At 41.8% G+C, this 57671-nt stretch carries 45 protein-coding genes (1 of these 45 running past the window's edge); 23 read left to right on the forward strand and 22 right to left on the reverse strand.

Going from position 1 to position 57671, the window contains the following annotated elements:
- Window positions 1-104 precede the first annotated feature (104 nt).
- The gene (gene cimA, locus IQ230_RS10280; RefSeq protein ID WP_193931910.1) at window positions 105-1739 is read right to left on the reverse strand and encodes a citramalate synthase; all 1635 of its coding nucleotides are present in this window, start codon (window positions 1737-1739) and stop codon (window positions 105-107) included.
- A 179-nt stretch (window positions 1740-1918) separates the two neighbouring features.
- Here cimA and IQ230_RS10285 point away from each other — a divergent pair, with 179 nt between their 5' ends.
- From IQ230_RS10285 to psb34, 3 genes are all read left to right on the forward strand, one after another.
- Window positions 1919-2260 (forward strand): 2Fe-2S iron-sulfur cluster-binding protein, encoded by a 342-nt coding sequence (locus IQ230_RS10285; RefSeq protein WP_193931911.1) that lies wholly within the window; start codon window positions 1919-1921, stop codon window positions 2258-2260.
- Between the two features lie 210 nt (window positions 2261-2470).
- Complete coding sequence (gene thiO, locus IQ230_RS27650; RefSeq protein WP_193931912.1) at window positions 2471-4441, forward strand: glycine oxidase ThiO; 1971 nt, start codon at window positions 2471-2473, stop codon at window positions 4439-4441.
- Between the two features lie 259 nt (window positions 4442-4700).
- Window positions 4701-4880 (forward strand): photosystem II assembly protein Psb34, encoded by a 180-nt coding sequence (gene psb34 / locus IQ230_RS10295; protein WP_193931913.1) that lies wholly within the window; start codon window positions 4701-4703, stop codon window positions 4878-4880.
- Between the two features lie 118 nt (window positions 4881-4998).
- Here psb34 and IQ230_RS10300 read toward each other — a convergent pair whose 3' ends face one another.
- From IQ230_RS10300 to IQ230_RS10310, 3 genes are all read right to left on the reverse strand, one after another.
- Complete coding sequence (locus tag IQ230_RS10300; RefSeq protein ID WP_193931914.1) at window positions 4999-5853, reverse strand: NAD(P)-dependent oxidoreductase; 855 nt, start codon at window positions 5851-5853, stop codon at window positions 4999-5001.
- Window positions 5854-5964: 111 nt separating this feature from the next.
- Complete coding sequence (locus tag IQ230_RS10305) at window positions 5965-6378, reverse strand: peptide chain release factor 1 (RefSeq protein ID WP_193931915.1); 414 nt, start codon at window positions 6376-6378, stop codon at window positions 5965-5967.
- A 46-nt stretch (window positions 6379-6424) separates the two neighbouring features.
- Entirely contained in the window at window positions 6425-7285 is an 861-nt protein-coding gene (locus tag IQ230_RS10310) for an alpha/beta fold hydrolase (RefSeq protein WP_193931916.1), read from the reverse strand.
- A 182-nt stretch (window positions 7286-7467) separates the two neighbouring features.
- On the opposite strand from IQ230_RS10310, the gene IQ230_RS10315 reads away from it, so the two are divergent.
- From IQ230_RS10315 to IQ230_RS10325, 3 genes are read left to right on the forward strand one after another with little or no spacing between them, the layout of a single operon-like run.
- Window positions 7468-8283, forward strand: coding sequence for a DUF1206 domain-containing protein (locus IQ230_RS10315; protein WP_193931917.1), 816 nt, complete (start codon window positions 7468-7470; stop codon window positions 8281-8283).
- Between the two features lie 6 nt (window positions 8284-8289).
- Entirely contained in the window at window positions 8290-9396 is a 1107-nt protein-coding gene (locus IQ230_RS10320; protein WP_193931918.1) for a glycoside hydrolase family 10 protein, read from the forward strand.
- Window positions 9397-9402: 6 nt separating this feature from the next.
- Window positions 9403-9846 carry a DUF2358 domain-containing protein gene (locus tag IQ230_RS10325; RefSeq protein WP_193931919.1) on the forward strand — a complete coding sequence of 148 codons (444 nt, stop codon included), beginning with the start codon at window positions 9403-9405 and terminating at the stop codon, window positions 9844-9846.
- 7 nt (window positions 9847-9853) lie between these two features.
- Here the strand turns inward: IQ230_RS10325 and IQ230_RS10330 are convergent, their stop codons facing one another.
- The 7 genes from IQ230_RS10330 to IQ230_RS10360 form a co-directional block, all read right to left on the reverse strand.
- Window positions 9854-9994: a hypothetical protein gene (locus IQ230_RS10330; protein WP_193931920.1), complete on the reverse strand. Its 141-nt coding sequence runs from the start codon at window positions 9992-9994 to the stop codon at window positions 9854-9856.
- A gap of 177 nt (window positions 9995-10171) precedes the next feature.
- Window positions 10172-11032 (reverse strand): hypothetical protein, encoded by an 861-nt coding sequence (locus IQ230_RS10335; protein ID WP_193931921.1) that lies wholly within the window; start codon window positions 11030-11032, stop codon window positions 10172-10174.
- Window positions 11033-11110: 78 nt separating this feature from the next.
- Window positions 11111-14086, reverse strand: coding sequence for an excinuclease ABC subunit UvrA (gene uvrA / locus IQ230_RS10340; protein WP_228054742.1), 2976 nt, complete (start codon window positions 14084-14086; stop codon window positions 11111-11113).
- 175 nt (window positions 14087-14261) lie between these two features.
- Complete coding sequence (locus IQ230_RS10345) at window positions 14262-16847, reverse strand: GAF domain-containing protein (protein ID WP_193931922.1); 2586 nt, start codon at window positions 16845-16847, stop codon at window positions 14262-14264.
- A gap of 6 nt (window positions 16848-16853) precedes the next feature.
- Window positions 16854-17297, reverse strand: coding sequence for a response regulator (locus IQ230_RS10350; RefSeq protein WP_193931923.1), 444 nt, complete (start codon window positions 17295-17297; stop codon window positions 16854-16856).
- A 10-nt stretch (window positions 17298-17307) separates the two neighbouring features.
- Window positions 17308-19740 carry an MHYT domain-containing protein gene (locus IQ230_RS10355; RefSeq protein ID WP_193931924.1) on the reverse strand — a complete coding sequence of 811 codons (2433 nt, stop codon included), beginning with the start codon at window positions 19738-19740 and terminating at the stop codon, window positions 17308-17310.
- A gap of 206 nt (window positions 19741-19946) precedes the next feature.
- On the reverse strand, window positions 19947-23090 hold the full coding sequence (locus IQ230_RS10360; protein ID WP_193931925.1) for an MFS transporter: 3144 nt from the start codon (window positions 23088-23090) through the stop codon (window positions 19947-19949).
- A 408-nt stretch (window positions 23091-23498) separates the two neighbouring features.
- Between IQ230_RS10360 and IQ230_RS10365 the strand changes: the two genes are divergently transcribed.
- Window positions 23499-23696: a chlorophyll a/b-binding protein gene (locus IQ230_RS10365; RefSeq protein WP_193931926.1), complete on the forward strand. Its 198-nt coding sequence runs from the start codon at window positions 23499-23501 to the stop codon at window positions 23694-23696.
- A gap of 460 nt (window positions 23697-24156) precedes the next feature.
- Here the strand turns inward: IQ230_RS10365 and IQ230_RS10375 are convergent, their stop codons facing one another.
- From IQ230_RS10375 to fabI, 5 genes are all read right to left on the reverse strand, one after another.
- Window positions 24157-24336, reverse strand: coding sequence for a hypothetical protein (locus IQ230_RS10375; protein ID WP_193931928.1), 180 nt, complete (start codon window positions 24334-24336; stop codon window positions 24157-24159).
- Window positions 24337-25377: 1041 nt separating this feature from the next.
- The gene (locus IQ230_RS10380) at window positions 25378-26868 is read right to left on the reverse strand and encodes a carotenoid oxygenase family protein (RefSeq protein ID WP_193931929.1); all 1491 of its coding nucleotides are present in this window, start codon (window positions 26866-26868) and stop codon (window positions 25378-25380) included.
- Between the two features lie 49 nt (window positions 26869-26917).
- A complete protein-coding gene (locus IQ230_RS10385; RefSeq protein ID WP_193931930.1) occupies window positions 26918-28357 on the reverse strand; it encodes a folate/biopterin family MFS transporter in 1440 nt (479 codons plus the stop codon).
- Between the two features lie 93 nt (window positions 28358-28450).
- A complete protein-coding gene (gene hisB, locus IQ230_RS10390) occupies window positions 28451-29101 on the reverse strand; it encodes an imidazoleglycerol-phosphate dehydratase HisB (protein ID WP_193931931.1) in 651 nt (216 codons plus the stop codon).
- 89 nt (window positions 29102-29190) lie between these two features.
- Entirely contained in the window at window positions 29191-29967 is a 777-nt protein-coding gene (gene fabI, locus IQ230_RS10395; RefSeq protein WP_193931932.1) for an enoyl-ACP reductase FabI, read from the reverse strand.
- A 432-nt stretch (window positions 29968-30399) separates the two neighbouring features.
- Between fabI and ntcA the strand changes: the two genes are divergently transcribed.
- From ntcA to IQ230_RS10410, 3 genes are all read left to right on the forward strand, one after another.
- Window positions 30400-31071, forward strand: a complete 672-nt coding sequence (ntcA, locus tag IQ230_RS10400; protein WP_015188606.1) for a global nitrogen regulator NtcA — start codon at window positions 30400-30402, stop codon at window positions 31069-31071.
- A gap of 168 nt (window positions 31072-31239) precedes the next feature.
- Window positions 31240-32709 carry a DUF3084 domain-containing protein gene (locus IQ230_RS10405; protein ID WP_193931933.1) on the forward strand — a complete coding sequence of 490 codons (1470 nt, stop codon included), beginning with the start codon at window positions 31240-31242 and terminating at the stop codon, window positions 32707-32709.
- Window positions 32710-32938: 229 nt separating this feature from the next.
- Window positions 32939-33349: a pre-16S rRNA-processing nuclease YqgF gene (locus tag IQ230_RS10410; RefSeq protein ID WP_193931934.1), complete on the forward strand. Its 411-nt coding sequence runs from the start codon at window positions 32939-32941 to the stop codon at window positions 33347-33349.
- Window positions 33350-33480: 131 nt separating this feature from the next.
- Here the strand turns inward: IQ230_RS10410 and IQ230_RS10415 are convergent, their stop codons facing one another.
- Window positions 33481-33744, reverse strand: coding sequence for a DUF3146 family protein (locus tag IQ230_RS10415; RefSeq protein ID WP_099700226.1), 264 nt, complete (start codon window positions 33742-33744; stop codon window positions 33481-33483).
- A gap of 438 nt (window positions 33745-34182) precedes the next feature.
- Here IQ230_RS10415 and IQ230_RS10420 point away from each other — a divergent pair, with 438 nt between their 5' ends.
- Window positions 34183-35643: a GTP-binding protein gene (locus tag IQ230_RS10420; protein ID WP_193931967.1), complete on the forward strand. Its 1461-nt coding sequence runs from the start codon at window positions 34183-34185 to the stop codon at window positions 35641-35643.
- A 139-nt stretch (window positions 35644-35782) separates the two neighbouring features.
- Here the strand turns inward: IQ230_RS10420 and IQ230_RS10425 are convergent, their stop codons facing one another.
- Entirely contained in the window at window positions 35783-37567 is a 1785-nt protein-coding gene (locus IQ230_RS10425) for a mechanosensitive ion channel (RefSeq protein ID WP_193931935.1), read from the reverse strand.
- Window positions 37568-38004: 437 nt separating this feature from the next.
- On the opposite strand from IQ230_RS10425, the gene IQ230_RS10430 reads away from it, so the two are divergent.
- Entirely contained in the window at window positions 38005-38457 is a 453-nt protein-coding gene (locus tag IQ230_RS10430) for an SRPBCC family protein (RefSeq protein WP_193931968.1), read from the forward strand.
- Window positions 38458-38542: 85 nt separating this feature from the next.
- On the opposite strand, the gene IQ230_RS10435 is transcribed toward IQ230_RS10430, so the two are convergent.
- Entirely contained in the window at window positions 38543-39367 is an 825-nt protein-coding gene (locus tag IQ230_RS10435) for a SirB1 family protein (protein WP_193931936.1), read from the reverse strand.
- A 242-nt stretch (window positions 39368-39609) separates the two neighbouring features.
- Here IQ230_RS10435 and IQ230_RS10440 point away from each other — a divergent pair, with 242 nt between their 5' ends.
- The 10 genes from IQ230_RS10440 (at window position 39610) to IQ230_RS10485 (ending at window position 52433) form a co-directional block, all read left to right on the forward strand.
- Window positions 39610-41079 carry a sensor histidine kinase gene (locus IQ230_RS10440; protein ID WP_193931937.1) on the forward strand — a complete coding sequence of 490 codons (1470 nt, stop codon included), beginning with the start codon at window positions 39610-39612 and terminating at the stop codon, window positions 41077-41079.
- A 25-nt stretch (window positions 41080-41104) separates the two neighbouring features.
- Window positions 41105-41773: a response regulator transcription factor gene (locus IQ230_RS10445; protein WP_193931938.1), complete on the forward strand. Its 669-nt coding sequence runs from the start codon at window positions 41105-41107 to the stop codon at window positions 41771-41773.
- Window positions 41774-42001: 228 nt separating this feature from the next.
- On the forward strand, window positions 42002-43252 hold the full coding sequence (locus IQ230_RS10450) for a glycosyltransferase family protein (protein ID WP_193931939.1): 1251 nt from the start codon (window positions 42002-42004) through the stop codon (window positions 43250-43252).
- The gene (locus tag IQ230_RS10455; RefSeq protein WP_193931940.1) at window positions 43213-44496 is read left to right on the forward strand and encodes a glycosyltransferase family 4 protein; all 1284 of its coding nucleotides are present in this window, start codon (window positions 43213-43215) and stop codon (window positions 44494-44496) included. The genes IQ230_RS10450 and IQ230_RS10455 overlap by 40 nt, the downstream gene beginning before the upstream one ends.
- Entirely contained in the window at window positions 44493-45674 is a 1182-nt protein-coding gene (locus IQ230_RS10460; protein WP_193931941.1) for a glycosyltransferase family protein, read from the forward strand. The genes IQ230_RS10455 and IQ230_RS10460 overlap by 4 nt, the downstream gene beginning before the upstream one ends.
- A 32-nt stretch (window positions 45675-45706) precedes the next feature.
- Window positions 45707-46909 carry a glycosyltransferase gene (locus tag IQ230_RS10465; RefSeq protein ID WP_193931942.1) on the forward strand — a complete coding sequence of 401 codons (1203 nt, stop codon included), beginning with the start codon at window positions 45707-45709 and terminating at the stop codon, window positions 46907-46909.
- Between the two features lie 150 nt (window positions 46910-47059).
- Window positions 47060-48064, forward strand: a complete 1005-nt coding sequence (locus IQ230_RS10470) for a glycosyltransferase family 2 protein (protein ID WP_193931943.1) — start codon at window positions 47060-47062, stop codon at window positions 48062-48064.
- Window positions 48065-48112: 48 nt separating this feature from the next.
- Entirely contained in the window at window positions 48113-49966 is a 1854-nt protein-coding gene (locus IQ230_RS10475) for an ABC transporter ATP-binding protein (protein ID WP_193931944.1), read from the forward strand.
- A gap of 272 nt (window positions 49967-50238) precedes the next feature.
- Window positions 50239-51420, forward strand: coding sequence for a histidine phosphatase family protein (locus tag IQ230_RS10480; RefSeq protein ID WP_193931945.1), 1182 nt, complete (start codon window positions 50239-50241; stop codon window positions 51418-51420).
- A 17-nt stretch (window positions 51421-51437) separates the two neighbouring features.
- Window positions 51438-52433, forward strand: a complete 996-nt coding sequence (locus IQ230_RS10485) for an NAD-dependent epimerase (RefSeq protein WP_193931946.1) — start codon at window positions 51438-51440, stop codon at window positions 52431-52433.
- A gap of 28 nt (window positions 52434-52461) precedes the next feature.
- Here the strand turns inward: IQ230_RS10485 and IQ230_RS10490 are convergent, their stop codons facing one another.
- The 3 genes from IQ230_RS10490 to mnmG all read right to left on the reverse strand — a co-directional run bounded on the left by IQ230_RS10490 (window position 52462) and on the right by mnmG (window position 57247).
- Window positions 52462-54012 carry an FAD-dependent oxidoreductase gene (locus tag IQ230_RS10490; RefSeq protein WP_193931947.1) on the reverse strand — a complete coding sequence of 517 codons (1551 nt, stop codon included), beginning with the start codon at window positions 54010-54012 and terminating at the stop codon, window positions 52462-52464.
- 160 nt (window positions 54013-54172) lie between these two features.
- Window positions 54173-55315 carry a beta-ketoacyl-ACP synthase gene (locus IQ230_RS10495; RefSeq protein WP_193931948.1) on the reverse strand — a complete coding sequence of 381 codons (1143 nt, stop codon included), beginning with the start codon at window positions 55313-55315 and terminating at the stop codon, window positions 54173-54175.
- Window positions 55316-55324: 9 nt separating this feature from the next.
- On the reverse strand, window positions 55325-57247 hold the full coding sequence (gene mnmG / locus IQ230_RS10500) for a tRNA uridine-5-carboxymethylaminomethyl(34) synthesis enzyme MnmG (RefSeq protein ID WP_193931949.1): 1923 nt from the start codon (window positions 57245-57247) through the stop codon (window positions 55325-55327).
- Window positions 57248-57562: 315 nt separating this feature from the next.
- On the opposite strand from mnmG, the gene IQ230_RS10505 reads away from it, so the two are divergent.
- Window positions 57563-57671: the 5' portion of a hypothetical protein gene (locus tag IQ230_RS10505; protein WP_193931950.1), read on the forward strand. 224 nt of this gene lie beyond the right edge of the window; 109 of the gene's 333 nt are visible here — the first part of the coding sequence; the start codon lies at window positions 57563-57565; the stop codon falls past the right edge of the window.

Here is a 57671-nt window from a genome sequence, read left to right on the forward strand (position 1 = left end):
CTGATTGAGGTGTCACCTTGTGTGTATGCCTTAACTATTTTTTCTCGCAAGTCGAGCGAGTACGGTTTCATTAGACTTCATTTGTGTACTCCTCTTACTGTACCTCATAAACTTGCAATAGGCTGTAATACTGCCTCCGTAGATAAATGTAATAGCAAACCATATTCTAACCCTTCTACTACCGCTTGATAAGAGGCTGCCAAAATATTCGTAGAAACACCGACAGTTGTCCAACGTTGATGATTATTCCGTGATTCTACTAATACACGAGTTTTGGCAGAAGTGCCGCTATGTTCGTCGAGAATTCGTACTTTGTAGTCAGATAGTTCAAATTCTGCAATTTGTGGATAAAAGTTGACTAATGCCTTACGTAATGCTTCATCTAGCGCAGCTACTGGACCGTTACCTTCTGCCGCTTCTAGAATATCTTGACCGTTGACTGTAACTTTTACTGTTGCTAAAGCACTATTATTTTGCTGTTCAATTCTTGATACTAGATCGCAGTGAACTTGAAAGCCTTTGATTGTAAAAAACTGCTGGCGTTTTCCTAAAGCTTCGCGCATTAATAAGTCAAAGCTAGCTTCAGCAGCTTCAAACTGATAACCTTCACTTTCTAATTTTTTCAGGTGTTGTAAAATTTGACGAGCAGCGGGGTTTTGTTTATCTAGTTCGATGCCAAAAGTTCGTGCTTTGGCAATGACATTACTCAGTCCTGCTTGATCGGAAATGACAATGCGGCGACTATTCCCTACCTGTTCAGGTTGAACGTGTTCGTAAGTTAATGGATTGCGTTCAACCGCAGAAACGTGAATACCTCCCTTGTGCGCAAACGCTGAACGTCCAACAAAAGGTGCGTGGTCGTCTGGTGCAAGATTAACAACTTCACTAATGAGACGGCTTGTTTGGGCAAGTTGGGCAAGTTGTTCGGTTTCAATACACGAGTAGCCTAATTTTAGTTGTAGGTTGGGAATAAGCGAACAAAGGTTAGCATTACCACAACGTTCGCCATAACCATTCATCGTGCCTTGTACCATTCTCGCGCCTTCGAGGACACCCGCGATCGCATTCGCCACCGCAGTATCAGAATCATTGTGTGTATGGATACCGATTTGAGGTGAATTTTGATCGCCGACTACCGCAACAACCTCTTTGACCACTGAGCCAACTTCGTGTGGTAAAGTACCTCCATTCGTATCGCACAAAACAAGCCATTCAGCACCTGCTGCGATCGCCGCATGAAGTGTTTCTAAAGCATATTCTCGGTTGTACTTAAAACCATCAAACCAGTGTTCAGCATCGTAAATGACCCGACGTCCTTGGCTACGGAGGTACTCAATCGTATCTTGAATCATTGCCAGGTTTTCTTCTAAGCTGGTTTTTAAGCCTTCAGTAACGTGTAAATCCCAAGATTTACCAAAAATAGTTACCCAGCGCGTTCCTGCTGAGAGAATTGCTTGGAGGAGTGGATCTTCTGCTGCAGAGATATGCGGGCGACGAGTAGAACAAAAAGCCACAATTTCTGCTTGCTGGAGTGGTTCTTCTTGCAATTGCCAAAAAAATTGTACATCCTTGGGATTCGCCCCAGGCCACCCACCTTCGATAAATGGTATCCCTAACTGATCTAACCTACGAGCAATTCGCAGTTTATCTTCAATTGACACCGATAGTCCCTCTCGCTGAGTACCATCGCGCAATGTCGTGTCATAAATCCAAAGTCGATTTGAGGAATTTGCATTCATAGGTAGAAACGGGACAAAAGGTGGAACTTGAAAAAGAGTATTTTAGGAAAATGCCATTAGAGAAGATCAGTCAATCGGTGAAAATAAACGTAACTTAAAGATCGGTAATTGAACATTAGAAAAATATAGCTATTAACACGGTTCCCATTACCAAACATAAAATTTCTATCTACTCACCTATGATAAAAGTGCTAGCTCAAGGAAAGACAATAATTTGCAAACGCAAAGCTAATTTGCGTCAAGTTTTGCTCCAAAATGAGGTCAATCCTCATAATGGCAATGCCACAATCATTAACTGTCGCGGTATAGGTACTTGTGGTACCTGTGCTGTCTTAATTGAAGGAGAAGTATCAGAAGTCAACTGGCGTGACAAAGCACGGCGTTCGCTTCCTCCCCACGATCCTACAAGAAACTTACGTTTGGCTTGTCAAACTCAAGTGTTAGGTGATGTGAAAGTGACAAAATTTAACGGTTTTTGGGGACAAGGTACAGATATTGTGTGGAACTCAAGAGAGTTATGAGTTATGAGTTTAAGAAAGTTGTGAGTTTAAGAGGGTTGAGACAACTCTTTTAATTCAAAACGTGCTAAGGCACCGCTACGCTAACAAAACTAAAAATTCAAAACTTAAAACTAATCACTCATCCCTCACCCCTCCATTAGCGTTAGTCTAGAGATAAGCGTGTGAAATTTTGAATTCAATCCGCAGTAGAGGCAAGTCTGCTTTTTAGCAATGACGACAAGTGACATTTTGATTATTGGTGGTGGCGTTGTTGGTTTAGCGATCGCTGTTGAACTGAAACTTCGAGGGGCTTCTGTGACAGTACTCAGTCGCGACTTTCAAGCAGCAAGTCATGCGGCGGCGGGGATGCTAGCACCGCAAGCAGAGGCAATTCCTCCTGGGGCAATGCGCGATCTATGCTTAAGATCGCGATCGCTATATCCTGAATGGATCGATAAACTTGAACAACTTTCTGGTGTCACTACAGGATACTGGGCTTGTGGAATCTTAGCCCCTATGTATCAAGAACCCATTCATACAGTAGAAGACGATGAGGTTGCTTACTGGCTAGAACGCGATGCAATTAATTTGTATCAATCAGGATTAAGTAGTGATGTGATTGGTGGTTGGTGGTATCCCGAAGATGGACAAGTTGATAATCGGGCATTGATGCGATCGCTGTGGACAGCTGCAGAGTCCCTGAGAGTCGATTTACAAGACAACGTTACTGTACAAGCAATTCAACAGCAGCAACGACGCGTTATTGGCTTACAAACTTCGGTGGGTGTCTATCGTGCTGAACATTATGTGTTAGCTGCAGGTGCTTGGTCAAATGAATTATTACCCGTTGCGGTATGTCCGAAAAAAGGGCAAATGTTATCGCTGCGAGTACCTGAAGGTCATTCTGGATTACCGCTACAGCGAGTTTTGTATGGACCAGATACGTATATTGTGCCGCGCCGCGATGGCAGAATTATTGTTGGGGCAACGAGTGAAGATGTGGGATTTACACCATACAATACCCCGTTAGGAATTCAAACTCTACTACAGAACGCAACGCGATTACTGCCGCAATTACAACATTATCCAATTGATGAATTTTGGTGGGGATTTCGTCCTGCAACACCTGATGAATTACCAATTCTCGGTTCTAGCCCTTGCCATAACTTGACACTTGCAACTGGGCATTATCGCAATGGTATTTTATTAGCACCAGTAACGGCGAGTTTAATTGCTGAGTACATTTGGCAAAAATCTGATTCGCTGTTAGAACATTTTCATTTCTCGCGGTTCTACCAAGATAAGAAAGTTACTCCAACGTTGCCAAAATCATCACCAACTCAATATTTATCACCGTCGGCAAAAATGCAAACTATCGCAAAACCAATAGAGAATTCATTAGTAGACATTGATACTCCTTTAACAATTGCAGGGCAGACGTTTCATTCGCGCTTGATGACAGGTACAGGAAAGTATCGCAGCATTGAGCAAATGCAGCAAAGTGTTGTCGCCAGTGGTTGCGAAATTGTTACAGTTGCAGTACGTCGCGTCCAAACTAATGCACCAGGACACGAAGGTTTAGCAGAAGCCTTGGATTGGAATAAAATCTGGATGCTACCTAATACTGCGGGTTGTCAAACAGCAGAAGAAGCAATTCGCGTTGCGCGTTTGGGGCGTGAGATGGCGAAATTATTAGGGCAAGAAGATAATAACTTTGTCAAACTAGAAGTCATTCCTGACGCCAAGTATTTGTTACCCGATCCCATTGGGACATTAGAAGCTGCAGAAAAGTTAGTGAAAGAAGGTTTTGCTGTACTTCCCTATATTAATGCCGATCCGATGCTGGCTAAACGTTTAGAAGAAGCTGGTTGTGCTACTGTTATGCCTTTAGCTTCGCCTATTGGTTCAGGACAAGGATTGAAAACTACCGCAAATATTCAAATTATCATTGAAAATGCCAATGTTCCAGTCGTGGTAGATGCTGGAATTGGAACTCCTAGTGAAGCTGCGCAAGCAATGGAGTTAGGTGCAGATGCTTTGTTAATTAATACGGCGATCGCCCAAGCTAAAAACCCACCCGCAATGGCACGCGCAATGAGTCTGGCTGCGATCGCTGGACGTCTTGCCTATCTTGCTGGGAGAATCCCTATTAAGGACTATGCTAGCCCCAGTTCACCACTTTCAGGCACAATTAATAGTTAGTTTCTGATGACATGATGACAGAGGAGAAGAGAACTGGGATTGAAGAAGCTGGGGGAGAGTTGGAGTTATGAGTTCTCAGTGTTGAGTGTTGAGTTATGAGTTGAGAAAATTCTTCAATTCAAAATTCAAAATTCAAAACTACTCACTAGCCACTCACTCTTAGCATTTTCCTTGTAAAGATTTATAACTAAGATGGTAGAGTATATATACTAGTTGTAATTGCGCTTAGTTAAAATAAGCAGAAAAAAGGATTTTACTCATGCCCTATACCACAGAAGAAGGCGGTCGTCTTAATAACTTTGCCAAAGAACCAAAGATGTATGCAGCAGAACCCCCGAACAAAACACAGCAGCGTAATTTTGTTATCTGGGGAGTAGTAGCTGCCGTCTTAGTTAGTGGAGTCATTTTTGTCGCCTTCTCGGTATCTAGCGTTAGCTAAGAACTAATGCTTACAATCGCGTAGTTTTCAACCAGGTTCCTGAAGTAGTGGACATCTGGTTTTTTAGTGCTGATTACTATTTCGCGGAATAAGAATAGAATTGACTCAAAACTCCAAATCAATCAGGATTTACAGCAGAAAATAGCGCAGAATAATCTGCATCAGAGAAGCCTTGACTAAGGGCAGCTTCGATGATTTGTTGCACTCCTGCGACACCACTAGTGTTCAAGCCAGAGGCTTCTGCTTCGGCAATAAATAAATTGATGTCTTTGAGTAAGTGTTTTGTCGGAAAGTTAGGATTGTCATAATGACGTTCGACCATTCTTGACAATTTTTTGTCGAAGGTAGGCGCATAAAGCGCACTGTTGCGGAGAATTTGCATAAATAATTCCACATCAATTCCTTGACGTAGAATGAGTCCCAAACTTTGAGCAAAAGCCGTTGTCAGAGAAGCTATGAGTTGATTCAGTGCGAGTTTAACCGCAGCAGCTGTCCCAACTTCACCAATATGCAGTGGTTCGGAACCAAAGTTTTGCAATAATGGCAACCAACGCTGAAATTGTTCTGGGGTTGCGCCTACCATGACGATTAATTTACCTGCGGTTGCTTCGGGAATACTCCCTAAAACAGGTGCTTCTAAGTATTCGCCTTTAGCTGCAACAACTTCATCGCGAATTGCTTTGCTATCGGTAGGGGAAATTGTTCCCATTTGAATAATTGTTCTTCCGGCTAACTCTTGGGAATCTGAAAAAAGTACGCTACGAATCGCGATCGCATCTGTCAGCATTAAAATGATACATTCTGCTGCTTGAGTGACTGCTTGAGGATGCGTGGCAATTTCTGCACCAGCTTCTTTGAGTGGTGCTAATTTTTCTAATGTCCGGTTGTAGGCAATAAGTTCGAGATTAGCATTTAATAGTCTTTGTGCCATGGGTAGTCCCATGAGTCCAGTACCGAGAAATCCTACTTTCATTGGTTTATTCTTTTTGTTTACGTAGACGCGCAGCGGATGCCGTAGGCTACCACAGAGACATAGAGATTGCAGAGAGTAGAAAAAAGGATATTGATAATTTATTTGAGATTTTTAGCGCCAGTAGGGGCGTCCTTTCCAGAATACGCCGATAATAATTCCGATTAAACTTGCTTGGTTTAAGTTAAATATGACTGCTGGTAGTGGTAGAAGTGACTTGAGAAATAGAATTACCGCTAAACACAGAACTAATGCCCACAAAGAACCTGTGTTGATTGAGACTAAGCGATAAAAGCGCTCAAGTAAATAGACTCCTAACGCACCAAGCCCTACAGCGATCGCCAAAGAGATAATAATCCCCAGTGGCGGGGCGTATACCAGCATGAGTAAACGTTGAAATACATCTGATTGAATGTATCCCAGGGCGAGGAGAAAGTCTAAAACGATGACAATGACAGCAACTAGTAGCGAAACTTGCAGCAGCGATCGCCAAGGTAAAAACTTTAAACTACGCAGAGGATCGCGCATATGACATGAGATGCTGTAAGAATGACCTGATTTTATCAAACTATATCTACGTTGCTAGAAACTCGCGCATATATTGATTGACTAGCTGCGGTTTTTCTTGTTGTACCCAGTGGCTACAATTGGGAATGTATTTGATTTGCAAGTTTCTAACGTACTTATCTGTACCGTAGGTAAGTTCTTTACCAAGTGCAGTATCGTTTTCACCCCAGATGAGTAATGTCGGAACTTCTAAAACATCCCAGTTGTGATTGAGTAATCCTTGTTGCCAAACGTTACGGTAGTAATTGAGTGCGGCTGTTAAAGCACCGCGTTTACTGGCTGCATCTTTATAGGCGTCTATATCTGCTTGAGTAAAGGCGCTTTTATCGACTGCCATACCTTTGAAAGCTGTCTCAATTGCTTGATAGTCTGAGGCTTGGAGTAGCATTTCTGGTAGTCCAGGTAGCTGAAAGAAAAACATATAAGCGCTACGCATGAGTTGTTGTGGCGTGCGTAATCCCTCAGCAAATTTGGCTGGATGGGGTATGTTCATTACAATCAGACGTTCTACCATTTCGGGGTAAGTGTGGGCAAAACTCCACGCGATCGCACCTCCCCAGTCGTGTCCGACTAAAATGCACTTGTCGTATCCGAGTCCAGTAATGACGCCTTTAATATCTTGCAAAAATTCGCGCATCACATACGCTGACTGTTGTTTCGGTTTGTCGCTATCGTTGTAACCGCGCAAGTCTAGCGCAACAACTTTATAATCTTTAGCAAACTCTGGTATTTGATGCCGCCATGAGTACCAAAATTCGGGAAACCCATGCAGCATGAGCATTAAGGCACCATTGCCTTGGGTGACATAGTGCAGTTTGATGCCGTTCGCAGTGATGTATTCATGTTGCCAAGTTTCGATGACAGACATAGTGTTAAGCAAAACAATAATGTGCTGTTTAGTCCAGAGTAATCAACTATAAAGGCGATAACAAACTTCTGTAGGTACTTGCGTTGATTAATTTAAGAATTATGCAGTGATTACAATCGCAAATTAGACAAGTTAATCTAAATGTATATTGTTAAAAATCATACTAATTAAGTATAAAAAATATGGCACAACAGCTAACACAACACACTTCATTATGGATTGAGATATTAGCACGGTTTGGTCTTGCTGCTAAGGGTGTTGTTTACGGTATTGTGGGATTGCTAGCCGCGCAAGCCGCGTTTGGTACTGGTGGAAGAACGACAGATACCGAAGGTGCGTTGCAAACAATTATTAACCAGCCGTTTGGTCAATTTTTACTTGCAGCTGTTGCAATTGGTTTAATGGGATACGTATTGTGGCGGTTTGTCCAAGCTATCAAAGATCCAGAAAACAAAGGCAGTGATGCGAAAGGGATTTTACAGCGAATTGGTTATGCGACAACTGGTGTCATTTATGCAGGTTTAGCGCTAAGTGCGGTTAAATTAATTTTAGGTTCTGGTGGTAGTAGTGGCGACTCGACGCAAGAAGATTGGACTGCACGTTTACTCGCACAGCCTTTTGGACAATGGCTAGTCGGAACTGGTGGCGCGTTCGTGATTGGTATAGGTTTTTATCAATTTTATCGGGCATTTACAGCCAAATTTCGCAAAAAACTCGATTTACATGAATTAAGCGATACCGAACAAATGTGGATTATCGCGATCAGTCGCTTTGGTTTATTCGCGCGTGGTGTAGTATTTTGTGTCATCGGCTTTTTCTTGATTCAAGCCGCACGTCAATCGGATGCTAGCGAAGTGCGAGGCTTGGGTGAAGCGTTACAAGCACTTGCACAACAACCTTATGGTTCCTGGATTTTGGGTATTGTTGCCCTCGGTTTAGTTGCTTACGGCATTAATATGATTGTTCAGGCGCGTTATCGTCGGATTATGGCAACTTGAAGAATAATGGCAATTCGCGGAGTTTGGATAACAAATACTGATAGTCAGGTGCTTCATTCACGGCAAAATATTGCTGAAGCAATGGCATTTTTAGCACAGACAGGGTTTAACGTTGTGTTTCCTGATGTTTGGAATAGGGGATTCACGCTTTACCCTAGTACAATTATGCGATCGCTGTTTGATGTAGAAATCGACCCACGGTATCAAGGTAGAGATCCCTTGGCGGAAATCATTGTTGAGGCGCGACGGGTTGGAATTAAAGTGATTCCGTGGTTTGAGTATGGTTTTGCTAGTTCCTATAATTCTAATGGCGGTACGATTCTAGCGAAGAAACCAGAATGGGCGGCGCGGGATATTCACGGTAGTTTACTCAACAAAAATGGCTTTGAGTGGATGAATGCACTTGACCCTCAGGTGCAAGAGTTTATGTTAAATTTGGTGCTGGACGTTGTCAAAAACTATGATGTTGACGGCATTCAAGGTGACGATCGATTACCCGCATTACCTTGCGAAGGTGGTTACGATTCGAGTACTGTAGAGCGTTACCGTCAAACTTTTGATTGTCATCCGCCGCAGAATCCAAAAGATCCTCAATGGCTACAGTGGCGGGCAAATATTTTAACCAATTTCTTGGCGCGTCTTTATCAAGAAATCAAGGCTATTAATTCTAATTTGATAGTATCACTGTCTCCTAATATCTATGACTGGGGGCTAAAAGAATACCTCCAAGACTCCAAAACTTGGTTAGAACGTGGTTTAGTCGATATTATCCATCCTCAAATTTATCGTCGTGACTTTGCGAGTTACAAACAAGTTGTCGATCGAGTCACGCAGCAGTTTAATCGCGAACAACTCACCAAACTGTCTCCAGGAATTTTAATTAAGCTGGGTTCTTATCGCATGAGTGCAGAATATTTGCGACAGGCGATCGCCTACAATCGCAGTCGTGGTATTTCTGGCGAGGTGTTCTTTTTCTACGAAGGGCTGCGCGAAAATAATGATGCTTTAGGGAAGGTGTTGCGATTGCTTCCGTATAATAATTACAGCGGACAACCTAGATCAAATTTAAGAGGAATTCAAAGTCTATTTCGGTTCCTCCAAAATCGTTTTTGAAACGTAATGAACGCAGAATATCAATCACAAATTGAAAAAGTTATTGTCACACTCAAACAAGATTTACCTACTCTTTTTGAGCAAGATATCTCTTACGACATTTATACTCAAGATATCTACTTTCAAGATCCAGTTAATAAATTCAAAAATAAATTAAACTACCGAATTATATTTTGGACTTTACGATTTCACGGTCAGCTATTTTTTACTGAGATCCACTTCGATCTGCATGACGTATATCAAGCACAAGCAGATACTATTATTGCTAATTGGACAGTGCGAGGCGTATTACGAGTACCTTGGAAAGCACGCATTTTCTTCAATGGTTACTCAACCTACAAACTCACTCAAGAGGGTTTAATCTATGAACATATAGATCGCTGGGATCGCAAACCCAGCGAGATCTTACGGCAGTTTTTTCAAAAAGGTAAAAGCCAAGCTAAAGATTAGTAGTTGACTATTTGCCTTGGCTCAAGCGAATGTGTTCCATAATCTGCTGCTTTCGCTGTTCTGAATAAATCGGAGTTTTGATAAACTCGCCTTTGCTACGAGCGATATGCTCCATAATACGCTTTTGACGATCAGTCATTTCAGCCATAATGCTTTAGCTTAATAGTTTAGTGTACTAACAATTTACATTATTTAATAATATCGCATTTTTACAAAAAAAATACTAGGATTAAGCGAACCTTAATTAGGCGCAGAGAGCACAGACGAAAGAGATCAGGAGAGACATTTCACAAGCGATTTGAGATTGTTATACAAAAAACAAATGTTAGTTAGCCACCCCAGCTTGTTGTAAGGCTTGTGTTAACATTTCTATTAAATTTAAAGTTTCAGCCCACTGAGTTAAATAATTAATATCAATTTTGTCAGCTTGAACTTTTAGCACTCCCAAAACATCACGCCATTGTCTATCTGAAACTCCACCACCCATACGATACCAAATGAGTTTTTGTAAAATAATATCTTCTGCAGAAGGTAGCCAAGCTTGTCTTTCAGGATTTTGAGTAATAATTAACTGCTGACGCCGTTGCATTTCAGATTGAGCCAAAGGTTGATTCGATAATAAAAAAATGTCTGCTTTTTGCATACTTTCTAGATGAATTACATTAAATGAAGACTGGCGTTCAATTGCTTCTGTCACCATTCCTTCATCAATAAAAAAATCCTTACCCATTGCTACCAACAAAGGCGACACATGAGAAAGCTGTAAATCTGCGACAAAATCTACATCTAAAGTAGCGCGGGGTTCTCCCAAAATAGAACTAGCAACCGAACCGCCAATTAAGTAAGGAATTGCCAATTTATCAAAAATAGCTGCAATTTTTAAAGCCAATTGTATAGATTCAGCATCCACTATTTTTTCTTGATTGTTTTTGTAAAAACGATTTGCTAAATCAATCCCCAACCATCTCACTGCGAGTTGAAACTTAGTTTCTGTTTGACTTATATCAGGAAATTGATTGCGAATACCAATCAGCGCCCATTGTTGAATTCCCTTCGTTGCTTCATCAACAAGATGCGCTTTTTTCCAAACAGGCATATTCCGAAAAGCCCGCATTAAAAACTTATCAACTTCAGGATGAGTATCCCTTGATTGCGGTTGATATCCAGCACGAAAAATCTCTCCCATACATATTCTCTCTGCGGTAGCCTACGGCAAGCCCTTCGGGTTCGCAGTCACTTCTGCCCACCGCTATGCGTCTACGTTTCATACTACAATTTTAGGTGGATGCTGCTGCAAAACCTGCTTAATATATTGCCCCGTATAAGATCGTGAATTCTCTGCTACTTCCTCTGGCGTCCCCGCTGCAACTAATTCCCCACCTTGATCGCCACCTTCAGGACCTAAATCAATAATCCAATCGCTACAACGAATCACATCTAAGTTGTGTTCTATGACTAAAATTGAATTACCTTTGTCAACCAAACGTTGCAGAACATCTAATAATTTATGCACGTCATAAAACGATAAACCTGTTGTTGGTTCATCAATTAAATACAAAGTTTTTCCTGTGGCGCGGCGCGATAACTCAGTTGCTAATTTTACTCGTTGCGCTTCACCACCAGATAACGTTGTTGCAGGTTGCCCAAGTTTGATGTAGCCTAAGCCAACATCGACTAATGTTTGCAATCGTGTAAAAGCTTTAGGAATATTTTGGAAAACTTCTAAGCTTTCCTCCACCGTCATATCAAGAACATCAGCAATTGATTTTTCTTTGTATTTGACTTGCAATGTTTCGCGGTTATATCGCGCACCTTTACAGACTTCACACTGCACATAAACATCAGGAAGAAAGTTCATTTCAATGACATTGACACCTTGTCCGCCACAAGCTTCGCAGCGTCCACCTTTGACATTAAATGAAAATTGTCCTGGTTTGTAACCTCTGGCTTTGGCTTCGATTGTTTGACTAAAAACGTCGCGAATTGCATCAAAAACACCTGTGTAAGTAGCAGGGTTAGACCGTGGTGTCCGCCCAATGGGAGATTGATCGATAACGATCGCCTTATCAACTGCGTCCAATCCCTCCACCGTCTCTATATGTTGCGGAAATGGAACTTTACGTGTTAAGTGATGCTGTAAAGCAGGATAAAGCAGTTCGTTAATTAATGTCGATTTACCGGAACCCGAAACTCCTGTGACACAGACAAGTTTACCAAGGGGAATTTCAACATCAATATTTCTTAAGTTATTGCGGTAGGCGTTTTTCATCACCAGCGATCGCCCATTACCATCGCGCCGCTGTGCGGGTGTTGCAATTGCTTGTCGTCCTGATAAATACGCGCCTGTTAGTGAATCTTTGGCTGCGAGTAATGCTTGCAAGTCACCTTGGGCAATAATACTACCACCATGAATTCCCGCACCAGGACCAATATCAACAACATGATCCGCCGCACGGATTGTTTCTTCATCGTGTTCGACAACAATCAAGGTATTACCCAAATCGCGTAATCGAGTTAAAGTTCGTAGCAAGCGTCCGTTATCACGTTGATGCAATCCAATACTTGGTTCATCTAAAACATAAAGTACACCTGTGAGTCCCGAACCAATTTGCGTTGCTAGACGAATGCGTTGTGCCTCTCCTCCCGAAAGTGTCATGGCTGGACGATCTAATGTCAGGTAATCTAACCCTACATCCAAAAGAAACTGCAATCGTGCTTTAATCTCACGTAATACCAAATCTGCAATTTGCATTTGGCGATCGCTAAGTTCTAAATCATGAACCCGCTGCTGACAATCGCGAATCGAAACTCCGGTAAGATCGAGAATGCGGTATTGTCCTAAACGAACTGCGATCGCTTCAGGTTTTAAGCGTTGTCCTTGACAGACTTCACATGGCTGATAGACGAGATACTGTTCGAGTTTTTGTTTTATCAGTTCCGAAGCATCATTATATTGTCGCTGCAAAATTGGGATAACACCTGTGTAACGGCGATAATCATTGCGATCGTGGTTCCAAATTGGTTGTTCTGCGCCGTGTAAAATAACGTGTTGTTGTTCAGGGGTTAATTTCTTCCACAGTGTTTTGAGTTCAAACTCAAAAGCTTGCCCGACACTATAAAGTAAAGAAAGATAGTAAGAATTATCTTTTTCTGACCACGGGGCGATCGCGGCATAAACAGGTTGTGCTGGATCGGGAACGACTAATTCTGGTGAAAATGTCCGCAAGCTACCCAAACCATGACAATGGGGACATGCACCATATGGCGAATTAAAGGAAAATAACCGTGGTGAGAGTTCTTCCATCACTGCGCCGTGTTCGGGACACGCGAAGTTTTCAGAAAAGACAATTTCTTTTTCTAGAGGTGATGTCACATACGCTGTAGAGTCCTCTGCTGCTTTCATCTGCGTTGCAGTAGGATGCATAATGACATTATTATCTGCCTCGGAGCGATCGAGAATCTCAATAACGGCAATTCCCTCGGAACGTCTCAGACAAGTTGTTAGCGAATCAGTTAGACGTTCTGCAATCCCTGGTTTTTTTATTAATCGGTCAATAACAACTTCAATATTGTGCGTTTGATTCTTATCGAGTTCAATCGAGTCACTGAGTTCGCGGACTTCCCCATTAATCCGCACGCGGGCAAAACCTTCGGAAGCAAGGCTAGATAATAGTTTACGATGCGTTCCTTTTTTACCACGCACTACAGGGGCGAGAATCTGAAAGCGAGTGCGATCGGGTAATTCCATAATCCGATCGCTCATCTCATCAATTGTCTGCGGTGCAATTGAGCGATCGCAAATTGGACAATGTGGTTTACCAGCACGTCCGAACAATAATCGCAAGTAATCGTAAATTTCTGTTACTGTACCAACCGTAGAACGCGGATTGTGTGAAGTTGATTTTTGATCGATCGAAATTGCCGGACTCAAGCCTTCGATTGCTTCAACATCAGGCTTATCTAATTGTCCTAAAAATTGGCGTGCATAAGCACTGAGAGATTCTACGTAACGCCGCTGTCCCTCGGCAAAAATTGTATCAAACGCCAAAGAAGACTTACCGGAACCGGATACACCAGTGAACACGATCAAGCGATCGCGGGGTAACTCTAAATCAAGATTTTTGAGATTATGCTGTCTAGCCCCACGGATACGGATCGTATTCTGACTAGCGCGATTAACACCAAGGAGACGATGCCCATTTGCATCCAGCGTGTCTAAGGTTTCAGCAGGGTGAGACATGAGGCAGAGGAAAAACCATTGCTTAATGATTTTAGCGTTGCCTTCTAGTTCGCGGTTAAACAGATGTTGTTCTCAGCTTCTCTCTTTAAACTGTAAGCTTGTCCCACACGTGACATAGGTTAATTTGTCTATGCTTTGTTACAAATGAAAGAAAACTTAACAGAAATGGGATTATCTATACAGAGTCCTGAATGAGACTACTAACAGGCAGATGCAGTGTAAAGCAGCTACCACGTCCTATTTCTGAAGTGACTGTAATATCTCCACCATGTAGTCGTGCTAATCTGCGTGAAAGCGCCAAGCCTAAGCCAGTACCTTCGTATTTACGATTTAAGCCACTATCAAGTTGCTGAAACGGTTGAAATAGATTTGGTAAATCTTCGGCTGCAATTCCAATTCCAGTATCAGTAACTGAGAATGTAACGAAATCTGAGTTTCTGCTGACTTCGAGTGTTACACTTCCTGCTTGAGTGAACTTTACTGCATTATTGATGAGATTAAAAAGAATTTGTTTGAGACGACGTTTGTCTGCTGTGCAAGTTGTCGCTTCTCGTTGAATAATTAATGATAATTGCAATTTCCTTCTTTGGGCTTTTTCCTGAACGAGAGACAAACACTCTTGAGAAACTTCTTCAACAGATAGCATTTCAAGTGTGATATCTTCTTTTCCTGCTTCAATTTTTGATAAATCTAAAAGATCGTTAATTAACTCTAATAAATGTTCTCCAGAAGAGTAAATTAATGAGACATATTGTTGCTGTTTTTCATTCAGTTGTCCAAAAATTTGTTTGAGTAGGAGGTTAGAAAAACCGATAATTCCTGTTAGGGGAGTACGCAGTTCATGGCTCATGTTAGCGAGGAAGTCAGTTTTTGCGCGATCAGCAGCTTCTGAGAGGAGTTTCTCTTGCTCTAACTCTTGCGTGCGTTCTTTAACTAATTGTTCTAGACGTTCGTAACTTTGGGCATTGTAAAGTGCGATCGCTGCTTGATTTGCAATACGTTGCAAAAGTTGAATTTCCTCTGGGGTAAATGTCCGGCGAGTTGTAGTAGTTTGCAGTGATAATCCGCCAAAAAACTGATCGCGAATGAAAATTGGGACTCGCAACTCAGAACGAAGTTGTGCTGTTTGAACAAAGTGTTTTCGCTTAGCATCAACATTGATTTCTGCAAAATTAGGTACATGAAAAACTCGATAGTAAGAAGCATAATGAGTTGGATTGAGTAATTCAATATACTCAGATATTGGTACTTGCCAATTTAAAACAGAAACAACTTGTACATTTGTTCGCCACTCTTTGATAACACGAATGTGAGTTGTATTGACTGCAAAAATAATAACGCGATCGACAGCAAAACCTTCACCTGTTAGGTTAACAATTTCTTGTAAAATATGCTCAGGATCGAGGCTAGAATTAAGTGATTGACTAATATAATTGAGGAGGTGTTCGCGCGATGCTTGTTGTTGTACTTGGTTAAAAAGTTGTGCTTGTTGAAGAGCGATCGCTACTTGTGTTGCTAACTTCTCAATCAAATCAATTTCACTAAGTTGCCATTGTCGCGATCGCGAACATTGATGCACTGCTAATAATCCCCAGGCATAGTCACCTTGTAAAATAGGGACAACCAAGCGAGCTTTGACGTGCAATCGTTGCAGTAATGTGGCAAATTTAGGATCAATGTTTGCTTGAGCAATATTATTAATTTGTTGAACACAGCCACGCTGACATTCTGCCTGAGTTTCTTGAAACCAAGTGCCGCGAATTTGAATCTCAGGATCTAAAGGCCAATTAGAATCTACAGATGCTGCCACAATTTTGCCATTACGATTATCCTCGAAACGAAAGATCATCACGCGATCCGCGTACAGAAATTGCCGAACTTCTGCAACAGTTGTGCTGAGAATTTCATCTAAGTTGAGTGATTGGCGAATTCGAGTCGCAATAGCACTGAGTAGGCGATCGCATTCGGCTTGTTGCTGAAATTGAATTTCAACTTGCTTGCGTGCAGTCACATTGCGGATAATTCCCTCAAGCGCAATTAACACTCCATCATCGTAGATTGTCACATTGCTTTGTTCTGTCCAAACGATGGCTCCATCTTTACGAATCCACCGCAAAATGAGTGGTTGAGGCATTTCTCCATCAAGCGATCGCTGCCATAACGGTTGATCGCCTGGATGAACAATTTGTGAAATCAACAACGGATTGTTGTAACATTCTTGCGGCGTATAACCTGTAACTCTAGTAACGGCAGGACTAATGTAATCAAAGCCTGGAGTTGGAGTAAAGCGATAGCGGTAAATAATATCTTGAGCATTATCAGCAAGTCGGCGAAATCGTTCTTCACTTTCTTGCAAAGCAATTTCAGCTTGGCGCTTTTGATCGCGGAGCATTTTTTGGTCAACAGCTTGTTTAATCGCCTCGCCTAACCGAACCAAACGATCTTTGAGTAAGTAATCAGCTGCCCCTTGCTTCATACACTCGACAGCGACTTCTTCGCTAACACTGCCTGTGACAACAATCAATGGAATATCTAATCCTTGTTGCTGCAATATCTGTAAAGCTTGTAGTGCGCTAAATTGCGGCATTCCATAATCTGAGATGATCGCATCCCACGTCTGACTCAAGCAGGTGAGATAATCTCTTGCAGTTTCTACGCGCTGCCATTGCGGTTCAATGCCACAAGAACGAAGTTCGTACAGCATGAGTTCCGTATCACTCAGCGAGTCCTCTACAATCAAAATCCGCAATAAAGTGGACATAATTTTTTAAGATACCGGAGGTTGATTCAGCAGCCGCCAATACAAACCTAACTGTCGTACAGCCTCCGTGAACTGCTCAAAGTCCACTGGTTTTACGATGTAGCTATTGACTCCTAACTGATAACTTTCGACGATGTCGCGCTCTTCGCGTGAAGATGTGAGAACGACGACAGGAATAACGCGAGTGCGGGGGTCAGATTTAATTTTCTGGAGAACTTCTAATCCATCAACTTTTGGCAGTTTGAGATCGAGAAGAATGACCCGAGGACCATTATCAATTGAGCGGTGTGCATAGCTGCCAGTACAAAATATAAAATCGAGGGCTTCTGCACCATCTCGCACTACCTCGATATGATTTGTGAGGTGACTACTTTTAAGCGAATGAAGTGTCAGTTCTGCATCACACGGATTATCTTCAACAAGCAAAATTTCAACGGCACTATCTTTCATCAATATTGCCTCACAAAGTAAAGTAGAAAGTTGCACCGCGATCGACTTCTGCTGCTGCCCAAACACGCCCCCCATGACGGTGAATAATGCGCTGTACAATAGCTAAGCCTACACCTGTTCCTTCGTATTCTTCTGCACGATGCAGCCGCTGAAAGACGCCAAAAAGTTTATGGGCATATTGCATATCAAAACCGACACCATTGTCTTTGACAAAATAAACATGATGTCCGGAAGGAATTGACGATGCATCACTTTCTTGCAGACAACCAACAGTGATGTGCGCAACATCATTTTTGTGCGTATACTTGAAAGCATTCGATAATAAATTTACCCAGACTTGTTTAAGTAAAGCAGGATCGGCTTCACACACAGGTAACTCTTCAATCGTCATTTCGACTTGTCGGTTTTGTTGTTCGGCTAAATCTTTTAGCACTTGATGCACGATCGCACTCGGTTCAATGCGTTGTTTTTTTAAAGGCGCGCGACTCAGGCGTGAAAATGTCAGTAGATCGTCAATTAAGCATCCCATTTGCTGCGCATTAGCTTGTACCAATTGCAAGTAGCGTTGCGCATCAGCAGTTAATTGCGGCGTACAATCTTTTAAAAGAATCCGCGAAAAGCCATTGATGGCGCGTAATGGTGCGCGTAAATCGTGCGATACCGAATAGGAAAAGGCTTCTAGTTCTTTGTTGGCTGTTTCGAGTTCCGCCGCCCGATTTTGCAAGTCGGCGTTTAAATGAATGATTTCAGCTTCAGCGCGTTTGCGCTCAGCAAGTTCAGTTTGCGCTTGTTGATAAAGTTCAGATTGTTGAATGGCGATCGCCACTTGGGTTGCCAGTTGCTGGAGAAGATTAATTTCAAGCGGTTGCCATTGGCGTGGTTCTGAACAATGATTGGCGACTAGTAATCCCCACAGTTGTTCTTCTTTTAAAATGGAGACAACTAAGTTTGCTCGCACCTGTAACTGTGCAAGTAAATCTGCATGACAAGGATTTAATCCTGCTGTGTAAATATCATCTACAACTTGAATTCTTCCTTGTCGATATAACTCGCGATTAGCAGGATGGCTAAAAAAAGTGTCTTTAATGTTTTTTCCTGCAATCGCAGCCCATTCGGGTGCTACAGATTCGACCACAACAATGCCACTCCAGTCAGCCTCAAAGCGATAAATAAACACGCGCTCTACTTGGAGAAACTGCCGTACTTCGGCTACTGTCGTGTTTAAAATTGTTGCCAAATTCAACGACTGACGGATGCGTCGTGTAATCTCAGCAACTAATAGCTCGCGTTCAGTTTGCTGTAGCTGGAATTTTGCTGCTTGTATGCGTTCGGTAATATCGCGGTAGGTCGTGACAATGCCTGCAACTGCTGGATCGTGCAAGAGATTATTGACAATGACTTCAAAATCTCGTACTTGTTCATGTGCGGTGCGCAATCGAAATTCAGCAGAGATATTGACATTTGGATAATTTTTTGCTTTCCCGAGCAGATCTTCGGCGATCGCCTGATCTTCCTGCAAGACAAAATCAAAGGTATGATGCCACGCATCAGGTTCGTAGCCCAAGATCCGTTTAATCGAGGCGCTGGTGTAATTGACTGTACCATCCGCAGCGATCACTGCAATGATATCAGAGGCATTTTGCACCAAAGAACGAAAGCGTTCTTCACTTTGACGTAATGCATCAGCACGCGCAGTCTCTGCACTGAGTCGCTGATCGAAAGTAGAAGACACAAGTGCGAGCATCAACACAACTAATGTTGCTACTGCAATTGCAATCCCAAGCAACGTATTATCGATAACTTGCGCTGTCTCAATCAGCTGTTGATTGTGCTTAAAGCTTACTGCCGCCATTGCCGTGTAGTGCATTCCGGCGATCGCAAAACCCATCACAATCGCACCACCAACTTGCCATTTACCTTGGGCTGTGGTAGCTTTTTGCAGGCGAAATGCTAGTTGCAGTGCCACTAAAGAAGCACCAATCGCGATCGCTAGTGACAAGGCAACTAACTTGGGATCGTATTCTGGAGTTGCTTCTAGGCGCATTGCTGTCATACCTGTGTAGTGCATTGCGGCAATACTCAATCCCATAACGCTACCACCAACAATCAGCTGAAGTAAGCCAAATTCACGACTAACAACAAATAAAGCAACACCAGAGGCAATGACAGCAACTGCCATCGAGAGCAACACAAGCGGCAGGTCATACGTAATAGCAATTGGAAGATTATATGCAAGCATCGCAATGAAGTGCATCGCCCAGATGCCTACTCCCATAGCGATCGCTCCACCACTTAACCAGAGTTTCCGAATTTGCCCAGTGGTAACAGTAACGCGTCCAGATAAACTTAGGGCTGTATAGGAAGCAACAATGGCGATCGCAATTGACAGGAATACAAGTCCTAAATCATGTTGGGACAACAATACATCTGTTGTATCGGACATCGTTTTTACTTACCCCTCTACTTCCCTGCTGTCTATCCATCTTTTAACTCTGAACCGTAGGTCTGTATAGCATCCTCTGACCTCTGACCCCTATATGACCTGCGCGATAGCAAACAATGCTAACAAACCGTAAAACCGAGTGTCCATACAAAAAAACCTCTCAAGTGAGAGGCTGTTGTACTTTACAAAGAAAACTGAGCGGATTGTTAGCTGAGAACAGCAATCACACCACCCATCGCCGCCGCAATGGCCGAAACAACTGCCGTAGCAAAGAGCCACCATGCCGCACTTCCTGCTGCCTTGCGGGTTTCTTCAGCTTGCCGCTGAGCTTGAACTTTAACTTGTTCAAGACGACGTTGTGCTTCTTGTTGAACTCGCTCTGCACGTTGCAGGACGTTGTTACGCGCACCTTCAATTTGGTCGATAATTCGGTTAGCATCTGCTTCCGAAATGTCCTCGCGCGAACTCATAATAGCGACGAGTGTTTCGCGGTTAAATGAGCCTAAGCGATCGCGAATTGCATCAAAGCCTGCTTGGGGATCGTCAAACAACTTACGCACATCTTTTTTGATGCCATCGTAGTTCAGTTCAGGGCGATCCAGCGAATTTAAGTAATTACGGATTCTACCGAAAACACCATCAATGACGTCTTGGATGCGGCGTTGAATTGCCCGTATTTGCTCGACAAATTGATCGCGTACCGCTAAAACCTGATCGACAGTGCGAGCTGCTTCTTCCTCTGACATATCACCCCGTGCTTGCAGAAGAGCAATGATCGTTGAACGGTCGAAGTGTGATAAGCGATCGCCTAAACTTTCTGCCCCAGCGCGTGGATCGTTGAGCAGTAAGTACAGTTCGCGCTTAATTGCTTCAGGATTCAACTCATCCTTACCAGTACTGCGCAAGTAGTCTTCCAAGTTTTGTTGGAAGTTTTGCACTCTGGCTTGAGTACGTGCTGCCAAGCGGCGTGGCGAACGAATAATATCGCGAATCGACACTTGGATTTGATTGATAATTTGGTTAACTTGCTCTTCGCTTAAGTCTTGGCGTTGACTCAAGAGTTTTACCAAAGTATCGCGATCGACTTGTGCAAGTCGTCGTCGCAGTGCTACAGCACCTGCTTGCGGATTTTCAAAAAGCTTTGCGAAGTCGCGTTGAATGCCTTCTGGATTGAGTTCATCTTTACCTGTGTTGCGCAGGTATTCAGCGATCGTCTGTGTCACTGAATCATACTGCTCTTTAGCTTTGCCAGCAACGATTTGCGGCATATGTGTGATGTCGTACCACGTTCCTTCTACTTGCTGCAAAACTTGGTTGATCTGTTCTTCAGATAAGTCATCACGCTGATTTAATAGCTGGAATAAAGTATCGCGATCAAAACGCGACAATCGCGCCTGTACTGCGGCTGCCCCAGCTTGAGGATCTTCCAATAATTTTTGCAGATCGCGCTTGATTCCTTCAGGATTAAGTTCGTCTTTACCAGTATTACGTAAGTAAGACTCTAAATTAATCCACAGTGTTTCTGCTTGTTGTTTAGCTTGATCCGCAACATTTTGCGACTCAAACAAAACTTGCTGGCGGACATCTTCTACCGCAGCGAGGATAGTTTCTGCTTCCTCTGGGGTGATGTCGTTGCGTTGTAGCAGAATTGGTCTTAACGAACCGCTTTCTAACCGCGCCAGCCGCAAAGTTAGCACTTCATGATCCGTTTCTTCATCCTCTAGTAATGGCTTGAAATCTTGCGCCATTTTTTCAGGAGTTAAATCTGCTTTACTTGTTACCAAGAGATAACTCTCGACACGACGCTGTAGATCTTGAACTGCTTCTCTTTCTTCTTCTGCTCGAACGATAGTCAATACTTCTTGACGAATGCTTTCTAGCTGATCGGCAATTTCCTGAATTTTTGCCTGCGTAAAGACACCCCGTTGTTGCAGAAGATCGGCAAAGTCCTGACGTGAAATTTGCTCAATCTGACGCCTCACTGTACCTGGATCGGCAGCCGGATCGTAAAGAACATCACGAAATTCTTGGTTAACTTTTTCACGGTTAATCTGCCAAGAATAAGTATTAAGCAAATAGTTTTCTACATCTGCCCGAATCGTGTTGTAGGGTACGGCTGCACTTTTGATACCTACTTGATCGGCAACCTTACCAGCTTGATCTGTTGCTTTATCTCTTGCTTGCGAAAGCGAACTCAAGATCTTTTCAACATCGAAGTCTGAAAGATCGGCTCTACCCATTACAAGTCCCATCAAGGTTGTCATTCCTTGCTGAATTGTACTTTGGATAGGTCCTACGCCTCCTGCGGTCGATCCCTGAGTTGTTCCTTTACCGGAACGGACTTCCGCAATTAGCTGATCTACCTTGGCACTCAATTCATCAGTTTTAGCTTGCCCAGGCTGTGCTGACTTGAGATAATCTACCAACTCACCTAAGCGATCCTTCTGAGGAGCTTGTTGTGAAACAACTTGTCGCCACACACTTTCAAGTTGATCGACAATGCGGTTAATATCTCGTCTTGAAAGATCAGTACGAGTGCTGACTAATTCTACAAACTTCTGTCGATCAATATTACGCAGGTCTTCTGTACCTGCAATCTCTCGCAGTTGCGGATCGTTCAACAGGTTTTCAAATTCCTTGCGGATATTAGAGATGTCTAATTCGGGAGGACGTAGTGTGTCTAGATAGTCTTCAATATTTTCCCGAATTGTTAGCGGATCAATCGCACTGCCAATTTCACGTCTTACAGCCGCTGCTGCTGCTTCAGCAGTTGCCACAACTTGATTATTGACAGCCTTTGCGCCTAATGCAGCAGTTGCAGTACCAACAATAGCTTGGAATCCAGATGTTGCTGTATTTACAACTGAGCCAATCAGGGAACCTACAGTAGTGGAACTAAACCAAAACAGTAGTAAAAAATATGCACCCCAAATGACAAGTCCGAGAATTGCTCCTAGTCCCACATCTAGAGTTAACAAGCTTAATTCCACCGCCAAAAGACAAGCAATGAATAAAGCAACACTCACTGTGACTAGTGTCCAAATTCCTACCGCAGTACCTATTTTGCGAATTGTCCCTCCGACACTATCAGATCCGCTGCTACTGGAGTCTGAGTCTGAGTCGGAGGAATGACCTAGATAAGAAATGCCAGCTGCAACCGAGAGGTTTGTCAACACTAACTGAATGGCAAAGGCAAGAATAACACCAGAAATTAAAGCAACAAAAAATCTCGGTCCTGAGAAAACGAGTGCTGCTTCGGCTGGTGTTACTGCCCCTGGAGTTACTGGCACCTGTGCTATCCAAGATAGCGCGTGGTCTGGTTCCAGTAGTATTTCCGTATTCTGAAACATGGTATCCTTTGGTCAAAGCTTAAATCAGCGTAGATTATAAGATTACATGAGAAAAAACTCTGTATCTTTAGCAATACTCAACTTTCTAGCTCAGAGTCTTTGAATCGGATAGGCTAAGGCATCCCTCTGAGGTCTGAAAACCTGTATCCTCAACAAAATTAGGTAAGTACAAGAATCAATAAAGTCTAGTAGCTTTCCTTACTCTAACTTTATTAACCTCCGATAAGATGTAACACTTTATTGAAATCTTTAAAGACTTACACCCTCCAACGGTGGAATTACCACCTTTAAAAATACCCTAAGAATCGCTCTTTAGACTTGGCTTCATATTATATCTATAGACAGAAAGTGTCACTTAAATAGATCGATACAGTTAAAAGTGTCTAGAGAATTTTTTAGGAGCAAAATATGGACAGCAACACAAATCTACCTCCAGTCGCTAAAGAGTATAACGGTAAAGATCGTAATGCTTTTCTTTTTGGATGGAATCCCCAAGCTGAACTCTGGAACGGACGCCTAGCAATGATTGGTTTCCTTGCTTATTTACTTTGGGATTTAGCAGGCTACAGCGTTCTACGAGATGTACTTCATTTAATCAGCTACTAACTAAGTTGAGTGCGAATATGTTACTAGATAATTACGAATTGATGTTATCAACATATTCGTAACTCTTCTTTGTTTTACGTTGGGGAACAATCCATTTATTACAAAAAGTATATTTCATCTTCTTAATCTATAAAACTGTCAAAGAAGATTAAAATTTTAATTGACTGCTTGAGGTAACAAAAACCAAAACCGCGAACCTCCATTAACCAGAGGTGTATAGCCAATACTTCCGCCCCAGCGTTCTACCGTAATACGGCAAAAATGCAAAAATATAGACCAAGACCACTTCTGCCAGCTTTTTGTTTGCCTTGAGTAAATTTTTGAAATAAACTTGTAGCAACCTCAGGAGCTACACCATAACCCTCATCATCAACTGCGAACAAAATAGATTCTTTGACAAAGCTTTATCTTTTGGTGTTTGCTGAGTTCGAGTTAAATGAAGTTTCTTAATCATTCCCAATCATGTCAAAGTCATTGTTAAGCTACATTGCAGGGTAAGTAAATTTGCTAAAGTTGTGCGATCTATTTTTTTAGTGCGTACGTCTTGAATTCCTTTTTCAACTAAATTAATATTTTGTTCGGATTTTTGCCGCATTTCATCATCGAAACACTTAGATTGTTCGAGAATTTGCTGACGCATATCTCATTATTTCTGTGCTGTTTGCTCATCGAGATGAGATATTCTCTTCTCTAAATTCTTAGTTGTATCTTTAATATTTTGAGCAATTCCTTATAAGGCTTCGTCGCACTCACTGTGTTCGGTTTTAATTTGTTCAGTTAATGTAGTAAGTTCTTGCTTTATTTGAGAATCTATAGAGTCTAAACGTTTTTTGTCTCTACTTCTAGTGTTTTAGTAATATCTTTGATACTTTAATTCAAGTTTTTTATCGCTTTATCTCTTGCAGCTTGCTAAAATTTAATTTCTTTGGTAAGTGAGTCTATTTCTTGTTTAATGTAATCTTCCAAAGAATCTAGCCGTTTTTTCGTATCGTCATGCAAGTTGGTACATTCTTTAATGAAACGTTCTTCTAGCCGATTAAACTTCTTATCAAATTTCCGAATTTGATTGCTAAATAGAAGATCTCTGGCTTTTTCTAAATTAGCACTACCAGCCCTATCACCAGCCGTCAGTTGTGGTTTGTTGCTTGCATTGTGGCTTTGTTTGGTTCAACTGCAACGTAGGTAACGTGTTCTTCTTCTGGTGTACTCATTAATTTGATCCTCGATTACTGAGTTGCATCTCTAACTCATTCTTTTATTCCACACCAGTGGATTTACGCAAGCAAATATAGCACTTGACTTGTTTAGCAAATGCCAAAGCAAATTAAGCGATAGATATCTAGAAAAAAGAGTGAGCTTGGTTTCAAACACATCATAAAACACTAAGCTTATTAGTCACACTCAAATTATTTTATCTATAGATGTAGGATATATACGAGTATGAGTGAAACAAGTATTGGCAGTCACGCTACCTATAGCTTTTATCAGCTTCCTTTATTATTAGGTAATTATGAATGCTTTAATGGAGACTTACGTAAGTGCTACTAAGTAGAAGCTATTAGATAGAGTATTTAGAAACGTTCAACAGTTAAGCTTGAAAACATTTATTCTGACTCAGTTTTCTGCTTTAAAAACTCATCTAAGTTTGCAAATACGTAAGTCGTCTTGCTTGATTTGTTGTTTAGTAAGCTGGTATAAACAGTTCAGGCGTAAAGCTACCATGCAACCCATAAGGAATATGATGCTTGAGATGGAGACGGGCGATCGCACCTTGCTCAAAATTACGCGCATCTAAAATCACCACATCCGAACGATGATGTGTCGCATCGTAAACCAGTGCTAATATCCAACCATCATCTTCACCTTCACCATGAGGGCGTTCAACAAAAATTGGTTCGCTGACAAAGCCACGTGGTGCAGCACTCCACAATTGTCGATGTCCTGTTTCAAGATCAGCTTTGAGAATTGCTTGAAGTGGAGCATTTCCAGTATTCGCGTGCGCTGCACCCATATATAAGTAACGACAAGGACGCCCGACTTTTTCAGGATGCATGGTGGGAAATTCACAACAGCGTGGTTCAATTAATGCCCGTAATACTGTCTGCTGCTGTAAGTTGACATGAAAGCGCCACATCTGTCCTGGTTGGAGTGCATCAAAATCAACTTGTTTAAAATCACTTCCGGCTTCGACTTCCGGAAAAGATTCATAGCAAATTGAGTCTATAAAAATTTCCTCACCTTGCTCAAACGCATTCGCATGATGAAATACAAAACCAGATTGCGTTTCGAGAATTTGCATTTGTCGCGATTTATGTCGCGGAATCACAACAATGCGTGTTGGTTGATTTGGCTGAAACTTAATACACTCTCCTGCACCACGCAAACCAAAAACAAAAGGAATTGGATTAAATGCGATTGGATTTTGGAAGAAAATACAGTAATTTTCGGTGATGGCAAAATCGTGAATAAAAGCGAACCCAGGAACATTGTGCGCGTGTTGGCGAATAACGTTACCAGCCGGATCTAGTTCAAAAATTGTAATGGTTGAAGATAAACCTGGCTTGATCGAGAAGTTGACCATGCATGGTGCGCCATCATCTTGGTTACACCGAGGATCAATGCGAGGATGGGCGGCAAAAGCTTCACCATCAGCTAAAACACCGTTGAGTGAGTCTTTCCCTAATGTTTCTAATGTTGCTGGATCGAGGCGGTGGGGATCAGCAGCTTCCCACAGTGCGAGGAGTTTACCACCCCAGTAAACAACGTTAGTATTAGCAATGTTTTTCAGTCGGAGATCAAAAGCGTTCGCTAGCCAACCACCAGGCTTTTGCGTGCCAAAAACACCACGGTAGAGGATTTTACCTGCTTGTTGTTCTTCTACAAACGCAGCAGTACGCACAAAACGATTGCGAAAGTGAGCGCGACCATTGTGAAAAGCGATCGCACTGATCATGCCATCACCATCAAAAGGATGATGTATAGCATTACCATTAACATCTAATAACCCAGGACCATTACGAAACAACGTTCCTTGCAGTTCTGGTGGAATTTGCCCCTCAATATCATCAATCCAGTAATCGTATTCAGTTTTAAGAGATTCGTATCCTCCTTGCCAATCTTGGCGCTGATAGGAGTGGGTAGGAACTGTAGATGCGCGTTCGTAAAGTTGCATAGCTAGTGGAAGAGTGATTAGTAGTTAGTGGCTAGAAAAATGAAGTTCTCTATTCAACAGGTTCTTCAGCTGGTTGTTGTAACAATGATTGCGGCACCAACTCAGACATCAATTCGGGTAACAGGCTTTGTCCAAGATTGGTGGGGGTAGTGTCAGTATCAATCTCCGTAGCAGGTTCGCTGGGCTGAGTTGCATCTGTGGCAGGAAGCCAGCTCAAAAATGGTAGTGGTAACAATGTGCTGACATTAGCAATGACAACCAGTATCCAGAGATTACTAAAGTTTGTCTGTGTAATTCCCATCAAATGCATCAGCAATGCGCCGAATTGATAGGAAAGCAGTCCTCCTAAGTTAGAAATGGACATCAATAAAGCGAATAACGTTGCTTCCACTCCTGGGGGGCACAGACGGGCTGCCAAGACGAGAACTGGCATATAAGCAATCTGTCCCATTACTGTGAGAATTAGATTGTCGCCAATACTAAACCAATGGTCATCGATACCTAAAGCGCGGTTAGTATGCGTGACTAACAGCAGCATACTCATCCCTAGTACTGCTGAAAGTAGGGTACTCCAACCAAAAATGACGCGAAACGGGACATTTTTTAAAAAGCGATGAAATAACCACACTCCAACAAGCGAGGCGATACTTGTTACTAAGCGGACTCTTCCTAAAAACTCTGGTTCAAATCCCAATTCGTTGGTGGTGAAGAAGAAGAAGGCTGCATCAGCTGTAGGAGTTGCTTGCCAAATGAACACAAATGCAGCAGGAAGCCAAATTGCTTTTTGAGTAATTGCTTTGCGTAATTCCTCAAACTGATGCTTGACAGTTGACAAATCAGGTTTCTCTGTGATTGGAGACTCCGCAATTAACCAAGCCACTCCAGAGACAATTAACGGAAAAGAAGCGGTAATCCAAAAAATTGTGCGAGTGGAAAAGTGTTCCAGTAGCAATCCACTAAAATAGGCGGTGATCAAGCCACCAAAAGCTGAAGTACCCCAACACAAAGATTGTAACGACCCGACTTCTCCCTGTGATTCGGCACGCGCGCGTTCTACTACAAGTGAGTCAACAATCACATCACCGATTGCAACCGACAAGGAGCCAAGTGCGAGTGCCAAGGTGGCGGCAGTGGAAGTTTGGACAATTGTTGCCAAACCTGCCCAGGAAAGCGCTCCTAAGATGCCAGACAAGATCAAATAGGGACGCCGACGGTAGCCAAGAATAGGCAATCCATCTGAGATAAAGCCAAATAATGGCTTAACAATCCAAGGCAACGCCACAATACCAAACAGCGCTGACACTTCAGCTGGGCTTAAACCTAACTCATCTTTAAGGAAAAAGCTTACCGCCAGCCGCGCCAATCCCAAGATACCTTGCACAAAGTAAACAACTAATATGCCCAGTAACTCTGGAGTTGGTTCGTGACCAAAAAATAGTGTTTTTGTCAAGGAGTTTTTCAAACTCGTACCACTTAGAGAAATAAACATTGATAATTCTTAATAAATATCAATGCTTACTATAGTATCCATCTACCCTAGGATGTGTAACCCCTATGACGCCGATGTAAATGTCTACTGTGGTTACAAAACCCCCTTTGAACTGGGAATTGCACCCGCCCGTCGGAGATCGACTTCCACAGCCATGCGCATGGCTCTAGCAAAGGCTTTAAAGGTCGCTTCGATGATGTGGTGTGAGTTAATGCCATCGAGTTGACGAATATGTAGTGTCATTTGACTGTGGTTGACGATCGCCACAAAAAATTCCCGCACAAGTTGAGTATCGTATGTCCCAACACGCTGAGTCGGAATTTGTAAGCCGTAGCTAAGATGAGGACGTCCAGAGAAATCTAGCGCAACTTGTACTAAAGCTTCGTCTAGGGGTGCAAGAAAGTTGCCGAAACGGACTATACCCTTGCGATCGCCCAACGCTTTATGAAGCGCTTGCCCTAGAGTAATGCCAACATCTTCGTTAGTGTGGTGATCGTCAATTTCAATGTCGCCTGTTGCTTGGATGTCTAAGTCAATCAAACCATGCGACGCGATTTGATGCAGCATATGATCGAGAAAAGGTATGCCTGTTGCTGCTATACACTTTCCTGTGCCATCGAGATTCAAATTAACTTGGACATTAGTTTCACCTGTAGTACGGTGAATTGAGGCAGTCCGAGCTACCGCGATCTGAGAAATTTCGCTGAGGGTGTCACCCTGACCTAGAGTACTGCTTACCTGCATGGAGTCAAAATTAACTACTAGAAAAATTCTATTACCATGCTACACATTGTGCTTGCAGGCGGGATGCCTGCGTCTATAGCGTCAATTAACTACATTCCCATAATTTGATAGCCAGCATCGACATACAAAATTTGACCAGTAATACCGCTTGCGAGATCGCTACACAAAAAAGCTGCGGCATTACCAACTTCAGTTTGGGTAACAGTACGCCGCAAAGGAGCAACCTCTTCAACGTGATGAATCATATCCAAAATACCACCAACTGCTGAAGAGGCAAGCGTGCGGATTGGTCCTGCTGAAATAGCATTGACACGAACATTTTGCGAACCGAGTTCTGAGGCTAAATAGCGGACACTCATTTCTAATCCGGCTTTGGCAATTCCCATGACGTTATAGTTTGGTACAACGCGATCGCCACCTAAATATGTCAATGTCACAATACTTCCGCCTTCTGTCATCAAAGGTTTTGCGGCTCCACTTAACTGAATGAGGGAATAAGTGCTAATCTCTAGAGCCTTGGCAAAACCAGAGCGTGAGGTATGACTAAATTCACCACTTAAATCTTCTTTGTTAGCAAAAGCAAGACAATGAATTAGGATATCGAGTTTGCTCCATTTTTCTTGAATTGCGGCAAAGGTAGACTCAATTTGTGCCTCATTTTGAACATCACAGGGAACAAATAAACTGGGATTGAGTGGTTCTACAAGTTCTGCAACTTTTTTTTCCATCTTTCCCTTGTCATCAGGAAGGTAGCTTACCCCAATATTGGCTCCTGCTTTGTGTAGTTGTTGGGCAATTCCCCAGGCAATCGAGCGATTGTTAGCAATGCCAGTCACTAAGGCATTTTTTCCAGTTAAATCGAGCATGGTAGTTAACTTATGCAACCTTCTTGAGGATACTGGAATTAGGGGCGAGGAGCGAGGGGCGAGGGGCGAGTTTTGAATGCGTGTTAGCGTAGCGGTGACTTAGCACGTTTTGGAAAGCGAAGAAAGGTGCCGGAGGCATTAGAACTTTCTCAACTCTCTTAAACTCATAACTCATATCTCAACACTTCACGACTCTCTCAGCTTTCTTATAAGGACTTGACAAGTTATGCTAGCTACTAGTGAGCAGACGAATACTAAGTAAATTTATATTAAAGTCTTGATTTAAGGGCAAGGAATTTGTAATTTTAAACTTTATGTAAAGTAGAATACAAAACCCCGAATGCAACTCGGCTTAAGTGATTTAAGGTCTAAAAGCTGGTGTGGAATGTTGAATTGGTGTAGGCTTTCGAGCATCGGTAAGGGCAAGGATATATGGTCGTGACGCAAGATAGACCGCTAGCAGCTGTATTTCGTCAGGTGGGAGCTGGTTCATTTCCACCAGTTGTAGAAACCTTTGAGAGAGGTAAAACTATATTTTTTCCTGGCGATCCAGCCGAAAGAGTGTACTTTCTCATCAAGGGTGCAGTGAAGCTTTCGCGGGTTTATGAGGCTGGAGAGGAAATCACTGTGGCGCTGCTTCGCGAAAACAGTGTTTTTGGGGTATTGTCACTGCTAACAGGAAACCGCTCGGATCGGTTTTATCATGCTGTGGCTTTTACACCTGTAGAGTTGTTATCAGCACCAATAGAGCAAGTAGAACAATCTTTAAAAGATAATCCTGAGTTATCTATGTTGATGCTGCGAGGCTTATCTTCGAGGATTTTACAGACAGAAATGATGATTGAAACTTTAGCGCACCGCGATATGGGATCTCGGTTGGTCAGCTTTTTACTCATTTTGTGTCGTGACTTTGGTGTTCCTAATGCAGATGGCATCACAATTGACTTGAAGTTGTCGCATCAGGCGATCGCAGAAGCCATCGGTTCGACTCGCGTAACTGTTACAAGATTACTAGGAGACTTGCGTCAAGAGAATATGATTTCAATTCACAAGAAAAAAATTACAGTGCACAATCCAGTGGCGTTGAGTCAACAGTTTAGTTGAGCAGGTGGGATGATAATAAGTGGCTAGTGTTAAGAGTGGCTAATAACTAGTACCTAATCACTAGTTCTTCCCCTGCACGTTTGATTCCCATCTCTAAAATTCTTTGCTGACATTAACTTTCTCCTAAAAGGTAGTAGGCTGTATCTGGAGGGGTATGAAAAGCTAAAAATGACCACCGGATACATCTTAATTGCATCAATTTTAATTTTAGGAGGCGTAATTGCAACGGTGGGCGATCGCCTAGGTACGCGAGTTGGTAAAGCGCGTTTAAGCTTATTCAATCTTCGCCCCCGCAACACTGCTGTAGTCATCACCATTTTGACTGGAAGTATTATTTCTGCTTCTACTTTGGCAATTTTATTTGCTGCAGATGAACGTTTGCGTACTGGAGTCTTTGAACTTGAAGAAATTCAAAGTGAACTGCGAGATAGACGCCAACAGTTAGAAACAACACGTCAACAACTTGAAGCAACAACTGAAGAAAAAACACAAGTTCAACAAGAATTAGTCCAAGCAAGAGCAGAACAAAAAGCAGAACAACGAGAAGCCCAGAGAAGAGAAGCAGAAGCACAGCAACGTTTAGAAACAATCAATGAATCATTACAAGCAGCGCGAACACAGCAAGCACAGACACAAACACAACTGAATCGCACACAAGCACGACAAGCACAGACGCAAGCACAACTGAATCAAACACAAGAACAACTAACTCAGGTTTCTACTCAGTTTCAACAAGCACAAACAAGGCTGAGAACTGTTTCTCAACGAGCCAAAGAATTGCGTGCAGAAATTCAACAAGTACAAACAGAATTACAGCAGTTAACCGAACAGCGAGATCAGCTAAGAGCGCAAATCACTAAGCGGGATCAAGAAATTGCTAAGTTAGATGAAAGTATTACACAACGGGATCAAGTTATTGCACAACGAGAAAGTCGTCTCAAACAATTAGAAACTCAGCAAAACTATCTAGAACAAGAAGCACAAAACTTAGAAAGAAATTTACAAGTATTGCGACGTGGAAATGTTGCTTTATTCCGAGGACAAGTTTTATCTGGTGGCGTGGTGCGAATTGTCGATCCTAAAGCTGCTCGTCAAGCAGTCGATCAACTGCTTGTAGAAGCAAATAAAACTGCGGTGAGATTCACTCAGCCAGGCATCGAGCAAAATGAGCAAATAGTAAACATCTCTTCTGCACAAGTCGATCAATTGATTAAGCAGATTGATGATGGTCATGACTATGTTATTCGGATCGTGTCAGCAGGCAACTATGTCTTAGGAGAAAGATCAGTTCAAGTTATTGCAGATGCGGCACAAAACCAAGTTGTTTTTCGCCCTGGTGATGTCTTAGCTGCTATTTCTGCGAATCCTACTACTATGTCGGACACAGAATTGAGGCAAAGGGTAGAACTTCTATTAGGAGCTTCTAATTTTCGGGCACAACGAGCAGGTATTTTAGGCGATACAATCCAAATAGGAGACAATCGTATTGAAACACTGATTGGTTTTATCGAACAGTTGAAGCAATACAATCAACCAGTAGAAATTCAAGCAGTAGCCGCAGAAGTCACTTACACGTCGGGACCTTTGAAGGTGGAATTATTAGCAATGCAAAATGGGCAAGTTGTGTTTCGTACTTAGTACTTAATTGAAGGGATTGGGGAGCGGGAAATTGGGGGTCAGAGAATCGCCACTGTCTTAATTGCTTCACGCTTCGCACCTAGAAATAAATTGTTCGTTGCTTATTAACTAAAGTTAGGAGCATCAGACCTTTTTGAGGACAGGATTTTTGGTTCCCCTGACCTCGGATCTCTGACTCCCGAACTCTTATGAAAAAGTGCTTTCTTGAATTGATTTGCAAGGTTTGTCAATGCAGCCAACAATTTTGGGGTTTGATCCAGGACGAGATAAGTGTGGAATAGCAGTGATGGGGCTAGATCGAACACTGTATTGTCACCAAGTTGTCTTGGCAACAGAGGCGATCGCTGCTATCGAACAACTCCGCCAACAATTCCCTATTTCTCTGATTGTCATTGGAGATCAAACAACTGCCAAAAACTGGAAGCAAAAATTAGTAACAAAACTATCTGAACCGCCATCGATTGTAATGGTTGATGAAAGATATACGAGTTTGGAAGCACGCGATCGCTACTGGCAAATGTTTCCCCCTCAAGGACTGCAACAACTATTACCGCGCGGTTTACGCCAACCACCAAAACCAATTGATGATATTGTTGCCATTCTGTTAATTGAACGATATCTCAGTCGGCTAGCACAGTAAGAGTCGTGAAGTGTTGAGTTATGAGTTCAAGAGAGTTATGAGTGCTGAGTAGTGAAGTGTTGAGTTTAAGAGAGTTCTTCTAATTCAAAATTCAAAACTCAAAACTAATCACTAGCCACTAGTCACCCTTCCTAAAGTTCTGCACGGATAGTAAAGGCGTAGTCTCCTCCTGGTTCGAGTTGATAATCTTTCTGTTCTAAAAAGCGTCCTAGCGGTTCTTTGATGAGAGCACGACCTTGAGAAGGTTTGACAGACAGTTCACCACGCCGAAAACACCATTGAAACTGCCATTCAAAATCTCCAGCTCTTACTTCTCCTTCTAACAAGCCATGCTGCCAGGACTGTCGCGTAATCCTAACATGGGCAGTGGTTTCAGGTAAACGCTTACGACTCACAATCCTTCTTTTCCCAATCTCGACAGCTTGAATCAGATAATTAACTTTCCATTGTGACCAGAGACTACTACTCAAAACAAAAGTACAAAGACATAAATTTGCATTTCTGACAATGTAGATTGTTTCAGATGTCAATAGCTTTTGGTGAGAGAACCGAACACCTTTTGTCCTTAAAACATGATTAGGATCGAGATGATGCGATCGCCTATCTAAATTTATATAGCAATGATTAATATCATTACTCCAACTACGGTCAAGGTAATGCCTAGCCACTGTTTTAACCCTGAACCCTGAACCCTGCTATGTGTCATCTCGTAAGCACCGCCAATTCAATGCTAATACCAGGAGGTAAGACAATTGACTTTTGCATTGCCTGACCCAAGTTCTGATCAAAACAAGTTCCCTTCAAATATAGAGCAGCGATCGCAGCGCGATCAAATGCCATCAGAATCTTTTGGAGAAAGTAATTCTTCTCTATTGGATGCTTGGGATGATGCAGATTTAGATCAGGCAATTTCGAGTGTTGCTGAGATTCAAGCAGAGTTGAACTATCAACAAGCAAAAGATACTTTGCACAATTTAGTCACTAAACTCGATTTGACCTCTCAAGAACGTCGTGGTTTAGAAGCGGAGATTCAACAACTAGAAACGATGCTTGGCAACTTAGAGCGTCGAGTGTTACAAATTGCTGCCTTTGGTATGGTAGGTCGTGGGAAGTCCTCTTTACTCAATGCTTTAGTAGGACAACAAGTATTTGAAACTGGTCCACTGCACGGCGTAACACGCACTGCATCGCGGGTAGCTTGGAGCGTTAGTGAACAAAGTATCAATGGCGATCGCTATCAAAAAGCAACGCTTACGGGTGCGGGGGCTTCTCAAATTGAACTAATTGATACTCCAGGTTTAGATGAGGTTGATGGTGAAACTCGTGCTGAGTTAGCAAGAAAAATTGCTGCACAAGCTGATTTAATTTTATTTGCTGTTGCTGGAGACATAACTCAGGTAGAACATGAGGCTTTGTCGCAACTACGGGAAGCTGGTAAGCCAATTTTGCTTGTCTTCAACAAAATAGATCAATATCCTCAAGCAGATCGCATGGCGATTTATCACAAAATTCGTGACGATCGCGTGCGCAAGTTGCTCTCACCGGATGAAATTGTGATGGCGGCGGCTTCTCCGTTGGTAAGGACAGCGGTGCAACGCGCTGATGGAACGCGCGGCGTGCAGTTACGTACAAGCACCCCCCAAGTTGAGGAACTCAAGCTGAAAATCTTAGAAATTATGCATCGAGAAGGTAAAGCTTTAGTCGCACTCAACAGTATGCTTTATGCCGACAATATTAACGAGCAACTCGTCCAGCGCAAGCTCGAAGAGCGCGATCGCAGTGCAAACGAACTCATTTGGCGGGCAGTGATGACTAAAGCAACAGCGATCGCCCTCAATCCACTCACAGTTGTTGACCTTGTTAGTGGTGCAGTTATAGACATTGCTTTAATTTTGAGTTTATCTAAACTTTATGATATTCCCATGACTCAAACTGGTGCTGCTGGGCTGTTACAAAAAATCGCCATCAGTATGGGTGGAATTAGTATTAGTGAACTCTTGGCAAACTTAGGACTCAGTTCGCTGAAATCTTTACTTGGTTTATCTGCGAGTGCAACTGGTGGTCTTGCTTTAGGTCCTTATGTTTCTGTGGCGCTCACGCAAGCAGGAGTTGCTGGGGTATCTTCTTATGGAATTGGACAAGTTACCAAGACTTACTTAGCTAACGGCGCGACTTGGGGTCCGGAAGGTCCTAAAGCAGTTGTCCAAAGCATCTTGGCTTCACTGGATGAAACCTCCATTATCAGTCGCATCAAAGATGAACTGCGTAGTAAGTTAGGGGCGAGGGGTGAGTGATTAGTTTTGAGTTTTGAATTTTGAATTAAAAGAGTTTTGAATGCGTGAGTTTTGAATTAAAGATTTTTCTCAACTCTCTTAAACTTATAACTCAACACTTCACGACTCAAAACTTCTAGTCTCCCCCTACTCTTTTCTACTAACGCGGTGGTTGATTGCGTTGTTCTTGGAATGAACTTAAGACATTACGCACTTGTTGCGCGGCAATATCGCGACCACCTAAACCAAAGGCGATCGCAACGGCGACAGCGACAGCACCTAAAAGTAGTCCAAACGCTAAGTTAACAATTTCAGTGGCAATTCCGATTTGTTGTAATGCCAAAGCTGAAACAAACGCAATGATTGCAATGCGTGCTACTTGACCTAGTAATTGTGCTTGACGATTGCTAGAGGAACTCACAATCAAACTGTAAGCCAGATTTGCTAAGAATAGCCCGATAGCAAATACAATCAAGCCAGCCAAAATTCGTCCGAAGATGACAATTAAACCGCTGACAAGAAGTGTCAGTGCTGGAATATTGAGGATATTGACTGCTGCTACAGTCGCAAACAGCATAATCCCTACTAAGGTAATAATTCCGACAGCTTCTGATGGCGTGCGTGTTGTAATTGCAGCTGCAGCGTTTTCAGCAGTAGTGCGTTCAGGCTGTAATACAGTTTCTTGGTCACTACCAGGAGGCGGAATCACAAAGACTTCTTCGGTTCTTCTGACATCAGTAGGAGTACGACGTCTTTGCAAGCCAGACAACCCAATGATGGAGAAGATGTTATCAAAGCCCAAGCTGGAGAGAATGTTGGTCACAAGGTCAGCAACAAAGCGCCCCAAGAAATAACCCAAAATGAGAATCAACGCAGCGGTGAAGATCGCGGGTAGCGCGTTGAGGATTTGCTGTAGCATAGCGATCGCCGGCACAGAAATCGCATTAATTCGCAGGGCATTCAATGCTGCAATTGCTACGGGAATCAAAATCAGCACATAGACAATTGTGCCAATAATGCCTGAGAGCGATTGTGTTGATGTACTAGTTCGAGTTCTACCTAACCCGAACCGTTCGCCCATTTGATCGGCTCCAGTTGATGCCAGTAAATTGGTGACAATTCGGCGGACAACTGTAGCAAGTAACCAACCTGCTGCGGCAATTAAAACTGCTGCCAAGATATTTGGTAAGATTAACAGAATCTCATTAACCAAGTTCTGCACTGGTAATAGTGCTTGCTGCAACCCTAATGTATCGAGAACTGGAATGAGAAACAGTAAAAAGATGAACCAGTAAAGCGCATTACCAATCGTTTCGCTCAGTGACATTTGGTTTGGTTCGCGGGTTTCGTCGGGCGCACGCTGGTCTAAACGTTCATCTAGTCGTACTGCTTGTAGTCCTCGAACTGTAATCAGCTTTACCAGCGTTGCAATCAGCCATGCAACACCAAACAGTAGCAATGCTCCTATTAACCGAGGAATAAAGCCAAGAACGAGATTGAGGAAGTTATTGAGTGGCTGCGATACTGCTTGCAGATTTAATGCTTGTAAAACTGCGATCGCAGTGAATAGGATAATAATCCAGAAGACGATGTTGGCAATTAAATTTTCGACTCGCGGTAGATCTCCAGAGTCACCACGCCCAACAAGACCTCCAGCAATTCGGTTATCTAGATTTGTGCGGCTGAGGAGTCCTTTTGTAATTGATTTTGCGATCGCCGCAATAATCCAGCCGACTATCAAAACTAACAGTGCTGCTAGTAAGCTAGGAAGAAACGCCCATAAGCCTGCTAGTAAACCTGCTGAGTAGTCCACCGTCGTTTGTAAGGCTTGCCCTGTTTGCTGTAGTGGTTGACTTCCTGGGGCTTGTTGAAATTGCGCCAGTAGTTGATAGTCTAGAATTGGCACTTTCATCATCGTTGCTATGCCTTGCCAAGTTCCATTCATGGTTTTTTAGAGTAAACGTCAGGTGTGAGGAGAGACACGAGTATTTTTAGCAGATTCGGTTATTCCTGTGAATAATCCTACAGTTGAGTTGGTTTATTTGCGTGTGTTGGTAAGTAAATTACCCAATAAAATAGAATATTACGTCAATATTCAGATTGATCGCGAATCTTCTGTTTGGCATCTACCTCTATGGGTAAGTATCTCTATAAATTTATTGTTTTCGCTTGATCTTCCCTTGAGTTGGGCTACAGGGAGTTATGAGTGTTGAGTTATGAGTTGAGAAAAATCTAATGCCTCCGGCACCTTTGTTCGCTTTCCAAAACTCTTTAGGATTCAAAACGTGCTAAGGCACCGCTACGCTAACAAAATTCAAAACTCTTAAAGAACTCAAATCCTTTGATATGTCCCATAGTCAAGTTTTAGAGCAATCAATTGATATGTCCCATAGTCAAGTTTTAGAGCAATCAATTGATATCGATGCGATTCCTACTGTAGTAGATCGTTGTATCACAGATCGAACGCTGATGCATCGCTGGTTAAATCCTCTATTGCGTTGCGAACCAGTGGGTGATTGGAGTACAAATGTGGGAAGCCGCAGTCGCTTTGTGATTCAAATTCCGCTACTCAAACCGACGCTTGATAATGTTGTGATTGAGCGATCGCCTGGGTTAGTGGTGTGGCAATTTCAAGGTTTCTTTCACGGATGCGATCGCTGGGAATGTCAACCAAGGCATCAAGGGACGCATCTCGTCAATCACTTTGAGTTTGAAATTCCAAATACTGTTGTTCGCTGGGGCTTTAACACGTTTGCTTTTGCTTTAACACAAAAAGACATGCAAGCTCAGTTACTTCGCTTGAAGCGCTTGGCAGAGCAAATTGAGATGAAGTAGCATAGTAGGGTTCAGGGAGACTCAGAGTTATGAGTCGTGAAGTGTTAAGTTATAAAACTTTTTTAAATTCAAAACTCAAAATTCGTTAAAAACTACTACCGAGTTGATTCAAGAGGCGGCGAATGACAGTGGCATCTGAGGCATAAGGAACTTTTTCTAGATAGGCTTGTAAGTCACTAACTGCTGCACTCCAGTAACCCAGTTGATAGCGAATTAAACCGCGATCGCGTAGTTCTGTTGGTAGCTCAGGAAACAATAGTAATATTCTCTCTACTGCTGCGAGTGCTTTTGTTAATTGCTCTTTTTGAAGATGAGCAAACTTCAGATTTGTCAACATACGTGCTAAAAACTGTCGCCGGCTGACAGCTTCTAAAAAGGAACTTTGCAGCGTCATCGGTTGACCATACATTTGACTGAGTTTTTCTTGACAATCTTCAGGAAACAAGATTTCGCCACAATTGAACGGATCGACAAAGATTTCCATTTGTTGAACATTAGGACGAATCAGGAAATGTCCTGGCATTCCAATACCCAACATAGGAAAATCAATGCGTTTAGTCACTTCTAAGTAAATTAAAGAAAGTGTAATTGGAATTCCTGTCCGTCGTTCAATAACATCGTTGAAGAAACTGTTGCGGGGGTCGTAGTAGTTACTTGTATTACCAGTAAATCCCAAATCATCATACAAGTAATGATTGACAGTCTGAACAATCCGCAGCGGATACCTTTCGCTAGGCAGCTGTTCTCGTACTTCTGCTGCCATAGTGTCGAGTGCATTCAGGTATTCTTCAATATCAAGGTGCGGGTATTCTTCTTGGGCGATATAGAGTGCGGCTTTTGCCAAGTCAATTTGCTCATCTGGTTGATGAGTTTCTTGATAAAAATACTGACGGGCAGGAGGGAAATCCATAAGGATTTTATTGGCTACTTGTTCAGGGAACGCCGCTCGCTAATTGTTAACTAGTAACAAGCAGTACATAACTTTTGAGTAGTATACTGAAAAATCAAGCTTGTTTTAATCTTCCATTAAATTTTAGCGGTAATGTAAATCTTACAATTGATTCTAAGCTAGAAACACACTTTAGTTGAAGGTAGAAAGTTTATGCACAAGTTCAGTTAATTAGGTCGCAACTCAAAGCTGAATCAAATGTGATGCAACTCAAACAAGCTCGCAAATGGCATAGATTTTTACTCAGTGCTAGAACGCGGATTTTAGCTTGGTATATTGTTTTGATGGCTACCTCTTCTGTGGTGTCCATTTTTGCAATTCGCCAAGAGTTGTTTACGCGGGTTCAAGAACGAGTTGAGCGCTCGCTGTTGCAAGAAGTGCAGGAGTTTCGTCAATTAGTTAAGAGTGTTAATCCAGAGACTAACAAGCCTTTTGAAAGTCATGAGGTGACTGATCTTTTTGATTTATTTGTGGCGCGTAATATTCCTGACGACGATGAGTTTTTGTTAACACTGTTCAATGGTCGTTTGTACAAACATAGTCCGAGAGCGTTACCTGAACCGCTAAAACCTGACTCGCCGTTAATTCAACATTGGGGTCAGCTGACTCAACCAGAGCGAGGACAAATAGACACAACGTTGGGAGAATTGTTGTATTTAGCAGAACCCGTCAGAATTACCTATCAAGCAGAACCCCTTGAAAGTACAGCGGATGTTCAGGGAGTTTTTGTTGTTGCTCACATAACAGCAGGAGAGCGCGAAGAGGTTGATGAAGCGATCGCAGTTGTTGTTGAGGTGACAATTATTGTTTTAACAGCAGCCTCGATCCTCGCTTGGGCGATCGCAGGAAGAGTCTTAGCTCCTTTACGTTTATTAACAAAAACAGCTCTTTCTATTACCAATGACTCTGATTTAACGCAGCGTATCCCAGTGCAAGGAAGCGATGAAATAGCAGAACTAACGATCACTTTTAATGAAATGATGGATCGGCTAGAGGATGCTTTTATGAGTCAACGCAATTTTATCAATGATGCAAGCCACGAGTTGCGCACGCCAATCACAATTATTCGCGGTCATCTAGAACTTCTTGGCGACGATCCCCAGGAACGGCAAGAAACAATGGAAGTGATCGTTGATGAACTTGATCGGATGAATCGTTTTGTGGATGATTTATTAATTCTGGCTAAGGCTGAGCAACCTAAGTTTTTATGTTTAGAAACAGTAGATGTTAGGTCATTTACTGAAGAAGTGTACGCCAAAGCGAGAACACTTGCCGCACGTAACTGGCGATTGGATAGTAAAGGTTGTGGCTCAATTATTGCTGACCGCCAACGACTCACGCAAGCAATTGTCAATTTGGCTCAGAATGCAACACAACATACTCACACCAAAGATGTTATTGCACTGGGTTCCATTGTGAGAAATGGTAAAGCCCGTTTTTGGGTCAGTGATACAGGTCAAGGAATTGCCTACAGCGATCAAAAGCGCGTCTTTAAACGCTTTGCTCGTGGAGTTAACGGTCGTCGTTCAGAAGGAGCCGGCTTAGGTTTAGCAATCGTTCAAGCGATCGTGACTGCTCATCATGGTCACATAGAACTTTCTAGCCAACCTGGTATTGGCTCAACTTTTACGTTAGTTATCCCTGTCGATCCTCCTACGCCTGAATCAAATTAGCACGTTGAGTATTTACATACTGCTTATGAGCCATATTCTCATTGCCGAAGATGAACCGCGAATTGCTTCTTTTCTAGAGAAAGGACTCAAAGCAGCTGGTTTTACCACTGCAGTAGCAAAAGATGGCAATGAAACTGTTCTCATGGTACAGAGCGATCGCTTCGATCTGCTGCTGTTGGATATTGGACTTCCTGGTAAAGATGGTTGGCAAGTTTTAGAGGAACTACGCGGTTTAGGCGAATATTTGCCCATTATTATTCTCAGCGCTCGTGATGATATTAACGATAAAGTTGCTGGACTCGAAGGCGGTGCCGATGACTATGTTACTAAACCTTTTCGCTTTGAAGAGTTAGTAGCGCGGGTGCGATTGCGACTGCGGGATAAGCACGTACCAAAAACTAACGAAGAGATTGTATTGAGGGTGGGGAACATTACTCTCGACTTACGTACGCGCAAAGCTACGGTAGGCGATCGCTTAGTAGACTTACCAGCTAGAGAATTTACCCTAGCTGAGACTTTTCTACGTCATCCTGGACAAATTTTGAGTCGCGAACAATTACTCAATCGCGTTTGGGGTTACGATTACGACCCTGGCTCAAATATTGTTGATGTTTATGTAGGCTACTTACGTAAGAAGTTAGGTGATAAATTCATTGAAACAGTTCGAGGCATGGGTTATCGCTTACGTGGATAATACTTAATTTATTGAACGAGAGATAGTTCTGTCAGTGTATCAATAGGCAGTCAAAATGCCTCGATAAATCTTTAATTTAGGGTTAAATAAAATTTTTCTCATAATTTATTCATTCTTCTTTCATCAAGAATTGTTAAGCTCTTACACAAGATGTAGAATTACACTTTGATCTCCCGTAATTCTGCTGATTTTCTACCACTGAGAGCTTAAAGCAGAGGTTACTCGACCATGAGACTGATGGTTTATTCTCACGATACATTCGGTCTCGGCAATATTCGGAGAATGTTATCTATCTGCGAATACTTATTAGAGTCTATTCCTGATGTATCAATTTTACTTGTCTCTGGCTCACCTATGCTACATAGTTTTAGGATACCAGCAGGGTTAGACTATATTAAATTACCTTGTATCAATCGCGGCTATTCAGGCAATTTATCAACGAAGTATCTAGGTACACAAGTAGATGAAACTGTCAAGTTAAGAACAGATATTATTTTAGCTGCAACTGCGAATTTTAAACCAAACTTATTTTTAGTAGACAAAAAACCATATGGATTAGATCGCGAGTTAAAACCAACAATTGATTACATCAAGCGCTTTTTACCTCACACAAAACTTGTTCTACTTTTGCGAGATATTCTAGATTGTCCTGAAGTTACTATAGAAGAGTGGCAAAAGCAGGAATATTACACAGCAATTCAATGGTTTTACGACAAAGTCTTAGTAGTAGGAACCCCAGAAGTTTTTGATTTTTGCCAAGAATATAAATGTCCTCCTACTGTTGCGTCTAAAATTCAACAGTGTGGCTATATTCGCAAAAAATTTAAGGAAAATCCCAACGACATATTACATAAATTAGCACTTGAACCACAAGAAAAACTAGTACTTGTTACTCCTGGTGGTGGTGAAGATGGCTATCAATTAGTTAATACTTATTTATCAGGACTAGCTTTACTACCCGCAACACATCATATCAAAAGTGTAGTTATTGCTGGACCAGAAATGCCGCAATTTCATAAACAGGCATTATATCAAATAGCAGAACAGTATTCTCATGTACAAATATGTGAGTTTACAGAGCAACTGAGTGTATACATGAAAAGAGCAAATGTAGTGATTTGTATGGGAGGGTATAACACCCTTTGTGAAGTCATTTCACTTAACAAAAAAGCAATTGTTGTACCGCGTATTTATCCTGTTGCTGAACAATACATTCGTGCTGAACGTATGGCTAACCTGGGGTTAGTGAAAATGATTCATCCGCATAGCTTAACTTCTGAAAATTTAATGCGATCTGTTTTTAGAGAACTTGACAATACTCAAGAATGTCAACCTCCATCTATAGATTTAAATGCTCTACCTCGTATTAGTCAATGTATTGAGATGTTGCTGTATAACCAAGTAGTCGATAGTAAGCAGTATTTAACTAAGGAGACACAATGGCTAACAACAACAATCCTAAAATCGGTTATCTACTAAAAACATTTCCTAAATTATCAGAAACATTCATTTTAAATGAAATCCTAGAATTAGAACGTCAAGGAATAAATCTACATATTTTCTCCTTAAGAAAACCTCAAGATGAAAAACATCATGCTGCACTTCAAACACTTAAAGCAGATGTAACTTACATTCCATCTTTATTTCCTCGATCTTCGCAAGATATAGTGCATCTGCAAGAAGCTAATGTATTGCTAATGCAACAAAACGTACAAAACTACTTTCAATTACTACATTTAGACCACTCAACCACAGAAATAGAGAGCTTAAATATCTTTTTACAAGCGGGGTATTTAGTAAAAGCAATTCGTGAAACAGGAATATGTCATCTTCACGCACACTTTATCAATATTCCTACTGCGGTTGCTGAAGTAGCTGCTCACTTATGTGGCATTCCCTATAGTATCACTGCTCATGCAAAAGATATCTATTTATCTAAGCCTGAAGTTTTAAATCGGAGAATTAGTCAGGCAAAATTTGTTTTGACTTGTACAAAGTACAACCAACAGTTTTTGCAAAAGCTCTCTACTAGTAATACTCCTATTTATCTTAGTTATCATGGTTTAGATTTAGCAAAATTTACTCCCAATATCAAGCAAGAAGTAGTTAAAACATTACCTACTATTTTAAGTGTTGGCAGATTTTGTGAGAAAAAAGGTTTTCCTCATCTTATTCAAGCCTGTAAACTTCTCAAGGAAAGAAACTATAAGTTCCAGTGCCTCATTGTGGGTTATGGTCCTCTGCAAACTGAAATTGAACAACTAATTGCTGAGTTGAAGCTAGAACACTGCATATTTCTAGTTGGCAAGATGACTCAAGATGAGTTAATTGAGGTGTATCGTCAAGCTGATATTTTTGTTCTTCCTTGTCACATTACAGAAAATGGCGATCGCGACGGAATACCAAATGTGCTTTTAGAAGCAATGGCAATGAAAGTACCAGTAATTTCTACTAACATATCAGGAATAGTAGAATTAATAGAACATAAAAGAAATGGTATTCTTGTACCTCCAAAAGAGCCTTTTACTCTTGCAAAAGAGCTAGAAAATCTTATTAACAATCCGCAATTTAGAAATGTATTAAGTCATCAAGGTAGAGTAGACGTTTCAAGTAACTTTTCTATTAAAAAAAATACTACAGATTTAAAAAACATCTTTATGTCTGTACTTGCTAAATACCGTTCACAACAACCTGTATTAGAAGCAGAGGTGTCTTTAGTATGAAAAAACTCATGTTTTACTGCCAACATATTTTAGGTATGGGGCATCTTGTTCGCAGTATGGAAATTGTGCGAGGATTAACTAAAGACTTTGAAGTTTGTTTCATCAACGGCGGACAAGTTGTTGATGATTTTGATATACCTCCAGATGTTCAGGTTGTGAATTTACCTGCCATTAAAACTGATAGTGAATTCAAAGAGCTACAAGTTGTTGATACTACACAAAACTTAGAAGAAATTCAAGAATATCGCAAGCTCAAACTCTTAAAGATATTTGAGCAATTTCAACCTGACTGTTTGATAATAGAACTTTTCCCGTTTGGAAGAAGAAGATTTTCTTTTGAGTTAATTCCCTTACTAGAAAGCGTAAAAGCTTCTCGAAAAAATACAAAAGTGATCTGCAGCCTGCGTGATATTGTTGTCACTAAGCAAGATCAAGCTCGGCATGAAGAGAAAGTGTGTAAATTAATGAATAAGTATTTTGATATGCTACTTATTCATGGCGATTCTCAATTTCAAAAACTAGAAGAAAGTTTTTCTAGAGTTAGCGATCTCAAGTGTGAAGTTCACTACACAGGGTATGTTGTTCAAAAAACAAATAACTTATCTATAAAATTATCAGAAGATATCTTAGAAAAACCTTTAATTTTAGTTTCAGTAGGTGGTGGAAGATTTGGTCATGAATTATTAGATTGTGTCGTCAAAACATCTACTATTTTACAAAAAAGAATACCACATCAAATTTTAATGTTTACGGGACCATTTATGCCTGAAGAAAAATATACACAGCTTCAAACGATGGCAGATGGTTGCAAAAATCTTAAAATCTATCGCTATACTTCAAATTTCCTCAAGTATATGGAAGCTGCTGATTTATCAATTAGCATGGCAGGCTACAACACTACAATGAACATTTTAACGACGAAAGTAAGAGCAATGATTCTGCCTTTTACTGGAAATGACGATCGAGAACAAGCACTCAGATCTCAAAAGTTAGAAAACTTAGGAATAGTTGATGTTATTCATGCTAGTGAACTAATTCCTGACATCTTTGCTGAAAAGGTTATTACTTGTTTAAACAAGCAACCAAATCAAATTAAAATTGATTTAGAGGGAGTCATAAAAACTGCCAATTTTGTTAACCAAGTTGTGGAAAAGAAGCACGTAATTGCTAGCTATTAAAATAGCTTATTGTAGTTTAGGAGAAAATAGTTATGAAGAGAATTTGTATTACTACTTTAGAGTTTCCCCCAGATGTGGGTGGAGTAGGAGAGTCAGTAAACCGAATTGCTCGCCTCCTGCTAGCATTAAATTATGAAGTTCATGTAGCAGTGTTTCATTCAAAAGATCGTAAAGTTAGCGCTGATTGCCGCAAACGAGCAAGTTGCGCAACGATTGAGCAAGATGGCATCTTAGTTCATCGAATTGAACCAGCAATTCGTACTGCTATTTCTACAAAACAAGATTTTTTAAGTGAAATTTATTTACAATTAAAGTTACTGCAACACCAGTATCAATTTGATATTTTTCATGCTTTTTTTATTAATGAAACAGGCTATTTAACAACATTAATTGCTAGAGAAAACAACGTACCTGTTATCAATAGTGTACGGGGAAGCGATTTACACAAACACATCTTTAATCCTACGTTACACGCACAAATGGTGTGGGTATTGGAAAACTCTTCTTGGGTAACTTTTGTGAGCCATGATTTGTATAACCGAGCTACATTATTTGCTCCAACAGTTCAAACTAAATCATCAGTATTTTGGAATTCGATTGAACCAATTGATTTTACTCAGCTTCCTTTACCGCATTTAGTTGATAAACTACAAGGTATTGTGATTGGTTCTGTAGGAAGATTTCGTGATAAAAAAGGAATTGAGTATCTTCTTGATGCTTGTGTAGAACTTAAAGAAGAAATAGATTTTACTTTACTCTTAGTTGGTGATTTTGCTGAGAAAGAGTGCGAATATTGGCAACAAGAAATTGCCAGCAGTGGCATTAGCGAAAAGATCTTAATTACTGGTATTGTTGAGCGCAAAGAAGCTTTAGCCTATTTACCGCATATTGATATTTTTGCAATTCCTTCACTACACGACGGTTGTCCGAATGCCATGCTAGAAGCAATGCTAAGCGGTAGAGCAATTGTAGGCACAAATGTGGATGCAATTGGCGGAATTTTAGTAGATGAAGTAGATGCCTTAGTTGTTAATCCAGCTTCAAGCGAAGAATTAGCTATCGCATTACGACGTTTGGCTTCTCAACCACAATTACGACATAAACTTGGAGATGCGGCAAAGCGAAAAGCGATCGCTGCCTTCTCTCCTACAGTTGAACAACAGCATTGGCAAGAAGTTTACCACCAAGTTCTATCTCCTGAAGAATTAGCTTTAATTAGTCTTGGTGTTGCGTAAGTATGCGGAGTTAGAAGTAGGACTTTTAGTAAAAAAAAATACTAAAAAAGCAGAAATCTGAACAATACTGATCATTTCCTCCTTATTTTTCCAATACTCCTGTTCTAAACTGACGCTTAATTCTTGCTAACTAGTAAAAAGAGGTATTACATGAACTCACAAGTCACAATCGTTGTTGTACCACGCGAACGTTTTAGCTATACACGCGAGTCTTTAGAAAGCATTTACGCTCATACAAAATTTCCCTTTGAGTTAGTTTACGTTGACGGAGGGTCGCCAGCACACATTGAGAGTTACTTAAAACAGCAAGCCGAGGAAAAGAACTTTAAACTCATCCGTAGCGATCGCTATCTTTCACCCAACCAAGCACGAAACTTGGGAATTCCTGCAGTGAACAGTAAGTATACTGTCTTCGTAGATAACGATGTTATTGTCACTCCAGGTTGGCTAACTCGTTTAGTACAGTGTGCAGAAGAAACAGAAGCTGCTGTTGTTGCGCCTTTAGTTTGTATTGGTCAACCAGACGCAGGAATCGTTCATTTAGCCGGTGGAGAAGCCCGCATTGAACTACAGGAGAGAGAGAAAAACGGCAAAACTAAAACTAGACGTCGCGTTCATGAAAAGCACTACTTTGTCAATCGTCGCCTAGATGATGTCCGCAATCAGTTGCAGCGGATTCAATGTGAGTTTGCTGAATTTCACTGTGTTTTAGTGCAGACAGATGTATTTACGAAAACTGGCTTACTTGATGAAAAACTGCTAAGCACCCGCGAGCATATTGACTTTAGTATGACAGTAGCTCAAGCAGGTGGAAAAATCTACTGCGAACCAGCGTCTATTGTCACCTATGTTCCAGGACCTCCCTTCGAGTTAACTGATATGCCCTTCTTTATGCTGCGTTGGAGTGATGCTTGGGAACTCGCAAGTCTCAAACACTTTCGTGAAAAATGGGACGTTACAGAAGATAAATACTTTCAAAAGCGCTACGAACGCTTAGGAGAACGACGCTACCAAGCTTTCTTAAAACCATTCATACGTCGCTTTAGTTTTGGTAGACAGAACTACTGGCTAGTACAAAAAATAGTACCCCTAGAAAGAAAGTTGAATCGCTATATCAGCGATCGCTACCAGCAAAAGCTAGGAGTGAGTAATTAGTGCAGACAACTGCATCACACGCTAAAAACCTTCACACCCTTTGAGGAGATGAGTCGTCGTCCTAAAAATATCAAAGAAGCATTACCAGGTCTCAGCCGGATTTTTAGCAGATTTGCTCCCCAGATTCGCAAACAAAAATTGCTGATTGGTGCCTCATTTTTAGCACTGCTTGCAGAAACTGCATTTCGGTTATTAGAACCTTGGCCACTGAAACTCATTTTTGACTACATCATTGTCAGTGGTTTTCAGACCGAGGCGCTACCAATTCCAGCATTGAGAGGGCTAAATCCTGTCACTTTGTTGACAATATTTACTGGGGCAATTGTGGCGATCGCACTCGCACGTGCAGCAGCTGCTTACTGTAGTACTGTGGGCATGGCAATTGCTGCAACTCAAGTCATGACTGAGATTCGCGGGAATCTTTATACTCATCTCCAACGTCTTTCACTTTCGTTTCATAGCAAAATCAAGTCAGGCGATCTGATTACCCGCGTGACCTACGATGTTGAACGATTGCGGGAAGCCACTGTGACTGCTGCTTTACCGTTATTCACAAACATCCTCACGCTCATTGGGATGCTGGGGGTCATGTTTTGGTTAAATTGGGAATTAGCAACACTGGCGATCGCTGCTTTTCCCTTATTTGTCTTTTCTACATTTCGGACAACAAAAAGCATCCAAGGTGTCGCCCGTACACAACGCAAGCGCGAAGGCGCAATGGCGGCGACAGCAGCAGAAGCGATCGGCGCAATTAAAGTAGTCCAAGCATTATCACTGCAAAAAATTCTTGAAGGTGCATTTGCCAGTCAAAACAAAAAAAGTCTAAAAGACGGCGCACGCGTGCAGCGACTCTCTGCGGCACTAGAACGTAGTGTAGAAGCTTTGGTAGCACTGGCAACTGCTTTAGTCTTGTGGCGAGGTGTTCAGCTTGTGTTGACACAAGCAATTTCTCCAGGAGACTTGTTAGTTTTCATCAACTACCTGAAAACAGCCTTCAAGCCCATGCGTTACTTGGCAAAGTACACCGGACAAATTGCCAAAGCGACAGCTTCTGGAGAACGCATTATCGATTTATTAGACGCTGTACCAGATATTCGAGATACACGTGGGGCAATTGCTGCACCACCATTTCGGGGTAAGGTTCAATTTGAGAATGTCACTTTTGCTTATGAACCTGAACAGCCAGTTCTCCGAAACGTCAGCTTTACTATCAAACCAGGACAGCAAGTAGCATTAGTTGGTCCATCAGGTGGAGGTAAGTCAAGTTTAGTTAGTTTACTACTACGTCTTTACGATCCTCTAGAAGGACGCATTTTAATTGATGGACGCGATCTGCGCGAGTATAAACTCGATTCCTTGCGCCAGCAAATTAGTATTGTTTTACAAGACAGCGTGTTATTTGCTGTCAGCGTCCGCGATAACATTTCCTACGGTTCACTCACGGCAACCCAACAGGAAATCGAAGCCGCAGCAAAACTTGCTAATGCTCACGACTTTATCATGGCAATGCCCCAAGGATACAACACCGTTTTAAGCGAACGTGGCTCAACACTATCCGGAGGACAGCGACAACGAATTGCGATCGCGCGTGCAGCAGTTCGTCAAGCGCCAATTGTTATTCTTGATGAACCGACAACAGGTTTGGATAATCAAAATGAACGTGCTGTAAGCGAAGCACTTGATAGACTTACGGCTGGACGTACCACTTTCATCATTTCTCACAACTTAAGAACTACTGAGCAGGCTGACGTAATTCTTTATATTGAACAAGGAAAAGTTTTAGAAACTGGTACACATCAGGAACTCATCTGTCATGGTGGTCGTTACGCTACCTTGTATCGGATGCAAGCTGCAATTGGTAACGAAGTCCTAGGAGAAGATTATGCCTTAAAAGCGGAGTGATAAGTTTAAGAGAGTTATAAGTGTTGAGTTTTGAGTTATGAGTTAAGAAAATTCAAAATTCAAAACTAACCACTAGCTACTAGTCACTCTTTACCTCCAAACGCAAAACTTTTGAAATATCTAGAATTGAAATCACACTTGTAAGTTATATTCTTGTGCTTTACATGAGAAATGCTGTGGTTCAGCAGAACAAAACTGTATTGTCTTGCAAAGAATAATATCTGATGCTTTGTATGTCATCAGCACTGACAACTCTCGATAGGAATAGTTCAATGGACTCGCAGTCTAGTGCAGAATTGGGTTCTACTCGTGTCATTTTGGTGCGTCATGGTCAAAGTACCTTCAACGCTGAAGGAAGATATCAAGGACGTAGTAATGAGTCGGTGTTAACCGCAAAAGGTTATCAATCAGCTTATCAAACTGGAGTTGCTCTGCAAAGAATACCAATAGATGCTATCTATACAAGTCCATTGCAACGCGCACTTGAAACGACGCAGGAAATTATTAAAGGAATTAATCCACAGAATAAATCTTTACTTGAATTCAATATAAATTCTAATCTTACAGAAATTGATTTACCTGCATGGCAAGGAAAAACCTTTGAGTATGTACGCAACAGCTTTGCTGCAGAATACAAATGTTGGCAACAACGCCCGCATGAGTTTCAAATTAATAGCCCAAACGAAAATTCAGGCTATCATCATGTTGCAACAGCATTAAAACAGTGCTTTCCAGTCCTGAACCTTTACGAACAAGCACAACAGTTTTGGCAAATTTTGCCCCACCATCTTGGTAAGACAATATTGGTTGTTAGTCATGGCGGCACAAACCACGCCCTTATTGGTAGTGCTCTCAATTTGTCACCAGCCCAGTATCATACGATTCAGCAATCAAACTGTGGTATTAGTATTCTGAATTTTCCGGCAAATAGCCAATCAGCACAGTTAAGAGGATTAAATTTGACATCACATTTAGGAGAAGTTCTGCCTAAACTAAAAGCGGGAAAGCAGGGATTGCGTTTATTGCTACTTCCTGTGGATGCGATCGCCTCAAATCAGGTACAGCACTTAGCTGAGTTTCTCAAACCAGTATCAATAGACTTTAGCCTTACTAGCGAACTGTGTATCTCTCAAGAAATTACTACCCATCTTTTGCAAAACCATCCAACAACAGTTCAACTGCAAGTATCGCGACACAATTTCCCTGTAGTGTGGCAACAAACTATTGATTCGCGCCGTTCTTCTATATTAACTAATACATTAGTTACCGGTTTAGTCGTTGCTAGCAGTGCCATTATTAAGTGTATTCTAGGTCAAATATTAGGATTAAGCACTCACAATTTTTGGCGCTTACAATTAAATTCTGGTGACTTAAGTGTTGTTCACTATCCCTTGGGAAACAATTTACCTGTCAGTCAAGCTATAAATTTATCTGATAATCAAATAAAGCTCTAGCAGCCAGAGAAAATACTATGAAAGTGTTAGTTACAGGAGTTGCCGGATTTGTTGGATTTCATTTAGCACAACGTCTATTAAATGATGGTGCTCAAGTTTACGGTATTGATAATTTAAATGAATACTATGATGTCAAACTAAAAAAAGATAGATTATCGCAAATCAACAACCATCCTAACTTTTCGTTTCAGTTTCTCGACTTGATTGATCGTGAAGGACTTTTTGAACTATTTCAAAATTTTCAGTTTGATTATGTAGTAAATTTAGCAGCTCAAGCAGGAGTACGCTATTCACTTGAAAACCCTTTTGCTTATGTTGATAGTAATTTGTCTGGATTTGTTAATTTATTAGAAGGCTGCCGTCGGAGTAACATTAAACATTTAGTATTTGCTTCCTCAAGTTCAGTTTACGGTGCAAACAAAAAAGTTCCTTTTTCTGTTACAGACAACGTAGATCATCCTATTTCTTTGTATGCAGCTAGTAAGAAAGCTAACGAACTTGTAGCACACGTCTATAGCCATTTATACAATTTACCCACAACAGGACTGCGTTTTTTTACAGTTTATGGTCCTTGGGGTAGACCTGACATGGCTTATTTCAAATTTGTACAGGCGATCGCTACAGGAAAGTCGATTGATGTATATAATTTTGGCAAAATGCAGCGTGATTTTACATACATTGATGATGTCATTGAAGGTGTAGTGCGAGTAATGCACAAACCCCCTCAGCCCCCCAAATTGACTACTGAAGAACAGCCAGAATCAACTGCACCTTATAAAATTTACAACATTGGTAACAATAGCCCAGTAGAGTTAATGAAGTTTATTGAAGTTATTGAATGTACTTTAGGAACAAAAGCGCAGAAGAATTTTTTACCCATGCAGCCTGGAGATGTACCTGCAACGTATGCAGATGTCGCAGATTTAATCGCAGATGTAGGTTTTAAACCAAATACATCAATTGAAGATGGTATGCAAAAATTTATTCAATGGTATACAGACTACTACAAATAATCTGAATGATAATCATATAAGCGATACCTCAAGTTGAGTAATCACTGCCAGAACCATACTTCCACGCATCGCTCAATCTATGACAGTAGTAACGTGGTACTGGTGGTAAGTTTTTACTCCACAAATGTAGTGGAATAAAGTGAAATAAACTGCTATAGATTCCTAAATTCAAATAATGAATTATCCAAGTCAATAAATTACTTAATCCGACTTGAGGAATGACTTTAGCAACTAATATTGGATGGTTAAATCCTGTTTTTAACAGTGTCTTAGTTAAAGCAGGAAATTGCACGACATCTTGTAAAAATGGTTTTAATACAGAGTCACCTAAAAGATTCATTTCTTGGAAGACGGCTGACAAAAGTTGATTAATTTGATCAAAGTCAACTTTTTGATGTACGCCAACACTCATTGCTTTTTGAAATAACCAGGTAACACTGATATTTGGTTGATAGGGTTGTAAAAGTGCCAAAGCTTCTACAGAAAGGCGATCGCAACTCAGGGCTTCATGAATACCAAAAGTTAACCGCTTCAGGTGACGGATCATAGCCCCAAATCCACCAAAGCTAACGGGAGATTGACTGCTGCTACTATCTCCAACCGGTAAGATCCGATTCCACGGTAAACGCAATGGATGCTGATAAGAAGGAAAAAAACCAAACAGCGCTCTTTGCAGTTGTAGCTGATTTAACTCTACATTTTGGTACTCTGGCATTAAACGCAGATAATCCTCAAACAAATCTTCTAAGCTAGGACGACTAGGGTGAGTATCCAGGTAGGTAAACAAATATGTTGTTCTACCATCGCGTGCCGGAAAAGCTTCCCAAAAGTACTGACATTGCTGCTGTAGCGGTGTAAAAGATACAAGTAAGTCTCCGGTATCATTTGAGGGAAAGCCAGTAGCACAACTTCCTACAACTAAGCAAACTCCATCAGGTTTTCTCCCCTGTCGTGCTTGCTGAACAATTGGGGAAGCATATCCCATCGCATCTAGTAATAAGCGAGTTTGAATTGATTCGTCGTTTGCTGTATTTTTGACGACGACACCATTAGGATGAACCGTGGCATTCACAAAAGGTGTGTTCTCAAATAATCTACCTCCAGCCGCCAGAAACTTTGATTTGAGTGTTTCTAATAAATAAACTGGATCGACACCAACATTTAAAACATCGCGTATCCAGATTTCTGTACCCTGATGAAAGCTAACGCGGGCAGGATTATATTCTGTGGCGATCGCTTGTTCTAACTCTGCTGTAGTAAGTAGATTTAACTCTAAGAAAACTTCTAACTCTTGGCGCGAAATATTCCATTCTTGATCTCTACCGCGCAATGTTCCTCTTTCAATCAGTGCAACTCGCCATCCCAATTGTGCTAAAGTGCAGCCAATCAAAATTCCTAAGGTTCCACCACAAATAACAACATCCCAGTCAATCTTTTCTAAAGCCTCATCGCTTTGAGTGATCGCTGTGGGAATAGTAGTATTTTCTTCTCTAATTGATGTCAGTATGCAATCTGTACGGCGTAAACCATTGAGAACATCACCAGGTAATTGAGAAAGAATTTCTTCAGTAAGGCTCATTTGGGAACATTTGGGAATGAAGGACTTGAGGATATCAACACATACCCTTCGACTAAAGTCGAGGCTACGTAAGCAAAGTGTACCTTCGTACACTAAAACTAAGATTTTTAACAGTAAGTCTCATGTGCACTCGCATTTTTATAAAGATCTTACAGAAGCTTCAATGACGAAATTTTCCCAACCCGACTACAGCATTTTGTCCGCCAAAACCAAAACTTAGACAGAGAGTCGAGTGAATTTTACCTTGACGCGATGTATTAACAAAATCTAAATCAAACTCCGGTACTTGTAAGCCCACGCATGGCGGTAACAATTGATGATGTAATGCCATTAGGCAAAACGCTGTACCTAAAGCACCAGAAGCCCCTAGAGTGTGTCCTGTGGCTCCTTTTGTAGAACTGACAGCAACTCCTTGGGGAAAGACAGTTTGGAGTAAATTCGCTTCGTTTTGATCGTTAAGCTTGGTTGCCGTACCGTGGGCGTGAATATAGTCAATATCTGTTGGAGATAATTTGCTACGCTCTAAACATTGTTTAACAGCTGCGATCGCACTTGTGCTTCTAGGTTCTGGCATATTTGCATGATACGCATCACACGTTAAACCAAAACCAAGAATTTGACCGTAGATTTTTGCCTGACGTTCTTGTGCTGACTTTGCGGATTCTAAGACAAAAACAGCCGCGCCTTCTCCTAATACTAATCCTTCTCGATTCCGATCAAAAGGATATGCCCCAGTCTGTGCTAGTGCTCCCATTTTTTGAAAACCAGTTAATGTTAATGGTGTAATCGCTGCTTCTACCGCACCTGCGATCGCGCTTTGGCATTGTCCAATTTGAATTAATTCATAAGCCTGCGCAATTGCCCAAAGTCCTGTTGCGCACGCTGCCATAGGTGCTAGAACAGCATTTTTTGCTCCGATTTGATGTGCAACTGCGATCGCTGGTGTATGCGGTAATGTTTCTAACCAGTGTTCTAATTGTTGCAGATCGTACTGACTCTGATACTGTCGCGCCAAATTTTCCCAAGATGCTTGATGAGTGCGACTTGAGCCAATAACTACACCACACTCTGGTAATGGTAATTTTAACCCTGCATCTTTAATCGCAGATGATACTACTAGTTCAGTAAGATAGCTTAAGTGGGCTGGTTGCTGTGTTATGAGTGCCAATGGTCGTGGTTTTAGTTCAAGAAATGGTTGCCGCACTCGAACTCCAGAATTCCCAGCGACTAAACTGTGCCAGCTTGTCTTTAAATTTGTGCCTAAAGACGAAACTAAACCAATACCAGTAACAACAACGTCCACGACTAACCATCATGATACCAAAACTGATGGTTGTGCACCACTCCGCGAACGTACCTCTAAATAGACAAGCAACGCATTGACATCAGCAGGGTTTACACCACCAATTCTTGCAGCTTGCCCAATTGTCAGAGGTTGGACTTTAGCCAGTTTCTCGCGTGCTTCTTTTGAGAGAGTTTCGATGGCAGCATAATCTAAATCAGGTGGCAGTGGGCGGTGTGCTTGCCGTGAGATTTGGTCAATTTGGTTTTGCTGACGCTGTAAATAGCCAGAATACTTAATATCGATTTCAGCACCTTCTTTCTCCACCACATCAAGATTGGGATTTCCTAAACCGTGATGTTCGAGATCTTTGTAGTGAAATCCAGGGCGTCGTAGTAAGTCGGCGAGTGTAATTGATCCTTTGATTGCTTGTTGTGTTGTTGCGGCGATCGCTCGTCCTACTGGTTCGTGTTCTTTCACTCGTGTAGCATAGAGTCGTTCTTTTTCCGCCGCAATATTTGCTTGTTTGCGGGTAAAAAGTTCCCACCTACGATCGTCAACTAACCCAATTTCACGCCCTAACGGTGTTAAACGCTGGTCGGCATTATCAGAACGCAGTAACAAGCGATATTCTGAACGGCTAGTCAGCATCCGATAAGGTTCGCGCAGATCTTTAGTACACAAATCGTCTACCAAAGTACCGATATAACTTTGTTCGCGAGGAAAAACAATCATTTCCTGATGCCGCACATAACGAACGGCATTGATCCCCGCTACAATTCCTTGGGCTGCTGCTTCTTCATATCCTGTTGTGCCATTAATTTGTCCAGCACAGAATAAACCCGCGACTTTCTTTGTCATTAACGTTGGATAACATTGCGTTGCAGGCAAGTAATCATATTCCACCGCATAAGCTGGACGTAGCATCACACAATTTTCGAGTCCTGGAAGCGTGCGCAGCATCTGGAGTTGGATTGCTTCAGGTAAGCCTGTCGAAAAGCCTTGAATATAAAGTTCCGGAATATCGCGCCCTTCTGGTTCAATAAAGATCTGATGGCTTTCTTTATCAGCAAAGCGGACAATTTTATCTTCAATACTGGGGCAGTAGCGCGGTCCTTTGGCATCTACCCAGCCGCCATAAACTGGCGATAAATGAAGGTTATCGCGGATCAGTTGATGTGTTTGGGCGGTGGTGCGCGTCAGGTAACAAGGCATTTGCTCGCGTTCTACCCACACATTCGGGTCAAAACTAAACCAACGAACTTCCGAGTCGCCTGGTTGAGGTTCTAATTGAGTGTAATCGAGCGATCGCTTATCAACTCGTGCTGGCGTTCCTGTTTTTAATCGTCCGGTTTCAAAGCCTAGAGAATTGAGTGTCTCCGTTAGTCCCTCTGCTGCAAATTCCCCTGCGCGTCCTGCTGGCATTGATTTATTACCAACCCAAATGCGACCACCGAGGAATGTCCCAGTCGTTAAAATCACCGTAGGAGATTTGAATCCGACACCAAAGTAAGTTTCAACGCCAATAACTTCATCGTTTGCGCCCAACACCAAATCTGTCACCATCGCTTCGCGAATTGTCAAGTTTTCCTGGTTCTCAACAATTCCTTTCATCACTGCTGCATATTCTCGCTTATCCGTTTGGGCGCGTAATGCCCACACAGCAGGTCCTCTAGAAGAATTGAGTATCCGCTTTTGCAGGTAGGTACGATCTGCCATTTTGCCAATTTCTCCACCCAAAGCATCGACTTCATGTGTCAATTGCGATTTGGCGGGACCTCCCACAGCAGGGTTACACGGTTGCCAGGCGATTTTATCCAAGTTCAGGGTCAGCAGTAGCGTCCGACAGCCCAATCGTGCAGTAGCTAGGGCAGCTTCACAACCAGCATGACCTGCTCCGACAACGATGACATCAAACGCGTCGATAAATTCTACATTGGTGGGCGATCGCATAAGCTATGGCTTTAAATCGGGCAGCTAAGGACTTATATTTAATTCTAATCGTTCGTCGTTTACAACCAAGACAATGAGCCAAATTGGTCATCAGCAAACTTGTTAGTGGCGATCAAACCCTAGCGGTAACTTTACCTTAGAGAAACAAAATGTTGAATCCACGCTAGTGGTGTTGTTGCCAGATATCTTCTAACCTCTAAACAAAAGTTGTGTTTTGGGCTTAAGTTAATTGCTAGCAGCTAAAAACTCATCGCTTTTATAACTTTTCACGCTATTTTAAACAGCAAGTCCCCCTGAGTATAGCTACAGAAGCTTGTGAAATACTTCTTTCTCACTGATGGCTGGACAGTCTGCCGAGTATGGGCATCTGATGGTCTATGGAACGAAACCGCATGGCGGCGTCAACCAAATATCCAACGCTTAA

Origin of the sequence: Gloeocapsopsis crepidinum LEGE 06123, from assembly GCF_015207655.1 — a bacterium.
GTDB classification, from domain to species: domain Bacteria; phylum Cyanobacteriota; class Cyanobacteriia; order Cyanobacteriales; family Chroococcidiopsidaceae; genus Gloeocapsopsis; species Gloeocapsopsis crepidinum.

Excerpts from the sequence above, each read along its gene's own strand:
- IQ230_RS10305 (WP_193931915.1), bottom strand. The coding sequence starts at position 6,378 with ATGCGCGATCCTCTGCGTAGTTTAAAGTTTTTACCTTGGCGATCGCTG.
- IQ230_RS10325 (WP_193931919.1), top strand. The coding sequence starts at position 9,403 with ATGAACGCAGAATATCAATCACAAATTGAAAAAGTTATTGTCACACTC.
- IQ230_RS10350 (WP_193931923.1), bottom strand. The coding sequence starts at position 17,297 with ATGAAAGATAGTGCCGTTGAAATTTTGCTTGTTGAAGATAATCCGTGT.
- IQ230_RS10470 (WP_193931943.1), top strand. The coding sequence starts at position 47,060 with ATGAACTCACAAGTCACAATCGTTGTTGTACCACGCGAACGTTTTAGC.
- IQ230_RS10420 (WP_193931967.1), top strand. The coding sequence starts at position 34,183 with ATGCCATCAGAATCTTTTGGAGAAAGTAATTCTTCTCTATTGGATGCT.
- IQ230_RS10345 (WP_193931922.1), bottom strand. The coding sequence starts at position 16,847 with ATGTCCACTTTATTGCGGATTTTGATTGTAGAGGACTCGCTGAGTGAT.
- IQ230_RS10365 (WP_193931926.1), top strand. The coding sequence starts at position 23,499 with ATGGACAGCAACACAAATCTACCTCCAGTCGCTAAAGAGTATAACGGT.
- IQ230_RS10490 (WP_193931947.1), bottom strand. The coding sequence starts at position 54,012 with ATGAGCCTTACTGAAGAAATTCTTTCTCAATTACCTGGTGATGTTCTC.
- IQ230_RS10410 (WP_193931934.1), top strand. The coding sequence starts at position 32,939 with ATGCAGCCAACAATTTTGGGGTTTGATCCAGGACGAGATAAGTGTGGA.
- thiO (WP_193931912.1), top strand. The coding sequence starts at position 2,471 with ATGACGACAAGTGACATTTTGATTATTGGTGGTGGCGTTGTTGGTTTA.
- IQ230_RS10330 (WP_193931920.1), bottom strand. The coding sequence starts at position 9,994 with ATGGCTGAAATGACTGATCGTCAAAAGCGTATTATGGAGCATATCGCT.
- IQ230_RS10440 (WP_193931937.1), top strand. The coding sequence starts at position 39,610 with ATGCAACTCAAACAAGCTCGCAAATGGCATAGATTTTTACTCAGTGCT.
- IQ230_RS10445 (WP_193931938.1), top strand. The coding sequence starts at position 41,105 with ATGAGCCATATTCTCATTGCCGAAGATGAACCGCGAATTGCTTCTTTT.
- IQ230_RS10320 (WP_193931918.1), top strand. The coding sequence starts at position 8,290 with ATGGCAATTCGCGGAGTTTGGATAACAAATACTGATAGTCAGGTGCTT.
- IQ230_RS10425 (WP_193931935.1), bottom strand. The coding sequence starts at position 37,567 with ATGAATGGAACTTGGCAAGGCATAGCAACGATGATGAAAGTGCCAATT.
- IQ230_RS10430 (WP_193931968.1), top strand. The coding sequence starts at position 38,005 with ATGTCCCATAGTCAAGTTTTAGAGCAATCAATTGATATCGATGCGATT.
- IQ230_RS10485 (WP_193931946.1), top strand. The coding sequence starts at position 51,438 with ATGAAAGTGTTAGTTACAGGAGTTGCCGGATTTGTTGGATTTCATTTA.
- IQ230_RS10475 (WP_193931944.1), top strand. The coding sequence starts at position 48,113 with ATGAGTCGTCGTCCTAAAAATATCAAAGAAGCATTACCAGGTCTCAGC.
- IQ230_RS10380 (WP_193931929.1), bottom strand. The coding sequence starts at position 26,868 with ATGCAACTTTACGAACGCGCATCTACAGTTCCTACCCACTCCTATCAG.
- IQ230_RS10310 (WP_193931916.1), bottom strand. The coding sequence starts at position 7,285 with ATGTCTGTCATCGAAACTTGGCAACATGAATACATCACTGCGAACGGC.
- IQ230_RS10285 (WP_193931911.1), top strand. The coding sequence starts at position 1,919 with ATGATAAAAGTGCTAGCTCAAGGAAAGACAATAATTTGCAAACGCAAA.
- IQ230_RS10315 (WP_193931917.1), top strand. The coding sequence starts at position 7,468 with ATGGCACAACAGCTAACACAACACACTTCATTATGGATTGAGATATTA.
- ntcA (WP_015188606.1), top strand. The coding sequence starts at position 30,400 with ATGGTCGTGACGCAAGATAGACCGCTAGCAGCTGTATTTCGTCAGGTG.
- IQ230_RS10460 (WP_193931941.1), top strand. The coding sequence starts at position 44,493 with ATGAAAAAACTCATGTTTTACTGCCAACATATTTTAGGTATGGGGCAT.
- hisB (WP_193931931.1), bottom strand. The coding sequence starts at position 29,101 with ATGCAGGTAAGCAGTACTCTAGGTCAGGGTGACACCCTCAGCGAAATT.
- IQ230_RS10455 (WP_193931940.1), top strand. The coding sequence starts at position 43,213 with ATGGCTAACAACAACAATCCTAAAATCGGTTATCTACTAAAAACATTT.
- IQ230_RS10405 (WP_193931933.1), top strand. The coding sequence starts at position 31,240 with ATGACCACCGGATACATCTTAATTGCATCAATTTTAATTTTAGGAGGC.
- IQ230_RS10465 (WP_193931942.1), top strand. The coding sequence starts at position 45,707 with ATGAAGAGAATTTGTATTACTACTTTAGAGTTTCCCCCAGATGTGGGT.
- cimA (WP_193931910.1), bottom strand. The coding sequence starts at position 1,739 with ATGAATGCAAATTCCTCAAATCGACTTTGGATTTATGACACGACATTG.
- IQ230_RS10450 (WP_193931939.1), top strand. The coding sequence starts at position 42,002 with ATGAGACTGATGGTTTATTCTCACGATACATTCGGTCTCGGCAATATT.
- IQ230_RS10480 (WP_193931945.1), top strand. The coding sequence starts at position 50,239 with ATGGACTCGCAGTCTAGTGCAGAATTGGGTTCTACTCGTGTCATTTTG.
- IQ230_RS10360 (WP_193931925.1), bottom strand. The coding sequence starts at position 23,090 with ATGTTTCAGAATACGGAAATACTACTGGAACCAGACCACGCGCTATCT.
- fabI (WP_193931932.1), bottom strand. The coding sequence starts at position 29,967 with ATGCTCGATTTAACTGGAAAAAATGCCTTAGTGACTGGCATTGCTAAC.
- IQ230_RS10435 (WP_193931936.1), bottom strand. The coding sequence starts at position 39,367 with ATGGATTTCCCTCCTGCCCGTCAGTATTTTTATCAAGAAACTCATCAA.
- uvrA (WP_228054742.1), bottom strand. The coding sequence starts at position 14,086 with ATGTCTCACCCTGCTGAAACCTTAGACACGCTGGATGCAAATGGGCAT.
- IQ230_RS10385 (WP_193931930.1), bottom strand. The coding sequence starts at position 28,357 with ATGTTTATTTCTCTAAGTGGTACGAGTTTGAAAAACTCCTTGACAAAA.
- IQ230_RS10300 (WP_193931914.1), bottom strand. The coding sequence starts at position 5,853 with ATGAAAGTAGGATTTCTCGGTACTGGACTCATGGGACTACCCATGGCA.
- psb34 (WP_193931913.1), top strand. The coding sequence starts at position 4,701 with ATGCCCTATACCACAGAAGAAGGCGGTCGTCTTAATAACTTTGCCAAA.
- mnmG (WP_193931949.1), bottom strand. The coding sequence starts at position 57,247 with ATGCGATCGCCCACCAATGTAGAATTTATCGACGCGTTTGATGTCATC.
- IQ230_RS10355 (WP_193931924.1), bottom strand. The coding sequence starts at position 19,740 with ATGTCCGATACAACAGATGTATTGTTGTCCCAACATGATTTAGGACTT.
- IQ230_RS10375 (WP_193931928.1), bottom strand. The coding sequence starts at position 24,336 with ATGCGTCAGCAAATTCTCGAACAATCTAAGTGTTTCGATGATGAAATG.
- IQ230_RS10335 (WP_193931921.1), bottom strand. The coding sequence starts at position 11,032 with ATGGGAGAGATTTTTCGTGCTGGATATCAACCGCAATCAAGGGATACT.